Origin of the sequence: Sphingomonas spermidinifaciens (assembly GCF_002351485.1) — a bacterium.
GTDB lineage: Bacteria > Pseudomonadota > Alphaproteobacteria > Sphingomonadales > Sphingomonadaceae > Sphingomonas > Sphingomonas spermidinifaciens.
Genome location: NZ_NWMW01000004.1, coordinates 1 through 40,970, shown reverse-complemented (window position 1 = coordinate 40,970; position 40,970 = coordinate 1). Strand labels below are relative to the sequence as shown.

The following is a 40,970-nucleotide window of genomic DNA, read 5'->3' as shown; positions in this document are numbered from 1 at the left end:
TGCGAGACAAGGGGAGGGGGCACGGCCTCGTCCAGCATCATGTCGAAAAACGCATCCTCGTTGGGCGTCGGGATCATGTTCTCGATGACGAGGTTGGCGCGCGAGTCCGCCATGTCCTCGCGCCACATGGCGACTTCGGCGACCGATCCGCGCTTGAAGCGCAGCGCGCGGATTTCCGCCCGGATCGCTTCGATATTGAAATCCGCCATCAGCTCGCCTCCGTTGCTTCCTCTCTCGCATCGAACGCCCGCTTGCCGCGCCGCTTCCACAGCGCCAGCACGTCGCTGGCGTCATCACCGCGCGCGCGTCCAGCAAGATCGAGCAACGCGCCGTAGAGGGTGGCGCGATCGTCGTCCGCCAGCTCGACCAAGCCGGCCTTCTGAACGAGTCCGCCCAGCTCGATCAGGTGGCGTGCTCGTTCACGGCGTTGCACGACCCAGGCCCTGCTATCCGTTCGCCGTTCCGCCGCTTCCGCCCGCAGCGTCGCCGCCCGGTTCAGCCGCAGCGCCCGATCCGTCGATCGCAGCAGCGCCGCCACCTTTGCGCCCGCGCCGTTGAAAGAAGACAGCGCCCTTCGCGCGCCATGCCTCCTTCGCGCTCGCATCCTTTGATCCGATCGCATCGAGCAGCACGCCCGCCAATGTCTCGGCATCGAGCGCATCGGCCCCGGTTGCAGCGACGAGCTGGCCGAGCTGTTCGACCCGCTTCGCCTTGAGGGCGCGGGCCTTGTCGCCGAGCGCCTTCAACTCCGCATCGTAATCGCGCACCTTCCTCATCGCCTCTACCCTTCCGCGATCATCAGTCGAAGCACTCTAGCGCAGCCGGTGTCGGGGTAAAGCGCGAACGGCTGAGAAAGCAGCATCAAGTCAATCACGAGGAGCGCAGCGAGTTGTGAGTGCGCGCTTATACGTCGTTGCCGACGTGCGCTAAGTAAGGCAGTATCGCGAGCGTCATGGCGATCTATCACTTTTCCGCCAAGGTCATCAGCCGCGCGAACGGATCGAGCGCCGTCGCGAGCGCCGCCTATCGTTCCGCATCCGAGCTGCACGATGACCGACTCGGGCGCGATCACGACTTCAGCAACAAGGCGGGCGTGATCTACTCCGAGGTGATGTTGCCAGAGGGTACGCCGGAGCGTTTAAACGATCGCTCGACCTTGTGGAATGAGGTGGAGGCAGGCGAGAAGCGCAAGGACGCGCAGCTTGCTCGCGAGGTCGAGTTCTCGATTCCGCGCGAGATGAACGAGAAGCAGGGCGTCGCGCTCGCGCGCGACTTCGTGAAGAAGCAGTTTGTCGATCGCGGGATGGTCGCGGACCTGAACGTGCATTGGGACAAGGCGAAGGACGGCACGTCGAAGCCGCACGCGCACGTCATGCTGGCGATGCGCGACGTGGGGCCGGAGGGGTTCGGGAAGAAGAACCGGGACTGGAACAACACCGAGCTGTTGAAGGACTGGCGCGAGGCGTGGAGCGCGCATGTCAACGAGCGCATGGCCGAGCTGGGACTTGAGGGCCGTATCGACCATCGCTCCTATGAGGCGCAGGGGATCGAGCTGGAGCCGCAGCACAAGATCGGACCCGCAGCATCGCGCAGGCCGGAGCAGGGGCTTGAGGCGGAACGGATCGAGGATCACACCCGCATCGCCCGCGAGAACGGCGAGAAGATCATCGCCAGCCCCAATGTCGCGTTAGACGCGATCACCCGCCAGCAGGCCACGTTCACCACCCGCGACCTTGCCGTGTTCGCGTTCCGGCACAGCGACGGCAAGGAGCAGTTCGACCAAGTGATGGGGGCCGTGCGCGCCAGCCCCGAGCTGGTCGCATTGGGGAAGGACGGCCGCGACCAGGAGCGGTTCACGTCCCGCGACATGATCGCGGTGGAGAACCGGCTTGAGCATGGCGCGGGCGAGCTGGCGACGCGCGACGGTCACGGCGTCGCCGATCGCCAGCGTGACGCTGCGATCGGCGCAGCCAAGGCGCGCGGCCTTGTCCTGTCGGCCGAGCAGCGTGACGCCTTCGACCATATCACCGGGAGGGAAGGGCTGGCGTCCGTCGTCGGCTACGCCGGTTCGGGCAAATCCGCCATGCTCGGCGTCGCGCGCGAGGCGTGGGAGCGGGAGGGCTACACGGTGCGCGGCGCGGCCTTGTCGGGCATCGCGGCGGAGAACCTTGAGGCCGGGTCCGGCATCAGCTCGCGCACCATCGCGAGCCTTGAACACGCATGGGGGCAGGGGCGCGAGCAGCTTGGCCCCAAGGATGTGCTGGTCGTGGACGAGGCGGGCATGATCGGCTCGCGCCAGATGGAGCGGGTGCTGTCCCAGGCCCGCGACGCCGGAGCCAAGGTGGTGCTGGTCGGCGACCCCGAGCAGTTGCAGGCGATCGAGGCAGGCGCGGCGTTCCGCAGCGTCACCGAGCGCCACGGCGCGGCCGAGATCACCGAGATCAGGCGGCAGCGCGAGGACTGGCAGCAGGGCGCGACGCGCGCGCTGGCGACAGGGCGCACCGGCGAGGCGATCCATGCCTATGACGGCAAGGGCATGGTTCAGGCGGCCGACACCCGCGAGGCTGCACGGGGCGAGCTGGTCGACGGTTGGGATCGTGCGCGGCAGGCCGAGCCGGGCAAATCCCGCGTCATTCTCACCCACACCAACGCCGAGGTCCGCGCGCTGAACGAGGAGGCGCGCGGACGACTTCGCGCGACCGGCGACCTTGGCGACGACGTGGCGTTCAGCGCCGATCGCGGGGCGCGCCAGTTCGCGCGCGGCGACCGCTTGATGTTCCTGCGGAACGAGCGGTCGCTGGGGGTGAAGAACGGCACGCTTGGCACGATCGAGCAGGTATCGGCCGAGGGGATGAAGGTTCGGCTCGACAGTGGCGCGCGCGTCGCGTTCGATGCGAAGGACTATGCCGCGGTCGATCACGGCTACGCCGCTACCTTCCACAAGGCGCAGGGCGTGACGGTCGATCGCGCCCACGTTCTCGCCACCCCCGGCATGGACCGGCACAGCGCCTATGTTGGCATGTCGCGACACCGCGACGGCGCGCAGCTCCATTACGGCCGCGACGACTTCGCCGACCAGCGCCAGCTTGTCCGCGCCCTGTCGCGCGACCGGGGCAAGGACATGGCCGGTGACTACGCCCGGCCCGAGCAGGATCAGGCGCGCGCGTTCGCCGATCGGCGCGAGATCCGGTTCCCGGAACTCGCGCGTCAGGTGGTCGAGAAGGTGCAGGCCAAGGCGCGGGGCATGTTCGCCGGGTTCCGGCCGAAACCAGCGGCGGAAAAAACGACGTCGCCGGAGCGCCTCGCGGCCGATCGGCCGCTGGCGCCCTCGCAGGCCCGCGCGATCGAACGCTATGGGCGCGCCGCAGCGGATATAAGCCGGATGCGGGACAAGGGATTGCCGGTGCTGGCGCACCAGGAACAGGCGCTGGCGAAGGCCGGCGACGCGCTCGACCAGGTGCGGCCGCATGGCGCGCGCGACCTCGCCAGCGCGATCGAGCGCGACCCCCGGCTCGCGCGCGACGCGGCCGAGGGCAACACTGGCGGGGCGGCGAAGGCGATGGAGACGGAGCGCCAGGTCCGCACCGACCCGGAGAAGCGCGCGGGCCGGTTCGTGGAGCAGTGGCAGGGCATGAAGGAAGCGCGGGCCAACATGGAGCGTGCCGGCGACCGCGCGGGCGCGGAGAAACTTGGCAAGCGGATGGAGGGCATCGCGGGCGGGTTGCACCGCGACCCACAGCTCGAATCCGTGTTGCGCCGTCGCGCCCCCGAGCTGGAGTTGAACATGGAGCGGGGCAAGTCGATCGGGCAGGAGCTGGCGCAGTCGGTCGGACAAGGCCGCGACCGTGATCGTGGCATGAGCCGGTAAGGGGGACGGGTGGCGGACGAGGACGACCAGGACGAGGCAGGCGCGGCCGAGGCGTTCGAGGCCATGCGTGGTGAGCTGGCGCTGTTGCGCCGCGCCGTGGAGGGTCTGGCGGCCGAGCGCGGCGCGATCGACGTGCCGGACTATACCGAGACGTTGGGGCGGATGCAGAAGGGCGTGGACGCCACGGCCGACCGTATCGCCGTCATCAATGACGTGATCGCGCGGAGTCCGGCGCTGGCGATGACGCCCGAGCAAATGGCACAGCGTATCGCCGCAGCCGGTAACGCCGCCCGGCGCGAGGACCAGGTGGCGCTCGCTACCGGGCGCAAGGGACTGGAGGACGTGACGCGCCAGCTTCACGGGCTTGTCGCATCGGCGCGGCATGCCGGCGAGCAGAACAGACGGCTAGCATGGTCAGCGATCGGCGGCGTCGCGATCGGCATGGTGTTATGGGCAGCCGGCGCGGGCGTCGTGGCGCGCGCCGTGCCGGAAAGCTGGCTATGGCCAGAGAAGATGGCATCGCGCAGCTTGCGCTTGGACACTTGGACCGCAAGCCGGCGACTGGCGGCTGTCAGCCAGCCCGACACTTGGAACACGATGGTTGCGGGTGCAGTGATCGCCCAAGCAAATCAGGAGACGCTTGAACAATGTCGGCGGGCAGCCAACAAGGCAGGCGAGCCAGTGCGATGCACTGTCAGGATTAAGCCGGAGGGGAGGAGGGGGGAATAATGAACCTGCGGCGTCACTCCGGACCCGAGCTGTTGCGGTTTATCGAGTGGTGGGATCAAGCACCGCGTACGATTGAGAAGCGCGGCGGAATCTCTTAGATTGATCGCTGGAGGCTTTGTTCGCGGAGACGCGCACATTGCCTTCTTTTCGTTTTAGGAAGCGCTGCCCTAAGCGACAGAAGCCAGAGCTTTGACAATGCGGCATTCCGCGATGGAGCCGACCATGTATCTTGATCCTATCGGTGCAGACACGCGATGATGGCGGTCACGACGGCGGTGGTTTCCGCGACGTCGCGCACCCTCACTGTGTCGAGGCCGATTTCAGCAGCGGGATAGTCATTCCCACCGGGGAATATCGCATCCCCAATGAACAGCATCCCGTCGAGCGGGACACCGCTCTCGGCACTCAGGCGCTTCAGGCCATAGCCCTTGTCGATCCCTGCTCTGGTCACGTCGATCGATGTCGTGCCACCGAGATTGATCGAGAGCTCCGGCAGCTTCGCGCGCAACGTGGCCTGCAACGCGGTCCTCTTCTTTCGGTCAGGATCCCACGCTTCCTTTTCCTTCAGCGGCGCTGCCTGCCCCAGGCCCGAAAAGGTGATCTGGCTGCCCCGGTCCTCGATCCGTTCGCCCCAGATACGTTCGTCGGCGAGACCGGCATCGGTCAGCGCCTGATCGAAGGCCGTGCGGATCTTCGCCTTCTCCGCGTCGTCGAACAGTTCGGCATAGACCGCGCGCCAAGCGCCATTGATGAACCGATAGAGTTTCGTGCCTGTGGTCGGCATCAACCAGAGACGGTCGAGCGCGACGCCGGCAGGAAGGCGCGAGGCGATCTGCTTTTCGAACTGCGGCCAGTCCCCGCCCGAGATCACCGCCACATCCGTGATGGCGAGCAATCGGGCGAGGATTGCGGCCATATCCTCCGATAACGGCCGCTTGCTCTCGGCAAGCGTGCCGTCGAGGTCGAAGGCGATCAGCCACTTCATGCCGCCTTCCCTGCCGGATCGCGGTAGGCGAGCAGCCTGAGCGCATTGATGACGACGAGCAGCGTCGATCCCTCATGAACCGCCACCGCTGGCCCAATGCCGAGGCCGAGGATGGTAGCAGGCACCAGGAAGGCGACGACACCCAGGCTGACGAAGACGTTCTGCCGGATGATTCCACGGGTATGGCGGCTAAGACCGACTGCGAATGGCAGGTGCGCCAGATCGTCGGCCATCAGCGCCACGTCGGCTGTCTCCAGCGCAACGTCCGACCCCGCCGCGCCCATCGCGATGCCGACCGTGGCGCTTGCCATCGCCGGCGCATCGTTCACGCCGTCGCCCACCATCGCGACCTTGTCTTCGCCGGCGAGCTTCTTGATCGCGGCAACCTTGTCTTCGGGCATGAGGTCGCCCCACGCTTCGTCGATCCCGACTTCGTCGGCGATCGCTTCGGCGACTTTCTGGTGATCGCCGGAGATCATTATCATCCGCGACACGCCCATCTCGTGCAGCCGACGCAACGCGGTCTTGGCAGCTTCGCGAGGCGTGTCCATCAGGCCGATCGCGCCCAGGTCGCGGTCCCCCTTGCGGACCACCATTGTCGTGCGGCCGTTCTCGCGCAGCTTCGCGATTGCGTCCTGCGCGCCCTGCCCCAGCGCCGGAATGCCCTCACTTCCGAACATCTCGGCCTTGCCGATCCACACCGTCTCGCCATCCACGCTCGCGGTGACGCCCCGACCGGTCAGGCTCTTGAGGTCGCCGGCAGTCGGCACGGCACGATCGTTCAGACGTTCGCGGCCGTCCTTGACGATCGCTTGGGCCAGGGGATGGTCGCTCAACGCTTCGACGGCGACAGCCAGCGCCAGCAACTCGCCTTCATCGGCGCCATCGACGGGCACGACATCAGTGATGCGCGGACGACCTTCGGTCAGCGTGCCCGTCTTGTCGAAAGCGATCGCTTTGAGCGACCCGAGGTTTTCGAGCGGTGCACCGCCCTTCACGAGCACGCCGCCCCGCGCTGCACGGGCAACGCCCGACAGGACCGCGCTCGGCGTTGCGATCGCGAGCGCGCACGGGCTTGCCGCCACCAGCACCGCCATCGCGCGATAGAAGCTGTCGCGGAACGGCTCGTCGACGACCACCCATGCGAACAGCAGGAGCACTGACAGGACCAGGACGGCGGGCACGAAGATCCGTTCGAACCGGTCGGTGAAGCGCTGCGTCGGCGACTTCTGCGTCTCCGCTTCGCTCACCATCTTCACGACCTTGGCAAGCGCGCTTTCATTGGAACGGCGTGTTACCTCGATCTCGATCGCGCCGCCGCCGTTGATCGTACCAGCAAAAACCCGGCTTTCCGCGTCGACTGCATCGGGCTTGGCGCGTGCCGCTGCGGCATCTGCGACCGGCACCTTGTCGACCGGGATGCTTTCACCCGTGACCGGGGCCTGGTTGATCGCGCTGGTGCCCTTGATGACGAAGCCGTCGGCAGGCAGGCGCTCGTTCGGGCGGACGATGGCAATGTCCCCGACGACCATCTGCTCGACCGGGATTTCGCTGGTCTGCCCGCCGCGTCGCACGGTCGCGGTTTCGGGCGCGAGCTTCGCCAGCGCCTCGATCGCCTTCTTGGCGCGGCCCATTGCATAATGCTCAAGCGCATGGCCGAGGCTGAACAGGAACAGCAGCAGCGCACCTTCGGCCCATGCGCCCAGCGCAGCGGCGCCGGCCGCAGCGACCAACATCAGCGTGTCGATCTCGAACTTCTTCATCCGGAGGTTGTCGATCGCCTCGCGCAGCGTGAAGAATCCGCCGAAGAAATAGGCTGCGATATAGCAGGCGGTCGGCAGCCATTCGGGCGCGCCAGCGACCAGCCTCTCGATCGCGTAGCCGATCCCCAGCAGCGCGCCACAGGCGAGCGCGAAGATCAGCTCGGTATTGGGGCCGAGAAATTCGGCGTGGCTATGGTCGTGGCCATCGCCGGGGCCGTGCTTCTCTTCGCCCGCGCCGTGGCCCCCGGGGCCGTGGTCGTGGCCGGCATGTTCATCGGCAGCGACCCGCTTGCCCACCCTCACCTTCAGCTTGCGAAGCGCAGCGCGCACCTCCTCTTCGGTGGTTTCGCGGCGATCATATTCGACCCGGACAGACCCGCTGGTGCTGGCGCTTGCCTGGACCACGCCGGGCAAGGCGCACAGCGCATCGCTGACCGTGCGCGCCCGACGTTCGTGGTTGATCCCCGTCACCTGCCAGATCGCATGGCCGTAGCGCTCGGTGATTTCGGCACCTGCGGCGCGCACCATTTCGCGCAACCGTGGCAGCGGCAGCTTGGCGGCATCGAAATGGATGCACAGCGCCGCTGGCGTGTTGCCGTCGAGACAGATCACATGCGCCCGCTCGACACCTTCGCGCTTTGACAGGGTTGATACGAGACGGTCCAGGCAGGCATCGGCCGCGTCAGGAAGGTCCGGCAACAACACTGGAATGTCGAGTTCGAGCTTGTCGTTCATGACGACCTCCTTTCGCTTTTCTTGGTTTCGGCGCGCGCGTCGCGCAGGATTTCGACACCGCCCTTGATGGCGATGATGGCGGTGGCGAAGCCGACCAGCAGGTCCGGCCAATTGGTACCCAACCACAGCACCAGCACGCCGGCGATCAGGATGCCGCCGTTGGAAATGAAGTCGTTGAAGCTGAAGGTGGTTGCGGCCCGGAGATTGACGTCCGGATCCTTGAGGCGCTGGAGCAGCCGCAGGCAGAGGTAATTCACGACGCCGGCGATCGCGGACATGACCATCATGGTAGGTCCGATGGGCTCGCTGCCCTGCACGTAGCGCCGTCCGACATCGATCAAGATGCCGCCCGCGAAGATCAGCAGCATGACGCCCGAAGCGACCGCGGCGCGTGTCTTCCATGTCTGGCCCCGGGTGAGCGCCACAAGGCTCAGCGCATACACAGCCGTATCGGACAGGTTGTCGACGCCGTTGGCGATCAGCGCGCTCGAGTCCGCGAAGAAGCCGGAAACGAAGAAGCCCGCAGCGATCGCCGCGTTCAGCAGCAGGACGATCCACAGTGTGCGGCGCTCCTGCCCGCCATTGTTGTCGTTGCCCGGGATCATCCCATCATCTCCTCAAGTGTCAGCAGGGCCAGGAAGCCGACGAAAAACATCGAGCTGATGAGCGGGGTGTCGGGTTTCTCGTGCGCCTCGACCAGCAACTCCTCCGTGACGAGGTAGAGCAGCGCCATCAGCCCGAAGCTGAGGAAGCCGGCGATCATCACCGGCGACAGCGCGGCGACCGGCACGGCAGCGAGCGCGCCGATCGGCAGCAGCAGGGCCAATGCCGAGACGATCACGATGATGCGCAAGCGCGAGCGATAGGTTTCCGCCAGCTCGTCGGTCAGCGTCAGTCCCAGAAATAACACTTCCAGAGTGAGCGCGATCGTCAGCAGGAGACCTGCCTTCTCGCCCGCCACGAAAGCGAGGCCGAGCACCAGGCCGTCGACCAGAATGTCGATGCCGATCGCGGCGAGTAGCGCCATCGGCCCCTTGAAGCGGGCCTCAAGAGCCTTGAGCCCCAGCATGGTCGCGACGCCCGCCGCCCCGCCGATCAACGTCGCGCTGGGCGATGCCTCATGCTTGACCTGCGGCAGGATTTCGGTCGCTGCCGCCGCGAACACGACGCCGGCAGCGAGATGCTGTAGGCCCGCCACGAGGCCAGGTTTCAACTTGGTGCGGCTCGCGACAATCGCGCCGAGCACGACCGCCAGCACAGGCGCAAGCGTATAGAGCAGTGCCTGCATTTCCTAGGACTCCTCCGGGGTTCGGTGGCAGACGCGGATCTTCCCGCGTCGCGTGAACGCGATCGATCCGCCCGCCACGACAGCCCGCGAATGGTCGCCGCGAAACTCGTCACCGGTTCGCTGCGCGCGCAGGATCTCGGTCCTGCCCTTCGGCAGCCAGGTGACGGCCATTTTCAAGCCGTCATCGATGAAGTCGACATCGGCGCGTGTGCCGTCGTCGCAGTACATGATGCGCTGCGCGATTAGTTTCGACGTCAGATGCTTTTCATGCGCCGGCTCGGTAGGCTGGGTCGGCGCTGGATTACACGCCCCTATAACCGCCCCGGAGACGAGAACGACGCCGAGGCGCGCGATCGCCAGACCGGCCCGATTCAGGCCGCACAAGGTTGTCACATTTGAAATCGACGTGTCAGACATCGGTCTCTTCCGACGAAGCGCCCTGTGGCGTTCGAAGGCAGGGCAGTTCATCGCGTGCCTTCCCGCTCGCAGATCCGGGTACGGCCATCGCCTTCCACGATGGTGAGCTGCGACCCCTTGAAGGTCGCGGTGGCTGTTTCGCCGACATATTGCAGGCCCTGCGCTGGCGCGGTCAGCATCATCGGCGGTCCCCCGTTGGAGCGCCGCAAATCGATCTGCAGGCCGTTGTCCTTGTAATCGACGAACAGCGGTTCCCCGTCGGAACAGCGATATCTATGCCGCCCCATTTCCCCGGTCGCCACGGCGCTGTCGGACGAATGGATCTGCTGCTCCGTTGGCGGGGCTGGCGGCTTTCTTTCCGAGCACGCCGCGAGCCCGACAACGAGGATGACGGCGGGCAGCACCCGCTTACAGTGCATCATCATCGCGCCTTCCTCCTGTAGCGGAAGGGGACGCGCTGACGATTGATAGCCCGGGCAGGCTGACCTACCCGCCAGCGGAGATAGGTTGCGAGGCGATCGTCAGATTCGACCATCAGGGATCGCAGGCGGCGCAACATCATCGCCGCGAACGGCAGGGAGAGCGCCCCGCGCAGCGTGCAGCTATGCGTTAGCCTGGTGCCGCCATCGTCCCCCGCCAGCTCGTACCGCTCTTCGAGCGTGAACAGATAGGGGATGCCGCAGGACCAAGCGAAGGCGTGCGGTTTATCGAATCGATCAATCCGTGCTGGCGTCCGAATTGGCCGGGTGATGCCCTGGATCGCAAAGGTGCATTCTGTGTCGCCGAGCCGGGACGGATCATCGAGAAATACGAGCGGACTCCACGCCCGGCGATGATCCGGATCGGTGAGTGCCGACCAGATGCGCAGTGGCCCGCCGTGAAGCATCGAGCTGGTTATGGTGCGAGGCATATCCCCATCTCCCAGAGATGGGCGGGGCGATCGCGGATCGCCCCGCCCATCCATCAGGCCAAGTTGTTCACGAAGGTCTGACCGTGGTCGTCCCCTTCATGCTCCTCATTGTAGTGCTCGGGTTTCTCGATCACTTTCTGCCCGAACCGGGCATAGAGTGTCGGCAGCACGAACAGCGTAAGAAGCGTCGCCGAGATCAGACCGCCGATGACGACCGTCGCCAAAGGCTTTTGAACCTCTGCGCCGGCGCCTTCGCCCAGCGCCATCGGCACGAAGCCGAGGCTGGCGACTAGCGCGGTCATGATGACGGGTCGCAGACGCTGCATCGCGCCAACATGCGCGGCTTCCTCGCGGCTCATCCCTGATCGGATCAGATCTTGGATCGAGCTGACCATGACGAGGCCGTTGAGGACCGCGATGCCCGAGAGGGCGATGAAGCCCACTGCCGCCGAGATCGAGAAGTCCATGCCCCGCAGGAACAGCAACAGGACGCCGCCCACCAGCGCGAAAGGCACGCCGGTGAACACGATCGCGGCGTCGCGGACCGATCCCAACGCCCCGTAGAGGAGCAGCAGGATCAAGATGAAGCAAGCCGGAATGACCAGCTTCAGCCGTTCGCTTGCCGATTGGAGGTTCTCGAACTGGCCGCCCCATTCGAGATAGGTGCCGGCAGGCAGCCGGAGTTGGCTGCCGATCGCCGCCTGCGCATCCGCCACGACGGATCCGACGTCGCGGCCACGCACGTTGGCTTGCACCACCACGCGCCGCTTGCCGTTCTCGCGGCTGATCTGGTTCGGACCATCGACCACCTTGATCTCGGCGACGCTGGACAGCGGTACATAGCCGCCGCCTGCCACCGGCACCTGCACCTGTTGGAGCAGGCCGATGTCGGCACGCTGCGCCTCCGACAGGCGGATCACCACGGGGAAGCGACGGTCGCCCTCGAAGATCTGGCCCGATGTTCGCCCGCCGATCGTCGCAGTCACGGTGTCCTGCACATCCTGAGCCGTAACGCCCAACCGCGCCATCGCGTCGCGGTTGACGCGAATGTCGAGCATGGGAAGACCGGTCGTCTGCTCCACCTTCACGTCCGCTGCGCCTTGCGTTCTGCGCAGCACCGCCGCGATTTGCTCGGCCGTCCGGTTCATCTGGTTGAAGTCGTCCCCGAACACCTTCACCGCGATGTCGCCGCGCACGCCGGCGATCAGCTCGTTGAAGCGCATCTGGATGGGCTGGGTGATCTCGTAGGCATTTCCCGGAATCTTCGCGAGATTACCCTCGATCCGGCTGACCAGCTCCTCCTTGGGAAGCTCAGGATCCGGCCAATCCTTGCGCGGCTTCAGGATGACGAACATGTCGGTCGCGTTCGGCGGCATCGGGTCGGCCGCCAGCTCGGCGGTGCCCGTCTTGGAATAGACGAATTGCACCTCCGGCTGCTTCGACATCATCCGCTCGATCGGCACCTGCATCGCCTGGCTCTGCTGGACCGACGTTGCCGGAATGCGGAGCGACTGGATCAGCAAATCGCCTTCGTCGAGCTGCGGCAGGAACACCGAGCCGAGCGTAGTGAAAGCAAGCGCCGCCACCACAAGGCTTCCCACACCCGCACCGATCGTCAGCGTCGGGCGCTTCATGGCCCGGTCGAGACCGGGTTCGTAGCGCTTCTTCAGCCACGTGATGATGCGGCCGTCCTTCTCCTCGACCTTCTTCGACAGCCAGATCGCAATCATCGCCGGCACGAAGGTGAGAGAGAGGATGAAGGCGAAGGCGAGCGCGATGATGACGGTCAGCGCCATCGGTCCGAACGTTTTACCCTCCACGCCGGTCAGCGTGAGCAGCGGTACGTAGACGAGGATGATGATTGCCTGCCCGTAAACCGAGGGGCGGATCATCTCGCGAGCGGCGGCTGCCACGGTCGCAAGCCGTTCCTTGACGGTCAGCAAGCGACCTTCATGATGCTGTTGTTCGGCAAGCCGCCTCAGCGCGTTTTCAACGATGATGACGGCGCCGTCGACGATCAGACCGAAGTCCAAAGCCCCAAGGCTCATCAGATTGGCCGAGACCCCAGCGCGCAGCATACCAAAGCCTGTCAGCATCATGGTGATCGGGATGACCAACGCCGCGATCAGGGCCGCACGGAAGTTGCCGAGCAGCAGGAAGAGCACGACGATGACCAGCACCGCGCCTTCGGACAGGTTTTTCGCGACCGTCTTGATCGTCGAATTGACCAGCTCGGTGCGGTTCAGCACCGGCTGAATTACGACGTCAGGAGGCAGCGAAGCGTTGATCGTCTTCAGTTTCTCAGCGACCGCGGTCGACACGATGCGGCTGTTCTCGCCGATCCGCATGATCGCCGTGCCGACGACGACTTCGGTACCGTTCTCCGATGCCGAACCCATGCGGATCGCCTGACCCGTCTTCACAGTCGCAACTTGTTCGACCGTGATCGGCACGCCGTTACGTGTCGCGATCACGGTCCTGGCCAACTCGCTGGCATTGCGAACGAGCGCATCCGAGCGAACAGCCAGACCTTCGCCATTGCGATTGACGAAGCCACCGCCGACGCTGGTGTTATTGCGCTCCAGCGCATTTCCCAGGTCCGTCAGCGTGATGCCGAGCGAGGCCAGCTTCTGCACGTCGGGCACGACGAGGAACTGCTTGGCGTAACCGCCAATCGAGTCGACACCGGCGAGGCCCGGTGTGGTCTTCAGAAGCGGCGTCACGATCCAGTCCTGCGCGGTGCGCAGGTAGGTCGCCTTGTCCTCTTCGGTCGTCAGTCGCTCGCCCTCTGGCGTGATGTAGCTGCCATCGGGCTGTTGGCCCGGTTCACCGGGCTTGTGCTTGTCGTCCTCGCGATGATCGAGACGAACGGTGTACATGTACACCTCGCCCAGGCCTGTCGCGATCGGACCCATTTCAGGGTTCACGCCGTCGGGCAGATTCTCTTGCACGCCCCGCAGACGCTCGCCCACCTGCTGGCGGGCGAAATAGATGTCCGTCGCGTCCGAAAAGACCGCCGTGATCTGCGCGAAGCCGTTGCGGCTCAACGAGCGCGTATATTCCAGGCCGGGGGTGCCGGCGAGCGCGGTTTCGATTGGAAACGACACCTGCTTCTCGACCAGCTCGGGCGAGAGGGCAGGCGCGCGGACGTTGATCTGGACCTGATTGTTGGTGATGTCCGGCACCGCGTCGATCGGTAGCCGGTAGAGGGAAAAGGCGCCGATGGCGGCGACGATGACGGTGAGGAGCAGGACTAGCCAGCGCTTCTCGACCGCCCAGGTTACGATACGGGCGATCATGGCTTAATCCTCGTGGCTCGCTTCGCCCTTGCCGATCTCGGCCTTGAGCGTGAAACTTCCGGTGGTGGCGATCTGTTCGTTGCCGGTCAGGCCCGACCGGACGATCACCGTGTCGCCCGACGCATCGCCGAGCTGGACCGGGGTCGCCTTGAAGCCGGTGGGCGTGCGCACGAACACGACCGACTTGCCCTCGAAACTCTGGACCGCCGTCGTCGGCACGCGGACCGCCCCGCTCCCGCCGCTGCCCGTGAGCTGCACGGCTGCCGTCACAGGCTCGCCGACCCGCCATTCGCCACCGCGATTGTCGAGGGTGGCGAGCGCAGGCACGAGCCGCGTCTGCGGATCAAGCGCCGGCGACACGAAGGTCACGCGGGCGGTCGCCTGACGGCCTGCCGCCTTCACCAGCACCGTATTGCCGGGACGCACCCGGCCCGCATCCTCGGGCTTGAGATTAAGCGCGATCGACACCTGGCTCAGGTTGGCGATGCGATAGAGTTCGGCATCCGCCGCGACCGTTTGTCCCAGCGTCACGGGGCGCGCAATGATCTGGCCCGAGATCGGCGCGGCAATGCCGAGCCGGTTGAGCCCGCCGCCGCCGACACCCGCCGCCGAAACCATGCTCTGCGCCTGCGTCAGGGCGATCCGCGCCTCCGTCGCCGCTGTGCGGGCGGCGATCAGATCCTGTTCAGGGGAGACTCTCTGCGCGAACAGCCGCTGTTCGCGCGCGAGGTTCGAATTAGCGAGCTGAAGCCGCGCCCGCGCCGCCTCGACCTCGCCCTTGATCTGCGCCGCCTCGCGGCTTTCGATGACCGCAATGGTCTGGCCGCGTCCGACCGATTGGCCGAGGTTACGGGTGAGCGCGACCACGCGTCCCGCAATTGCGGCCGAGACGACCTGCGTTCCCTGTGGGTCGCCCTCGATGATCGCGGGCAGCTCGATCGTCCCGGCCCCGCCGATGATCGGCCGTCCGACCTGGACGCCCGCTGTGGCGATCTGGTCGGCACCCAATGTGACGACGCCTTCACCGGCATGACCGCCTTCAGCACCGCCCTTTTCCGTGCCCGCTGCCGTCTCATTGGCAGCTGCGCCTTCGGCAGTTGCCTCGTTTCCGCCATCCTTGCCGCCGCAGGCAGCCAAGAGCAGGGCGAGCGACGCCGCGCCCGCGAGATAAAAGCTCTTCATCACTGATTCCCCCCATTGGGCGCACGAGCGGTCAGTCGCTCCACTTGCGCGCGGGCATTCTGGTAATTGGCAAGCGCGTCGATCGCGGCGACCCGCGTTTCGGCGAGCGTGCGTTCAGCATCGAGCAATTCGAGCTGGCCGAACTTGCCCTCGCGATAGCCGATCCGCGCGATGCGGGCGGCCTCCTGTGCAGCCGCCAGCGCCGGCCCCGACGCCGCACGAGCCGTCGTTGCGGCATTGGCCGCCTGCGCCTGCGCGTCCGTGATCGCCTGTTCGATGTCGAGCGCGGTCACGCGGCGCTGCGCATCCGCCTGGGTCCGCTGCGCGGTCGCCTGCGCAATCGCGGCGCGACCATTGTTGAACACCGGGATCGGGATCGACACGCTGAACACCGCCGCCATGTCGTTGGTCGCTTCCAGGCGGCGGATCGACGGCCCGACGTTCAGGTCAGGCACGCGATTGGCGCGCGCGAGCCGCACGCCGGCTTCGGCAATGGAGAAATCCGCGTTGGCTGCCGCCAGCGCGAGTGTGCCGGTCGTGTTGACCGGTGCCAACGGCCCATAGACGTTCACACCGGGAAGGCGATCGAGCAGCGTGTCATCGAGCAGGCCGTCGATCGGCCGTCCGATCCGACGCGCCAGATTGGCGCGGGCCGCCTCGGCCAAGCGAAGCTGCCGCTCCACATTGGCGTCGGCATTGATACGCGCGACATCCGCGCGCTGTTGCTCGAGTGGCGATGCCCGCCCTGCCTGCACGCGAACGCTCGCGGCCCGCAGCGCATCGCTGGCGATCCGGGCCTGATCGCGGGCTGTCATTACCCGGCGATCGGCCGCGACCGCTTCGACATAGAGCTGCGTTACCTGAAGCCGGACATCCGCCGCGATGATCGCGGCCTGGATCTCGGCCCGGGACAATTGCGCATTGGCGACCGCGACGCGGGCGCCGCGCTTGCCGCCTAGCTCGATCGGGATCGCAAAGCCGACCGTGGTTTCCGCGCTGCGGACCCCCCGATACGGCCCGGAGCCGATGACATTCTCGACTTGGCCTTGAACCACCGGATTGGGCCGCAAGCCGGCGACTGTGCGACCTGCACGGGCCGCGTCGATTCCAGCTGTCGCCGCTTCCGCAGCAGGGGCCGAACCGCCCGCTGCACTGACCGCTTGGTCAAGCGTGTAGACCGGCGCATCCTGCGCAACAGGCGCGGACGGTCCGACCTGCGCCTGCGCCATCGTGGCGCAAGACGCTGCGGCCAGCATGGCCGCGAGGATACGATTCATGAAAATAGGACTCCTGACGATGATCGACAGGGGCGCGCCAACGCACGCCCAAATCGGACGTCAGGCTTGGGGGGGCCTCAAATGGACCATGCCGGTGCGGCCGTCGAGCGACGCAGAGGCGGAGATTGTCGGCTTGGGCACTGTGAGGACGGGGGTATATTCCATCGTCGTGCGCGCAGGCGCGCCGACGTCGTGTCCGTGACAATAATTGTGATGATGCGGGACATTCTTGTCCGAGTCCGATGGCACCTGATCGATGTCACCGGCGGTATGGACCGTGAACTCAACGCCCGCGATGCTTCCCCCCGCCAGATCGGCGGCATGGGCCATGCCGGAGAAGCTGGTCAGGACCAGCATCAGGCATGTCAGGAAAGGCAAAAAGGCTCGCACTAGCTTGCCTCTATCACGGAAGGGTTTTCATGTCATTGCACTAATTCGAACCAAGGGTCACTGAGCCGGAACCCGAGCGGGATCGGTCGCGCCCGTTCCAGGCGAACCCGACCGCAATGGCGACCGCCATCAGGAGTTGCGCCAGCACCGATTGCCAAGTGGGAAACACGCCGAGCATCGACAGCCGTGGCACGTCCGCGAGCGGTGCGATGTTGATAAGGCCGGCTTCCTGGAGCGCGGCGACGCCTTTACCCGCCAGCACGACGGTCAGGACCGCCATGAGCCAGGAGCTATAGCGGAAGAACTGCGCGATCGGCAGCTTGCGACTGTAGCGAAGCATGGCCCAAGCGATCAGGCTGAGCAGTCCAATCGCCGACCCGGCCCCCGCGAGAAGCATCCCGTTGTCACCTTGCGCCGAAAGCGCGGCATAGAACAGGATCGTCTCGAAGACCTCGCGATAAACTACGACGAACGCCAGCCCGAACAGGAACCAGCCCGACCCGCCCGAGAGCGCCCGCGACATCTTCTCGCGAATATAGCGCTGCCACTGATCGGCCTGCGCCTTGCCGTGCATCCAAATCCCGACCGAGAGCAGCACGACCGCGGCGAACAGCGAGCCAAACCCTTCCGTCAGCTCCCGGCTCGCACCGCTGATCCCGATCGCATAGGTGGCGACCGCCCAGGTGATCCCGCCCGCGATGATCGCGCTGACCCAGCCGCCATGCACGTACCGCAGCGCCTCGCCGCGCTCGGCTTTACGCAGGAACGCGATCATGGCGACAACGATGAGCAGGGCTTCGAGCCCTTCACGCAGCAGGATCGTGAACGCGCCCAGGAACGTGGACGCTTCGGTGGCGGCATCAGGCGCGAGCGCCGCTTCCGCATCGTCGAAAAGGCCGCCCAGTACTGCGACCTTCTCCGCGAGATCATCGGGCGACGCGCCCCGGTCGATCGAGGCGCGGAACTCCCCCATCGCGCCCTCGATTCGACCCATCAGCGTCGCGTCGCGCGCGGTGAGTGTTGGCTCGATCGGCTCGAACCCATCGAGATAGGCCGACAGCGCCAGCTCTTTCGCCATGCGCGCATCGCCGCGCCGCGCAGCCGCCACGCTTTCGGCGAGTTTGGCGCGGGCGACCGCGAGCGAGCCGGGAGCCTGTTGTATCACCTGTTCGGGATGACGACGCAGGAACGCGAGCACTGGGTCAGCCTTGGCGTCGCCGATCGCCGCGCCGAGCGCGGCCGGGGTGAGCGCGACCAGGGTTTTCAGGTCCGGAATGCGCCGGCGAAGGGTCGGGTCGGATTTCCAAAGCCGCTCGCCTTCGCGCGCCTGCGCATCCGTGAAGGCGAAGCTCCCGGCTCGGAATGCTAACGCCCAGCGCTGATCGTTGGGCAGATCGGCGAAGCTCTGCATCGCGGTCCCGTCGATGCCTTGCGTCACCACCTGATAGAGCGCGAACACGCTGCGCTGGCGCGCGCGCTCGGCATCGGTGAAAGCAATCGGGGGCGTAGCGAGCTTGGCGGCGTCAGGGCCACGGCCGTTGCCCGTCATCCCGTGGCAGGACGCGCAGGATTGTCGGAACAGGGCATCGCTGGAGACGAGGTTCGGAGCCTTATCGGGCGCGAGCGGCACCGGGTAGGCGCGCAACAGATCGGCCGCGAGCCCGTGCGCCAATGTTGCCACCTGTTCAGTCGGTCCCTTTTCCGCGATCACCGCCTGGAGGTTGGCAGCCCGCTGGATGAGGGCTTGACGCTCCGGCTTCGCCGGCAGGCCCTGAAGCCGTGTCGAGACCGACGCGGCGAACTCCGTCATCTCGGCATATTCCGACGTGCTCTTGATCCGACCGTTGGCGACCGCGCCGCCATAATCGACGGCCATATAGTCGAGCAGCCGCCATGCGGTTTGCACGTCGCCGGGTTCGGCGATTGCCGCAGCAGGGATCAGCAGCGCCGCGAGCGCGGAGAGCAGCCGCAACGAGAGCATTGCCCGGATCAACGCGAGCAGACGCACTACCGCTCTCCCAATTCGCGCCGAGCGCCAGTGACGATTTCATAAGCGGAGTGGAGGAACAGGAGGGCGATGAGGCCGGCGACGGCGAGGTCCGGCCAGGCGCTTCCTGTCCACGCCACCAGACCGGCCGCGGCGATCACCGCCACGTTGGCGAGCGCGTCGTTGCGGCTGAACAGCCAGATCGCGCGAACATTGGCGTCCCCTTCCCGGAAACGCGCAAGCACCAAGGCGGACACGACATTGATCGCGAGCGCGACAACGCCGATTGTGCCCATCAGTTCGGCATCGGGCGCGGTTGCGTTCAGGGCGCGCCAAATCGCGAAACCGATTACGCCCACGCCAAGCGCACCGAGAAACAACCCCTGCGTCAGCGCGACCTTTGCCCTCGCCCGTGCGGACCAGGCAAGCGCGAGAAGACCGATAAGGCTGATCGACCCGTCCCCGAGAAAATCGAGGGAATCCGCTTTCAGCGCTTGGCTATCGGCGATGAACCCGCCGAACAGCTCGGCGACTCCGAAGCCGAGGTTGAGCACCACGACGGTCAGCAGCGCACGGCGATAGGCCGGATCGGTTTGCGCGCGCGCGGGCTCCCCGTGGCACCCGCAGCTTTCGGTAGAAGCATTCATGCGGCCTTCCTTACCACCTCCAGTCGCTGTAGAAGCAAGCGAAATGTGCGACACGTTCGCATTAGCAAGGATGGCATGATGAAGCCGGTGATGATTGGGCAGCTCGCCAGCGAGACCTCGACGAAGGTGACGACGATCCGCTTTTATGAGTCGATCGGGTTGCTCCGATCCGCCCCTCGCACGGCGTCGGGTCGCAGAACCTACGATGCCAGTGACATTGAGCGTTTGCACTTCATCCGCAACGGTCGCCGGCTTGGCTTCTCCGTCGACGAGATCCGTTCGTTGATGGGGCTGGCGCAGAACCCGGACCAGGATTGTGGTGCCGCCTCAGCTATCGCTGCTCAGCACCTCAAGGATGTGGAGGAGAGACTGGCGCAACTCGCGGTGTTGCGGGATGAGTTGGCAATGCTCAGCCAGAGCTGCACCAAGGCGCGCATGGCCGATTGTCGGATCATGAAGGCGATCGGCAAAGGCCACCCTCAAGCCGATCAATAATAATCGGCCAGCCTGAGCTCGCGCACATCACCCGAGGCCATCGTCAGCTTTACGAGGGTGCCAGCAGGCCGGGAGCGCACTTGCCAGAGCTCCCCACGCGTATAGTTCGCATCGATCGAATGGCCGTTCACCGCCACGATCCGGTCGCCGACCGCCCAGCCAGCCTTTTCCGCGGGACTGTTCGCCGCCACATGAACAACGGTGAGCGCCGTTGGTGAGGCTGCGAGGCCAAGGCCGCTACGGTCCTTCAGCATCGGCAGGCGACGACGAGGACCGAGTGGCCGGAGCCACACGAATCCGGCGGTCACGTCGAACACCACGTCGAATTGAGCGATCAGCGGTAGGCCGACATTGCCAACCGTGCTGGTGGAGAGCCAAGCTCTCATCCCGAGTGTGGGGACGTTCGAGACGCCAAGCCCTTCGATGTTGATGTTCTGGATCGTGAAAGCATCGTTGATACGCACACCATCGACGCCGCCGATCGCCGCGGTCGAGACGAGCTTCCCGTTCAACAGCCCTTGATCGCGGGCATAGGCCGACGAGAGCATCAGCGCGGCCGAGCTGCCAAGATCGATCATCAAGGGCACGGGAGGCAAACCCGAGACGGAAGCTCGAATGAACAGCTCCTGCTTGGCACCGCGCCCGAGCGCGACAGCGCGCCAGTCGGGACCGGCGAGAAACGTGCCTGACTTGACGACCGCCATACGCCTTTTCGCGAAATCGAGCGCGATGCAGCTACCCGTGAACATATCGGCACCGAGGAGGATATCGATCGGTCGTCCGAAGGCCGCCGACACTGAACTCAGATCACCAACGACGGCAAAGGGTAAGCGACGGGTTTCGCGGGCGAGCTGTACGTCGATGTCGCGGACCAGCAGCACCGGGGCCTTGGCGCTCAGCCCGCTAATCATGCGCCGCTCACCATCGTTCAAGCCGAGCTTCGCCGCGAGCGCCGTGCTCATGATCGACGCGCCGCTGCCACTGTCGAGCACCGCCCGCACCGGCACTCCGCGCACTTGTGCCGAAACAAGGAGGGTATCACCCGTGCCGACTTCCAGCGGCTCCCATTCGAGGTGAGCCGCACCGAAGTTCCACGAGCCCGCAGACCGGGAAGTCTGTCGTGCGAGCGTTGGAGAACCGAGCACCAAGCCGGTTCCACAGGCCACCAGCCGCGCCACTAATGAGCGTCGAGACATACCGATTGCTTCAACACGGGCCGTCAAAAAGCCACCTCCAGCCCCCCGTCCGCAGGAGAGCAAATTGCGGTTACATGCTCCAGCCACTGGAGGAGCAAGTGCTTTTGGTGCGCCCGAAAATCCTCAGAAGCGCTTGGAGAACTTTAGATGAAGGATGGTGCAGACCGCTTAGATGCCTTCCCGATAACGAACGGTTCCGGGGGACGCTGGGCCGATCGGGACCGCGAACGGTGTAAACGCTCGCGCTAAATGGCGGCGTTCTGATCGCGCTATTTGTCAGTTGCCGGGTCCGATGACGAGGCAATCGCGCGCGGCCTGAACGATGTCAGCGGTGACCTCCTCGACGCGGTTGAGGGTCATGATCCGCCGCATCTGCGCGAACAGGCGCTCCATGAGCCGGAAGTTGCCGCGCGTGATGCGGATCACGGCTGCCTGCGCTTCGATCGCGTCGAGTTGGGCCGGGTCGAAGCTGATCCCGAAATCGCCGGCGTGGGTCGCGAGCAGCAGCCGCATTTCGGTCTCGGTAAGCGGTTTGAACTCGTGGACGAAGCCGATCCGCGAGTAGAGCTGGGCATAGCGGGCGAGGCGCTTCTCCAAGCCCGGCATACCCATCAGGATCAGCCCGAAGCCGTGGCGATCGGCCATGTCGCGGAGATGTTCGAGCGACTTTATGGTCAGGCGGTCGGCCTCGTCGACGATGACGAGGGGGCAGGCGATGCGGGCGGCGTCATGGGTGATTTCGTCCTGCGAGCCGCCCGCGACCGTCAGCCGGGCATAGCCCAGCTTAATGAGGTTGAGGCCCAACACCGCGTCGATCGTCTTGGGCGTGTTGCTGACCGACACGGTGTAGAAGACGGCGCGGCAGCGAGCGACCTTTTCGCCAAGGAGCGCGGCAATGGGACGGAGCGCGGCATATTCCCCCAGGTCGGGGAAGCTGGAAAACTCGCGCGCCGATAGCGTCTTTCCGACGCCCGGCCGGCCATGACACACGCCGATATAGCGGTAGTGCGCGCAGGCTTCGGCAAACTCGACGAACCGGGCATGTTCGCGGGTCGCCAGGAACGGCTGCTCGACCAGGAACTCAATCGTCAGCGGCGTAGAGCCGGAGCCCTCGGTAGGTGGTGGGCCGGGAAGCCGTATCCTCTTGGTCGCCATCGAAGGTCTCCGTGGGGGCAGGCACCTGCTTGTCGCGCTCCTTCGCGCCGCGCCGGGCGCGCTGGATCGCGCGCAACGACGGGTGCCCAGCGTGCTCGGAGCTGAGCGCACGGCAGACGAACCGGCCCTGGTGGTAGACGTGGATCTCGGTCAGGTCGCGGGGGTCATAGACCGCCTCGACCTGCTCGCCGACGAAGGCCGCGAGCGTGGGTTCGACATAGCGCCTGCCCATCAGACGGATGCCGTCGCGCAGCACTTTACGGGGCTTGGGCACGTGCACGAGCAGCATGTCGAGCTGTTCAAGGCTGTCGGGCATTGCGGGCAGGAACCCGCCCTTCTGCCAGCGCGTGATCGGCGGTTCGCCGGTGCTGCCATGCGGGCGACGATGATAGACGCCGCACACGAACGCCTCGAAGCGGGCGCGCAGCTCGTCGAGCGTGAGCACTGGCGCCGACAGCGGCTTGCCCGCGATCAGGTGGCCGGGCAGGTCGGGCAGGAACATGTCGTTGATGGTGCGGAACAGCCGCTCGATCTTGCCGCGCCCGCGAGGACGCCCCGGCAGCGAATGGATGAGGCGGATTTTGAGGGCGATGCACGCCTGCTCGATATGCTCGGAGATGAAATCCGAGCCGTTGTCGACGTAAAGCTGTTCGGGAATGCCGCTGACGATCCATTCGGGATTGGGCTTGCGCCAGATCGCCTGCCGCAAGGCGAGCGCCGTGTTGAGGGCACTGGGGGCATCGAGGCTGAGGAAGTAACCGGCGATGGCTCGGCTGTGATCGTCAACGATGACGGTCAGCCAAGGACGCACCGGGGTTCCGGCATCATCGAGCACGAGAATGTCGAGAACGGTATGATCGGCCTGCCACATCTCGTTCGAGGTCGCGGCTTCGCGCCGATGCACTAGCTCGTGCTGGTCGCGGTAGACGGCCGGATCGGAGGCTGCGGCGATCTAGCTTGCCGGTATCGCCCTGACGACACGCGCGACGGCCGCATAGCTGGGGGTTCGGTGTCCATGCGCGATGGCGAGTTCCTGCACCTTTCGGTGAATGGCGGCGACCGGGGGTCGCGGGCGCTTGGTGGCGAGAGTGCGGGTCAGTTCGACCAGATGTTCCGGCAGGTGCAGCCTGCCCCGATCGTTGCGCGGCAGACGCGCGAGACCGGCAAGTCCTTCGGCACGGTAGCGCCCGAGCCAGCGCTGCAACGTCCGCTCGCTCAGCGTGCCGGTGCGGGCGAGGTCCGCGAGCGGGATGCCATCGGCGAGGTGCGGTTCAAGGACGCGGTAGCGCTCGATCGCCAGCGGCGGGACAAGCGCCGGATGCGTCACCGCCGACGGTCCGTGTCGCAGGTAAGGAAAACGGAGATTTGCCTGCCCATCGCCATGCGAGTCCGCTCGCGTTGCCAAACCGGCCTGTTCGACGTAAATCTACCCGGTAAAGAAAACTAGGGCAACATAGACCTGCCGATGACGACTTTCTTCCCAAACCGCGCCCGATCGGGGCGCCACCGGCCCTACGCATGAAAATCGGTTACGCCCGCGTATCGACCGCCGAGCAGAACCTGGACCTCCAGCGTGATGCGCTGAAGGCTGCCGGCTGCGAGAAGGTCATCACCGACAAGGCCTCCGGGGCGACTGCCGCTCGCCCTGGATTGGAAAAGGTGAAGGAGCTGCTTCGCGCCGGCGACACACTGGTGGTCTGGCGCCTCGACAGGCTCGGCCGCTCGCTCCGTGATCTGATCGGATGGATGACCTACCTCGACGAGGAAAAGGTCGGGCTGCTGAGCCTGCACGAGGCGATCGACACGACCACCACGTCGGGCAAGCTTACCTTCCACCTGTTCGGGGCATTGGCGGAGTTCGAGCGCAACCTGATCCGCGAGCGGACCCAGGCCGGTCTCACCGCAGCCCGCGCTCGCGGCAAGAAGGGTGGCCGGCCGGCCGCACTCGGCAAGGACAAGCGCGACCTGGCCGTCAGGCTCTACCACGAGAACACGATGCCGATCGCCAAGATTTGCTCGATGCTCGGCATCTCCAAGCCAACACTCTACGCCTATGTGCGATCGGCCGAGACCAAGCCGGTAGCCGCGTAGCGACGCTCGCCGACAAATAGCGCGATCAGAATGCCGCCACTTAGCGCGAGCGTTTACATATGGTAGTCTGCTGGTGTCACAACCGACCGGTTATGACACCAGCAGCGTTACGGACTAGAACGGCGAAACAGTAAACGTGTCGGCGTGATCAGTCGGGGATCAGTGCCCAACCACGCAGTTGCAAAGTCGCCATAGTCGTCAGCGCAGACACGTCAGTTTCGACACTCTTTCCTACCGTAGCGGGGTCGATCCCGTTTCCGATAAGAGCTTGGCTGCATACCCGAACGGATACACCCGCCTTTTTCAACGCCTCAATTAAGGCAAGGTTGGGGTTCGCAGCTACTCCCGTCTTTGTCGCATAGGCGCGATCTTCGGTAACGATGGGCGTCGCCGGACCGTGGACGATCACGACGACATCGCCTTGTTCTGGACGAACGCCATCGTTGCCCAGCAGGTTCAAAAAGCGGGCGACCTTCTCCAGCGATGGATTGATTTTATCCGGCGTTGCCGCGGCCTTGGTCACATTGAACAGCACGCGATAGCGCAACTTGCGATCGGGCCGTTCCGCAGCACCTTCGACGGGTGTGATCGCGCCATATCCCGGTATCACCGCCTGCCTAGGCACGCCGGCTGAAGCACTGACGCTGCTCATGAGTGACAAGCATCCTGCAAGAGCAATGATTGGCATACGCATCCGCTTTTTCCTTCTTCAGCCGAAATGATCAGCCAACTCTCGCAAAAACGGCCGCACCGATGTTTTGCGGTCGAACCACGGACGGCGTCTCGCGCGGTCGCACTGGGCGGGGGGCCGGGGCCGTTTGGGGAGCCGACAGATCGTCGGCTCCGAACATCGCCTCCAGGGTTCGCACACACAGTGCGGCTGCATCGTCGGCAAGACGGTAGTGAACCTGCTTCGCCTCACGCCTGGTCTTCACCAGATCGGCGCGCCGCAGCTCGGCAAGCTGCTGACTGAGCGCTGGTTGGGTCACGCCCGTGGCCGCCTCGATGTCCGCCACCTGCCGTTCGCCACCCAGCAGATAGGACAGGATCATAAGGCGCTGCGGCTGCGCGAACACGCGCAGCTTCTCGACTGCAACGTCGGCAAGCGCGCGGGACTGGTAGATCGCCATCACCGGTCAGCCTTCGTCTGGTGAAACCAGTCGGCGCCTGCGTTCCCCGGCAAAGCGGGAGGCAGGAGCACGTCGTCGCCCGGCTGCCAGTCAGCGGGCGTATAGGCCTCGCCATCGGCCGAACGCTGCAACGCCCTGACCGTGCGAAGCATCTCGTCGACCGAGCGCCCGACATTCATCGGATACCAGCTGAGTGCGCGGATAATGCCTTTGGGATCGATGAAGTAGGTTGCACGTACCGTTGAGGCATCGCCAGCCTGCTCGTCGAGCATGCCGTAGGCATACCCAACCGCCATCGACGGATCCTCGATCACCGGAAACGGCACCTCGACATCAAAAACGTCGTGGATCGCGCGAAGCCAGGCGACATGAGAGTAGAGGCTGTCGACCGACAGCCCCAACAATACGCAATCCAGCTCCTCGAATTGAGGGGCCGCTTTAGCCAAGGCCACAAACTCGCTCGTGCAAACCGGCGTGAAGTCAGCAGGGTGCGAGAAAAACACAATCCAGCGCCCACGATACTGATCGAGCGCAATCTCGCCCTGAGTGGTGCGGGCGGTGAAGTTCGGGGCTGCATCCCCGATGCGCAGCGAGCGCGGCATGTTCGCTTCCATCATTTCCATTCCTCCCAAATGGCACGAACACCCCGTTGACGCAATACGCTTACACAGCTACATAAACCATGAGTCTGTTTAAATGGAGATGGTCATGGACCCGGTTTTGAGCGAAGCCAACGCCCAGATCAGACGCGCAAAAGCGGCCGGATCGCCGGTCGTTCAGTCCTTCTTTGATGAGCCTACCAACACAGCGACCTACGTCGTTTGGGACGTGGCGACGAAAAAGGCTGCGATCGTCGACAGCGTCCTCGATTTTGACGCCGCGGCTGGCCGGACCAAAACCGCGTCGGCGGACGCAGTGATCGCTTACGTGCGGGATCAGGGACTGACGGTCGATTGGCTGCTGGAAACCCATGCTCATGCCGATCACCTGTCTGCGGCACCTTATCTTCAGCAGGCGCTTGGCGGGCAGCTCGCGATCGGTCGTGAGATCATCCGGGTTCAGAACGTGTTCGGCAAAATCTTCAACGCCGGCACCGATTTTGAGCGCAACGGTTCCGAGTTCGACCGGCTGTTCGAGGACGGCGACCGCTTTGCCATCGGCAACATCGACGCCATTGCGCTGCACGTGCCCGGCCATACGCCGGCGGACATGGCCTATGCGATTGGGGACGCGGTCTTCACCGGCGATACGCTCTTCATGCCCGATTACGGCACCGCGCGGGCAGACTTCCCTGGTGGCGACGCACGCCAGCTATTCCGCTCGATCCGCCGGCTCATGCAGCTGCCGGACGAGACGCGCCTGTTCCTCTGCCACGACTACAAGGCGGTGGGTCGCGACCAATATGTCTGGGAGACGACTGTAGGCGCACAGCGTGTCGGCAACGTGCATGTCCACGAAGGGGTCAGCGAAGACGACTTCGTCGCGATGCGGACCAGTCGCGACGCCACCTTGTCGATGCCGAAGCTCATCCTGCCCTCGATCCAGGTGAACATGCGCGGTGGTCATCTGCCGGAGCCGGAAGCCAACGGCACCCGCTACCTCAAAATTCCGCTGGATGCGCTGTGATGCCAGGCTTTCCCCATGCCATGCCGCTCGAAGGCTTCATCGGCGGGCTGATGATCGGTGTCGCCGCGGCGATCATGCTGCTGGGCAACGGGCGCATCGCCGGTGTCAGCGGCATGTTCGCAAGAGTTTTGGGTCTTACCGATGGAGGTCCACCATGGGCCCTCGCGCTGCTCTTTACCGCGGGTCTGCCCTTGGGCGCGGGTATTGCTGCGGCCAGTTTGGGCGTGAAAGCCAGCTTTCCGGCATCGCTTTCGCTGATTGCCGTCGCCGGTCTGGTCGTCGGTATCGGAACGCGGCTTGGGTCCGGGTGCACCAGTGGTCACGGCGTATGCGGCCTGTCCCGCCTGTCGCCCCGGTCCATCGCCGCGACCGTCACGTTCATGGCGACCGGCGTCGTCACGGTCACGATCATGCGTCTGTCCGGGGTGATACTGTGATGCGCCAGAACCTCATTTCACTCGCTAGCGGGACGCTGTTCGGCGCCGGCCTTGCCATCTCCGGAATGATCGATCCGGCGCGGGTGCGCGCGTTCCTCGATGTCACCGGCGCGTGGGACCCGACCTTGGCGTTCGTCATGGCAGGCGCGATCCTGCCGATGGCGATAGCCTGGTTCGTCGTGCGGCGTCGCTCGACCCCGATCGCGGCCGAACAATTCCACACGCCCGCCACCTCGCCGATCGACCGGCGCCTCATCGGCGGTGCGGCCTTGTTCGGCATAGGCTGGGGCATCGTCGGATTGTGCCCAGGTCCCGCCATTGCCGCACTGGCGATCCAGCCTCTGCCGGCACTGGTCTTCATCGCTGCAATGGCCCTCGGCGTTGCCGTCCACCGCTTTGCATTCACTTCCCGCCGTTCGGCCTGATCAGACAGGAGACATCACATGGCTTTCAAGCAGATCACCTCGTCCTTCTCTGCCGCCCCCCAGCTGACGCAAGACGACCTCGCCGCTGCCGCGAAGGCAGGATATCGCTCGATCATCTCAAGCCGCCCGGACGGCGAGGAGGCGGGCCAGCCAAGCGCGGAAGAAATGGCCCGAATGGCAGGCGACCACGGTCTCGCGTTTGCCCATGTCCCTATCGTACCGGGCAAGGCGACTGACGCCGATGCGGATCGCATGAAGGAGGCGCTAGCCACGCTGCCACAGCCGACGCTCGGCTTCTGCCGTAGCGGGACGCGCGCGGCGACCTTGTGGGCGTTGGCCGAGGCCGATCGCGCCGACCCGGCGACGATCGTCGACCAAGCAAAGGCAGCCGGGTACGACCTTGCCGATCTCACGCCTGCGCTGAAGCGCCGTTCCGAAAGGGCTGATCAATGACCTACGACATCGTCATCATCGGGGGCGGTGCCGCCGGCATCGCGACCGCTTCCAGCATTCTGAAGCGCAACGCCAAAGTGACGATCGCGGTCGTCGATCCGGCGACCGACCATTATTACCAGCCCGGCTGGACGATGGTGGGGGCCGGCGTCTTCACTCCCGAACAGACGCGCAAGGCCGAATCCGACATAATGCCAAAGGGCGTTAAGTGGGTACGGTTGCCCGCCGTTGCCATCGACCCCGACCGTAACACGGTCGAGCTCGAAGACGGTGACACATTGACCTATCGCGTTCTGGTCGTCGCGCCCGGGCTGCGCCTGGCGTGGGAGAAGATCGAAGGGCTGCCTGAGGCTCTCGGCCGCAACGGCGTCACCTCCAACTATCGCTACGATCTGGCACCCTACACCTACCAGCTCGTCAAGGAATTGCGGCAGGGGCGGGCGCTGTTCTCGCAGCCACCCATGCCGATCAAGTGCGCCGGCGCACCGCAGAAAGCGATGTATCTCTCCTGCGACATCTGGCGGGATAGCGGCGTTCTCCCAGCTATCGACGTCGAGTTCCATAATGCCGGCGCAGCCCTGTTCGGGGTCCCGACCTACGTCCCGGCGCTGATGGAATATGTCGAGAAGTACGGTATCGATCTCAGGCTTGAGTCCAACCTGGTCGCGGTCGACGCCGATCGCCGCGTCGCCACGTTCGAGCGCAAGCAGGACGGCGTCTCCGAGCGGATCGAACGTGAGTTCGATATGCTCCATGTCGTGCCACCTCAGGTGTCACATGCGGTCGTCGCAAATAGCCCGCTTGCGGCTGCGAGCGGCTTCGTCGAGGTCGACGAGACTACGCTGCGGCACAAGCGATTTGAAAACATCTTTGGCCTTGGCGATGCCGCTGGCACCAGCAACGCCAAGACCGCCGCTGCTGCTCGCGTCCAGGCGCCCGTGGTCGCAGTCAACGCGCTGGCCGCGCTCGACGGCAGACCCCCCGTTGCCGATTATAATGGTTACGGCTCATGCCCGCTCACGGTCGAACGCGGTAAGATCGTCCTCGCCGAGTTCGGCTATGGCGGAAAGCTGCTGCCCAGCTTCCCATCCTGGCTGCTGGACGGAACGCGTCCGACGCGCACCGCGTGGTTCCTGAAAGAGCGGATGCTGCCCCCGATCTACTGGCAGGGCATGCTGAAAGGCCGTGAGTGGATGGCCGCTCCACACGAGATCGGCAAGGCGGCATGATCCTCGAACCAATCCAGTATCTGCTTGGCGCCTTGTCCGGCAGCCTGGTCGGATTCACCCTCGGGCTCGTCGGTGGCGGTGGCTCGATCCTCGCCGTGCCGCTCATGGTGTATCTGGTGCGCGTTCCCGACGCGCACCTCGCCATCGGTACGAGCGCGTTTGCCGTGGCGGCCAATGCCGCGACCGGTCTGATCGGTCATGCCAAGGCTCATACCGTAAAATGGCGGTGCGGCGGCATGTATGCGACTGCCGGCGTCATCGGTGCGCTACTCGGATCCACCGCGGGCAAGGCCGTCGATGGCGGCAAGCTCCTCTTTCTATTCGCGCTCGTCATGATCGTCGTCGGCGTTGTGATGCTGCGCGGGCGGGGTGACGCTGGTAATCCCGGTGCAGAATGCAACCGGGAGAAGGCGCCCAAGGTGCTGGGTTATGGCCTCGGCACCGGACTGTTTTCAGGCTTCTTTGGCATCGGTGGTGGCTTCCTGATCGTTCCCGGACTGATTGGATCGACGGGCATGCCGATCCTCAACGCCGTCGGCACGTCGCTGATCGCCGTCACCGCGTTCGGGCTAACGACCGCTGCCAACTACGCGTTCTCCGGGCTTGTGGATTGGCCGCTCGCCTTCGCCTTCATCGGCGGTGGAGTTATCGGCGGGTTGATCGGCACGCGGATCGCTAAGCGTCTGGGCACGGGCAGTACGCTCACCACGGTTTTCGCAATGCTGATCTTCGTGGTCGCAGCCTATATGCTCTGGAAGAGCGCAGGCGCGTTTCTGTGATGGGCAGCGCAATTGCCATCGGGCCGCTGATGATGGCGGTCGATCGCGGATTGGCGGTTCTGTGCGTCGCCGTGTTCCTCGGTTTGACGGCGCTGGCGGGACGGTTCCGCTTCCCGCGAGTGTCGATGGTCGCGACCAGTGCTATTGTCGTCGGGCTGGTGACGGCCCGGATCGGCTATGTCGCGACGCATTGGGCGAGCTACGCCGATGCTCCACTTTCCATCCTAGCTATATGGCAGGGAGGCTTCTCGGCCGTCGCCGGCCTCGCCGGCGCTGCGGTAACGCTGGCGTTCCGGCTCGGCCGAACGCGCGCTCTGGCGATAGGCTGGGCAGCGCTTGCCGTAGCTGGCGGCCTCTGGTTCACGCTTCAGGCGCTGATCCCGCCCGTGACCTACGGCCCCTTTCCCTATCATCTCGCCCTAACGACGCCATCCGGCGCTCCGCTCCCGCTTGATCGTTTCCGGGGTCGTCCCTTCGTGGTCAATCTGTGGGCGACATGGTGCGGCCCATGCCGGCGCGAGCTGCCGATGCTCGATGCTGCTGCGTCGCGCCGTGGAGAGGTTCCGATTCTGCTCGCCGATCAGGGTGAGGCGCCGGCGACCGTTACCCAGTTCCTTACCCGCGAAGGCATCGGTGCCGGCAACGTCGCGCTTGATCCCGACCGTAGGCTTTCCCGAGCCTTCGAAGTCGCCGGCTATCCCGCAACCGCCTTCGTCGCCGCGAATGGCACGATCGTGCAGCTTCAGCTCGGAGAGTTGTCGCGCGCCGCGCTCGCCGATGGAATTGATAAGGCAAGGAAACACCGATGAACCGCCGCAACCTTCTCTTTCGCGGCGCTCTAGCCGCGCTTGCTTTCGCCGTGCCGATGACACCTGCGGTCGGGCAGCAGCAGCCTGATTTGTCGCGCAAGGCAGTCGTCGACGATCCCGTAGCCCCCAAGCGGGCCGGCACCGCCTATGACGTCACCGTTGTCGAGTTCTTCGACTACAACTGCCCCTATTGCCGTCGCATGGAGCCGGTGCTGAACGCGCTGCTTCGCTCCGACCCGAAGGTCCGGATCGTGTATCGGGATTGGCCAATATTCGGACCCGCCTCCCGTGAGGCGTCCCGGGCGGCCGTCGCGAGCCAGTGGCAGGGCAGGCATGCCGCCTTCCATGGAGCGCTGCTTGCCTCGCCGGCGCGGCTCGACAGCGCCGGTATCAGGGCAGCTGCTGTGAAAGCCAAGGTGGATTGGCCGCGTCTGCAACGTGACCTGAAGACGCGTGGCGCGGAAATCGATGCGCTGCTCGCACGCACCAATGCGATTGCCGAAGCGATCGGGTTCAATGGGACGCCGGCGCTGATCGTCGGCTCGCAGGTCGTGGCCGGCGCGGTCGATCTGCCGGCGCTCCGCCGCCTCGTCGCCACGGCGCGCAGCAAGCCCGGAGGGCGTTGAGCGTGCCGGGGCCACTCAGTCGGAGGCAGGCGGTCGGGCTCGGCGCTGTAGTCGTGGGGGGCTGGGCGGTCGGACAGGTGCTGCGGCGCACCGCCCCGATTGGGCGTGACGTTGGTCCGACCGCCGACCTGATCCTGACAGGCGGCAGTTCGCCTGAGCACGGTCCTGCCGACGCGACGTTGCGGCTTGCCGTTTTCACCGATTATCGTTGCCCGGCCTGCCGTCACGCCTTCCCCGCGTTGGAAGAGGCCGTGCGACGCGATGGCAAAATTAGGGTCATCTACAAGGATTGGCCGATCTTCGGTCCACCGTCTGAACGTGCCGCGAGCGTTGCGCTCAGCTGTGCCGAACAGGGCATCTACCCGGTCGTCCATCGCCAGCTGATGGCCGACAACCGTACGATTGACGACGACATGCTGCGGGACGTCGTAATCGGCGCTGGCGGTGACTGGCTGAGCGCAACGACGTGGCTTGCTTCGCATGCACAGGCTGTCGCGGCGCGCCTGCGTGCGAACGGCCAAGAGGCCTATTCGATCGGCTTGGCCGGCACCCCGGGCTTTCTTGCCGGACGCATGCTGGTGATGGGCGCGATCGATCCGGGTGATTTCGAGCGGTTGTTCGCGCGGGCGCGGGCAGAAAGCTAACAGAGCGAGAGGATGAAAACATGATCGAGTATAAGCACGATGGTATGACCGTTGCGTCGCTCCATGATGAGCGCACTGGTAGCTTCCAATATGTTGTCGTCGACGACACTACGAAGACGGCTGCGATCATCGATCCAGTTCTGGATTTTGACCCGCGCGCTGGTGCGACCGCGACCCGAAACGCGGATCTTATCCTCGACTATGTGCGCGAAAAGGGGCTAACCGTCGAATGGGTGCTCGACACCCACCCACACGCCGATCATTTTTCAGCCGTTCCGTACCTCACCGGCAAGACCGGTGGCAAAACCGCGATCGGCAACAAGGTCGTGGAAGTGCAAAAGCTGTGGCGGGACATCTACTGCCTGCCCGATCTCGCCGTCGACGGCAGCCAGTGGGACCGGTTGTTTGCGGATGGCGAGCGTTTCCGGATCGGCACGCTCGATGCTCATGTCATGCTGTCGCCGGGCCATACGCTTGCCTCGATCACTTATGTCGTCGGTGACGCCGCGTTCGTTCACGATACGCTGATGGTTCCCGATAGTGGCACAAGCCGAGCGGACTTCCCGGGTGGTGATGCTCATTCGCTGTGGTGCTCGATCCGCGCCATCCTCGATCTGCCACCCGAAACCGCAACCTATGTTGGGCATGACTATGGCAAGGATGGCAGGGACGTACTTGGTCGCTCGACCGTCGCCGATCAGCGTCGCGACAACATCCATGTTCACGATGGCATCGACGAAGCCGAGTTCGTCGCGACCCGCGAGAAACGCGACGCATCGCTCCCACTACCCGACCTGATGCTCGCCGCGCTTCAGGTGAACATACGTGGCGGCCGGCTGCCGGATGCGGACAAGTGTGGGACGGCGTTTCTCAAGGTGCCTCTGAACCGGTTTGGACCTGGTGCTTCATAGCTCAGTCCGCGCTAGGGCAGCTGCTGTTTCAAGTGTCAGAACCGAACGGTTATGACCCTCGGAGGGAGGGCGGCGGTATTCGACCATGCCGGCTCGGAAAGCTGCCCGGGCGCTAACCACCGCTTTTTGCCGTCCGTAAGCCAACGGATCAGCATTGCGCGTCGGTCGCACCGAATGTGGTTTCTGTCTCACGGAGCGTGCGTTCCCCGCATCGATCCGTCTCACGCAATGCGAGCCGAAAACCGCCCTATATTGCAGTTCCGGGCGATCATCATTGCGAGCCGCTACAGCTAGCGTAGTGGAGGCCGCCCCGAACGGATGGCCGCGTCTTTGTCCCACCCACCCACCCACCCCTGGCCGGGCCTTGCGGCCCGACCTGGGCGCGGAGCACCGTTCAGGTGAACAGGTCGCCGACCGCGCGCAACCGGAAGGCGTTGCGCCAACGGCGCCGGCGATGCTCGGTCGCATCGTGGACCATGTGGCAGCGTTGGCAGAGCGCGGCGAGGTTGCGCGGCCGGTTATCACCCGGATCGTGATTGAGGTGCGCGCTGGCGAGGACGACGCGCGTGACCCGCATCGAGGGGGGCGGGTCGATACCCACGAACCCCGGTTGCGCGCGCACCAGCTCGTCCGGCGACGACAGGCGACGAATCTCCCTGCCCCGCCCGTCGCGCCAGCGCGCGGCGTCCTCGTCCCACCAGATACCATTGCCGAGGTGCAGCACGTCGCGGCCGTGCGGGCGACGGCAATGCTCGCAGCGCCCTTTGGCGCGGCCGAAACGGATGAAGGCGGACAGCTCGCGCCAGTCGATCGGGTAAAGCCAGCGATGCTCGCGCGCGATCGGCATGACGATTTCTATGAGTCAAGATGGGCGAGAACGAAAGCAGAAAACGGCTCTGATTCAACAATATCATCAAGACTAAGCGACTAAGCGAATCTGCGAATAAGTTGCCGCCGAGGAAACCGACCTAGCTTTATGTCTGTTCCCGCTGTGTTCTGGCCGTTCAGGCAGGACGAAGAATCGCATGAGCATCACCGTCACCCGGCTTTCCCCAGGCGCCTAGGCGTCACCGGCGACGTTGGGATGAAATTGTGCGTCCCCTTCGACGGCAACGAGGACCACTTTCATCTCGCGATCAGCGACGGGGCGCTGATCGCTGGCGAATACGACACCGAAGATCGAGGACGGAGGGATCACGCGCATCGCCGGCGACACGGTGACGGTCGATTGGCCGCCGGAATGGGTGACGATCGGCGTCTATCAGCCCGTGCCGGCGCGCGCGATTCAGCCGCTGCCCTTATTCGAGACCGCTTGACGCGCTCTGCCCTGATTATGCCAATGCCACCTTGCGTGGCCGACCGCCCTTTTGGCCGTTCGCGCGCGACGCGGCGACCTTGACGGCCGAGCGCGCCCTGCCCCCGGCCGCCCCGAGCTGACGGGCCATCCACGTCTTCGAGCCGAACACGCCCTGGAGCAGCGCCGGCACATAGAGGTCCGCATCGAGCTTCGGCCAGTGCAGCCCCAGCCCGGCCGGACTGATTTCAATGTCGGCGAGGTTGTCGGGCGAGGCATCGGCCAGCCCTTCGGCGAGCTGCGTCGGGAAGGTCAGCTCGATCCCGGTGTTGAGGGCAACCACCACGCGCGAACGGCGGCGATCGTAGCGAGCGGACACGGCATGGCCCGCGGCGCGGGTTTCCGCCATGCGCGCTTCGGCTTTCGCCAGTTCCTGCTCAGTAATCGCCATGTATGGTCCTCCATTCCTCGCACAGCATCGGCACCACGTCCGCCAGCGCCGCTTCGATCCGGTTCACGTCCGACAGCTTGAAGCCGAAGCTATCGCGCAGCTCGGGCGGACCGGCGGGGCAGTTTAGGTTGAACACCGCTTCTCCGTCCGCGCCCTTCACATGAACGTGCGCCGGGCGATGATCGTTGGGCCAGATAACGACCCGCAGGCCACCGATACGGAACACGACAGGCATAGGCCGGTGTAGCATAAACCCAAGCGCTAGGGAATAGTTGCATCGGCGCGCGCACCCGTGACGGGCCGCGCTCTATCTCCGCTCGCGCTCCGATCGAGCCTCCGTGGCGGCGTCTCGCCCCTGACGGGCAACGATCGCTCGCGCGGGCGGGGTGCGCCCCGCCCAGGCGGACGCCGGCGATGCCGGCGAGATCTCCATCAGGTGGGGAAAGGGAGCGCCGCCCCCTCTCCCCAGCAACGGCAATCAGCCGGGCCGTGGCTCCCTCGCTTCACTCACTGCGCCCGCACCACCCCGGCAGATTCCCATTGCCCCCTCTCCCCCGCTGTTCGCCACGAGGCAGGGCCGATGGCGAGGCCGTCGCCAAGGGCGATTTGAAGGGAGAAGATCATGGAGCAGGACAATCGCGAGAGCTGGTTGAACCGGGTGGCGATCGGCATGGCCCCGCTGTTCGACGCGCTGGACACTCCCCTGCCCGCCCGCGTGCGCGTCGCGATCGGCTTCACCAGCCGGGGCGCGAAGGGCAAGGCGATTGGCGAGTGCTGGGATAATCGGCGCAGCGGCGACGGCCATTTCGAGATATTCATTCGGCCGGACTTAGCGCACGCCCCTCACCCATGCCCGGCTCGACACCGGTGGCGAGACCATGGCACCCAAGAAGCAGGCGACGGGGATGCCCAAATGCGAGTGCGCGGCGTGCGGCTATACGGTGAGGACCGCGCGCAAATGGCTGGAGACGACGGGCGCGCCCCTATGTCCGATCGCCGGACATGGGCCGATGCAGCACGATCCGCTCGATCCCGACGACGAAGCCGGCGATAGCTAAGCGACTAAGACCCTTTACGACTAAGCGGTTAAGCGGCATAAGTCGCTTAGCCGCTTAGTGGGAGAACAGCGATGCAGGTATGGGCCGTGATCGCGCAGAAGGGTGGGCAATCCAAAACCACCCTTTCGACCGGGTTCGCCGTCGAGGCGGCGCGGGAAGGGGCATCCGTCGTGATCCTCGACGCCGACGATCGGCAAGGTTCGGCGCTCTATTGGTCGGAACGCCGCGACGATGACGACGTGACGGTGAAGGACAGCAGCGTCGCCGGCCTGCCGCTTCACGTCTCGCGCGGGCGCGGCAGCGGCAAGATCGACCTCATCATCATCGACACGCCAGCGAACTCCAAGGATATCGCCATGCTCGCGGCCGAGCAGGCGGATTTCGTCATCATCCCCGTGGCACCCCGCGGGCTGGACGTTCATTCGGTGTTGCAGACCGTCAAGCAGGTGCAGCAGGCCGGCACCCCCTTCGCCGTCATTCTGACCCAGGTTCCGCACCAGGGCGGGGAGGGGCAAGAGGCCCATGCCGGGTTCGCGGCCAAGGGCGTGACGATGTTCGACAGTCGCCTTCACTTCCGCAAGGACTTCTACAAGGCCACCCCGCTCGGGCGCACCGCGGCCGAGACCGAGCCGGACAGCAAGGCCGCCGCCGAGCTGCGCGCCGCTTATGCCGAGGCTAAGCGACTAAGCGGCTTTACGACTAAGCCAGTAAGCGAGGCTGCATAATGGCGAAGAAGCCTTCCGCGCTCGCCGGCATCTTCGACGACGAACCCGAGGAGATGGTACCGGCTTCCGCTTCCGACGCGGCCCCCGAGCCGCAGCGGGCGGCAGCGCCGCGCCGATCGCGGCGATCGGCCGACACGCCCGCTCCGGCGACACCGGCGCGGCGCAGCAGCCATCCGGGCAAGAAGCCGGTGCTGATCCATATCCCTGAAGACATGCACCGTGCGCTTCGCCAGCTTAGCGTCGAGGAGGGCGGGGAGCCGCTTACCGTCATCACTGAACGCCTGCTCCGCCAGTATCTGGTCAAGCGGGGCCACACCAAGTTCGCGCCGTGAGCAAGCGGCGCGATCCCAACCCCGAGTTCGACCTGTTCATTCCGGCGCTGGGCGACCTTCCGCTCCGCGACCAGCGCGAGGTCATGGAGCGGCCGTTCTTCTCGCTCCAGAAGCGCAAGCGGTTGAAGCCGATCGAGTATCGCAGCCCGGACGGCGAGGCATGGGTGCGGGTGCAGGCCATCCCCGACTACGGCATGGCGACAATATGGGACGCCGATATCCTGATATGGGCGGCGTCCACCCTCAACCGCATGAAGCAGCAGGGCTTGAACGACCTGCCGCGCACGCTGACCACGACGCCCTACGACCTGTTGCGGGCGATCAAGCGCAGCACCGGGGGCAGGGACTATCAGGAGCTGCAGGCGGCATTGCTCCGGCTCCAGACGACTTCCATCACGACCTCGATCCGCGCATCGGCGCGCCGGCAGAAGGCCGGGTTCAACTGGCTCGATAGCTGGACCTTCGACACCGACGCCGAGACCGAACAGCCGCGCGGCATGACGCTGACCCTCTCGGATTGGGTTTACGAGGGGATCGTCAACGAGAAGTCGTTGCTCACCATGCACCCCGATTACTTCCTGCTGTCCGGGGGGTTAGAGCGGGCGCTGTATCGCATCGCGCGCAAGCATGTCGGCTCGCAGCAGGGTGGGTGGGTGTGCCGGGTGGAGCTGCTACGCGACAAGACCGGCAGCGACGCCCAGCCCAAGGAGTTCAATCGGATGCTCCGGCGGGTGATCGAGGCCGACCAGCTCCCCGACTATACGATGGAGACGACCGAGACGGCCGACAAAAGCGCGGCCGTCTTGTTCAGACGGCGCGGCGAGGCCGAGGCGCTGGCGCTTGCCGAGCGGATGCGGGCCGAGGAGGAGCGGCGCGCCCGCTTCGACGCCGATCGCCGGCGCACCGAGGAGGTGGACGCCCGCATGGATCGGCTTGCCGGGCGGCGCTGACTATCGGGGTTTCACCCACCGCAGCCCTCCCTATCGGGGTTTCACCCACCGGCCCGAGTCGACCGACCGGCCGCGGCGCGACGCGATCGGGGCCGAACCGCCCGCCAGCTTGTGGATAACCGGCCCGGAAAGCCGCTTTTCAGGATCGGCGGACTCGGGGGATCACCCACCATCGCTTCGGGGGATCACCCACCGCACTATCGGGGGATCACCCACCGAATCACGGGGTTTCACCCACCAGCCCCATTCGCAACCACCTGATAACAAAGCGGAGATTCCGCTTCGCGCAGCCCTTAACCTTCTTAACGATTCCTCTTTAACAGAATCACTTAACCCCCAGCGGCACCGCTGGACCGACAGCAGCTTCCACCATCAGCGGCATCACGCGTCCGAAAGGGGAGGGGGCAAACGGAATCGGCCTGACGGCCGATGCGCTTTGGTTGCGTGCCGCCTTCGGCGTCACCAGGGCGGCGCAAGCGCCGCAGGCTTTCCGCGAAAGCCAAGCGCGACCGGCGGCGCTTCGACTTCGAGCGACAGTGACCGGCAAATCGATCGTAGGGGCGGATTTCCGGGCCGTGGAGCGCCGATCGAGAGGCGAGGGGAGGGCGGAAGCCCTACCAGGCTAGGGCAGCGCCAGCGCGGTCCTCGCGCTACCCGGCCAGATCGACTATGACGTGCGAAGCGAACTGCCCAGCAATCGCGACCGGACCCGCCGCGGCTGCTACCCGTGGCGGGTCCAACTTCCAGCCCGGCGGTGTGTGGACTTCGTGCTTTCGGCGACCGTTCAGGCCGGATCGAACATGCCAGCGAACTCGCGCTGGTCGTAATACCGGATTTTCTCGACCGCGAGCGGGTGTTCGCCCTGGCGCAGCAACAGAACTTGGTCAGGCCGCATCCGCATGATTTCATCGGGCGTGGCGAGCCGCCGGGCGGTGACGTGCGCGCTGACGCTTTCCGAGGGACCGGCGCGATTGTCGCCCCAGCCGATGCCGCGTGACGTGCTGACGGTGTCATATTCCAGCGTTGTGTCGCCGATCGTGCGCGAGAGCATGTCGGCGGTGGCATGATCGTTGACCCCGAACGCCTGGATGACGCCGGCGTTGGACATGAACGTGCCGGCGCGCTCGCCATAGTTGGCGCGGAGCTGGTGCATGTCCTGGAGAATCGGCCAGAGCTGGAGGCCATAGCCCGCCATCAGCCCCATCGCGCGCTCGACCGGTTCGAGGCGGCCGAGGGCGGCGAACTCGTCCAGGAGGAACAGCACCGGGCGGGCAGGGCGGGCGGTCGATCGCGCCATGTCGGTGACGGCTTGCGACACGAGGAGGCGCAGCCAGCGCGCATAGGTATCGAGCCGATCGGGTGGCAGACAGAGGAACACCGTGGCGCTTGCGTCCTTCAATCCGGCGAAGGTGAAATCCGACGCGGCGGTGCTGGCGACGATGCGCGGGCTATCGAGAAAGTGGGTGTGGCGCTGGGCCGAGGACAGCACGCCGGCCGCTTCGCGATCGGACTTGCCGAGCTGGCGATTGGCGGCGCGCGCGACCAGGCCACCGGCGCTCGTGCTGTCCTGCATCGCGGCGAGCAGTTCGGCGAAGCGGGCAGGGGCTAGCGTCAGGTAATCGCGCACCATCGCGAGGACGCGGCGATCGGCGGGTTCGGTGGTGACGACATGAAGGATCAGCCCGGCGATGAGCGCCTTGGCTTCCTCGTTCCAGTGCGCTTCGCCAGACTGCCCCGGCGCATCATGGACCAGGGCATCGGCGAGCGTGTTGGCATCTTCCGCGAGATCGAGGCTGGCGGGATCGAGCCGATCGAGCGGGTTATAGCGGGCAGGGGTCCGGCCCGACACACCGAACGGATCGAGGCACCAGACCGGCCCCTTGGCGGCACGGGCGCGGGCGGTGACGCGGGCATTCTCGCCCTTGGGGTCGATGCAGATCACCGAGCGATCGAGCAGCAGCAGGTTGGGAATGATCGTGCCGACGCCCTTGCCCGAGCGGGTCGGGGCCATCGTCAGCAGATGCGCCGCGCCGTCATAGCGGAGCAGCTTGCCCGACTTGGCGGAGCGGCCGATCAGGAGATCCCCGCTCGCTTCGAGCTTTCGCACGTCGGCACGGTCGCCGAAGCGGGCCGACCCCAGCAGCTCGTTTTGCCGGTTGGCGGCGCGGCTGTTGATGCGCCAGGTCGCCGCGATCAGCCCGACCAGGACCAGGAACGACACCGTGCCGGAAATGTCGCCTTGGCCGAAGATGCCTTCCAGCCAACGGGCGGTCGCATAGGCGGCAACGAACGAGACGACGATCGCGAGCCGCCAGCTTATCGGCCGACGCCCGCCGATGAGCGGCCCGGCCATCAGCGCGCCGCCGCGACTGGCGTGATCGGCAGGGATCGGTCGGCGTCGGGATGATCGAGCAGCCGGAGCAGAATTTGCGAGACAAGGGGAGGGGGCACGGCCTCGTCCAGCATCATGTCGAAAAACGCATCCTCGTTGGGCGTCGGGATCATGTTCTCGATGACGAGGTTGGCGCGCGAGTCCGCCATGTCCTCGCGCCACATGGCGACTTCGGCGACCGATCCGCGCTTGAAGCGCAGCGCGCGGATTTCCGCCCGGATCGCTTCGATATTGAAATCCGCCATCAGCTCGCCTCCGTTGCTTCCTCTCTCGCATCGAACGCCC

General features: G+C 65.5%; 45 protein-coding genes and 1 pseudogene. 18 read left to right on the top strand and 28 right to left on the bottom strand.

Annotated features, from left to right (window positions below):
* The 3 genes from COC42_RS17285 to COC42_RS17275 form a co-directional block, all read right to left on the bottom strand.
* The coding region (locus COC42_RS17285; protein ID WP_096344602.1) for a hypothetical protein at positions 1-209 on the bottom strand (209 nt) is incomplete at its 3' end.
* On the bottom strand, positions 209-433 hold the full coding sequence (locus COC42_RS17280; RefSeq protein ID WP_096344601.1) for a conjugal transfer protein TraD: 225 nt from the start codon (positions 431-433) through the stop codon (positions 209-211). The genes COC42_RS17285 and COC42_RS17280, both read right to left, overlap by 1 nt.
* Before the next feature lie 13 nt (positions 434-446).
* Positions 447-776, bottom strand: coding sequence for a conjugal transfer protein TraD (locus COC42_RS17275; protein ID WP_096344600.1), 330 nt, complete (start codon positions 774-776; stop codon positions 447-449).
* 176 nt (positions 777-952) lie between these two features.
* Between COC42_RS17275 and traA the strand changes: the two genes are divergently transcribed.
* Both traA and COC42_RS17265 read left to right on the top strand, forming a co-directional pair.
* Positions 953-3,868 (top strand): Ti-type conjugative transfer relaxase TraA, encoded by a 2,916-nt coding sequence (gene traA / locus COC42_RS17270; protein ID WP_096344599.1) that lies wholly within the window; start codon positions 953-955, stop codon positions 3,866-3,868.
* A gap of 9 nt (positions 3,869-3,877) precedes the next feature.
* Positions 3,878-4,597 carry a DUF6118 family protein gene (locus COC42_RS17265; RefSeq protein WP_029547630.1) on the top strand — a complete coding sequence of 240 codons (720 nt, stop codon included), beginning with the start codon at positions 3,878-3,880 and terminating at the stop codon, positions 4,595-4,597.
* 235 nt (positions 4,598-4,832) lie between these two features.
* Here COC42_RS17265 and COC42_RS17260 read toward each other — a convergent pair whose 3' ends face one another.
* The 13 genes from COC42_RS17260 to COC42_RS17200 form a co-directional block, all read right to left on the bottom strand.
* Positions 4,833-5,582 carry an HAD-IIB family hydrolase gene (locus tag COC42_RS17260; protein ID WP_004212890.1) on the bottom strand — a complete coding sequence of 250 codons (750 nt, stop codon included), beginning with the start codon at positions 5,580-5,582 and terminating at the stop codon, positions 4,833-4,835.
* On the bottom strand, positions 5,579-8,080 hold the full coding sequence (locus COC42_RS17255; RefSeq protein WP_004212886.1) for a heavy metal translocating P-type ATPase: 2,502 nt from the start codon (positions 8,078-8,080) through the stop codon (positions 5,579-5,581). The genes COC42_RS17260 and COC42_RS17255 overlap by 4 nt, the downstream gene beginning before the upstream one ends.
* Complete coding sequence (locus tag COC42_RS17250) at positions 8,077-8,685, bottom strand: cation efflux transmembrane domain-containing protein (RefSeq protein ID WP_004212885.1); 609 nt, start codon at positions 8,683-8,685, stop codon at positions 8,077-8,079. The genes COC42_RS17255 and COC42_RS17250 overlap by 4 nt, the downstream gene beginning before the upstream one ends.
* On the bottom strand, positions 8,682-9,368 hold the full coding sequence (locus COC42_RS17245; protein WP_004212882.1) for a ZIP family metal transporter: 687 nt from the start codon (positions 9,366-9,368) through the stop codon (positions 8,682-8,684). The genes COC42_RS17250 and COC42_RS17245 overlap by 4 nt, the downstream gene beginning before the upstream one ends.
* 3 nt (positions 9,369-9,371) lie before the next feature.
* The gene (locus COC42_RS17240) at positions 9,372-9,785 is read right to left on the bottom strand and encodes a hypothetical protein (protein WP_004212881.1); all 414 of its coding nucleotides are present in this window, start codon (positions 9,783-9,785) and stop codon (positions 9,372-9,374) included.
* 47 nt (positions 9,786-9,832) lie between these two features.
* Positions 9,833-10,210: a hypothetical protein gene (locus tag COC42_RS17235; RefSeq protein WP_004212880.1), complete on the bottom strand. Its 378-nt coding sequence runs from the start codon at positions 10,208-10,210 to the stop codon at positions 9,833-9,835.
* Positions 10,207-10,695: an SRPBCC domain-containing protein gene (locus COC42_RS17230; protein WP_004212879.1), complete on the bottom strand. Its 489-nt coding sequence runs from the start codon at positions 10,693-10,695 to the stop codon at positions 10,207-10,209. The genes COC42_RS17235 and COC42_RS17230 overlap by 4 nt, the downstream gene beginning before the upstream one ends.
* A gap of 53 nt (positions 10,696-10,748) precedes the next feature.
* Positions 10,749-13,994 (bottom strand): efflux RND transporter permease subunit, encoded by a 3,246-nt coding sequence (locus tag COC42_RS17225; protein ID WP_039335367.1) that lies wholly within the window; start codon positions 13,992-13,994, stop codon positions 10,749-10,751.
* 3 nt (positions 13,995-13,997) lie between these two features.
* Positions 13,998-15,176, bottom strand: a complete 1,179-nt coding sequence (locus tag COC42_RS17220; RefSeq protein ID WP_004212877.1) for an efflux RND transporter periplasmic adaptor subunit — start codon at positions 15,174-15,176, stop codon at positions 13,998-14,000.
* Entirely contained in the window at positions 15,176-16,453 is a 1,278-nt protein-coding gene (locus COC42_RS17215) for a TolC family protein (protein ID WP_004212875.1), read from the bottom strand. Before COC42_RS17215 ends, COC42_RS17220 begins: the two co-directional genes overlap by 1 nt.
* Before the next feature lie 60 nt (positions 16,454-16,513).
* Entirely contained in the window at positions 16,514-16,810 is a 297-nt protein-coding gene (locus COC42_RS17210) for a hypothetical protein (RefSeq protein ID WP_007406840.1), read from the bottom strand.
* 73 nt (positions 16,811-16,883) lie between these two features.
* Positions 16,884-18,851 (bottom strand): cytochrome c/FTR1 family iron permease, encoded by a 1,968-nt coding sequence (locus COC42_RS17205; RefSeq protein WP_004212871.1) that lies wholly within the window; start codon positions 18,849-18,851, stop codon positions 16,884-16,886.
* Positions 18,851-19,477 carry a cation efflux transmembrane domain-containing protein gene (locus COC42_RS17200; protein WP_004212870.1) on the bottom strand — a complete coding sequence of 209 codons (627 nt, stop codon included), beginning with the start codon at positions 19,475-19,477 and terminating at the stop codon, positions 18,851-18,853. The genes COC42_RS17205 and COC42_RS17200 overlap by 1 nt, the downstream gene beginning before the upstream one ends.
* 78 nt (positions 19,478-19,555) lie before the next feature.
* Between COC42_RS17200 and COC42_RS17195 the strand changes: the two genes are divergently transcribed.
* Positions 19,556-19,972, top strand: coding sequence for a MerR family transcriptional regulator (locus tag COC42_RS17195; protein ID WP_004212867.1), 417 nt, complete (start codon positions 19,556-19,558; stop codon positions 19,970-19,972).
* Here the strand turns inward: COC42_RS17195 and COC42_RS17190 are convergent.
* The 4 genes from COC42_RS17190 to COC42_RS18035 form a co-directional block, all read right to left on the bottom strand.
* On the bottom strand, positions 19,966-21,168 hold the full coding sequence (locus COC42_RS17190) for an aspartyl protease family protein (protein ID WP_013039112.1): 1,203 nt from the start codon (positions 21,166-21,168) through the stop codon (positions 19,966-19,968). The two genes, COC42_RS17195 and COC42_RS17190, sit on opposite strands and share 7 nt — an antisense overlap.
* 276 nt (positions 21,169-21,444) lie before the next feature.
* Positions 21,445-22,323: an AAA family ATPase gene (locus COC42_RS17185; protein ID WP_096344598.1), complete on the bottom strand. Its 879-nt coding sequence runs from the start codon at positions 22,321-22,323 to the stop codon at positions 21,445-21,447.
* Positions 22,250-23,194, bottom strand: a complete 945-nt coding sequence (locus COC42_RS17180; RefSeq protein ID WP_245844363.1) for a Mu transposase C-terminal domain-containing protein — start codon at positions 23,192-23,194, stop codon at positions 22,250-22,252. The genes COC42_RS17185 and COC42_RS17180 overlap by 74 nt, the downstream gene beginning before the upstream one ends.
* 81 nt (positions 23,195-23,275) lie before the next feature.
* The gene (locus tag COC42_RS18035; protein ID WP_245844361.1) at positions 23,276-23,650 is read right to left on the bottom strand and encodes a helix-turn-helix domain-containing protein; all 375 of its coding nucleotides are present in this window, start codon (positions 23,648-23,650) and stop codon (positions 23,276-23,278) included.
* A 191-nt stretch (positions 23,651-23,841) separates the two neighbouring features.
* Here COC42_RS18035 and COC42_RS17175 point away from each other — a divergent pair, with 191 nt between their 5' ends.
* Positions 23,842-24,414 carry a recombinase family protein gene (locus tag COC42_RS17175; RefSeq protein WP_007407197.1) on the top strand — a complete coding sequence of 191 codons (573 nt, stop codon included), beginning with the start codon at positions 23,842-23,844 and terminating at the stop codon, positions 24,412-24,414.
* 148 nt (positions 24,415-24,562) lie between these two features.
* Here COC42_RS17175 and COC42_RS17170 read toward each other — a convergent pair whose 3' ends face one another.
* From COC42_RS17170 to COC42_RS17160, 3 genes are read right to left on the bottom strand one after another with little or no spacing between them, the layout of a single operon-like run.
* Complete coding sequence (locus tag COC42_RS17170) at positions 24,563-25,108, bottom strand: DsrE family protein (RefSeq protein WP_122129152.1); 546 nt, start codon at positions 25,106-25,108, stop codon at positions 24,563-24,565.
* Positions 25,109-25,136: 28 nt separating this feature from the next.
* Positions 25,137-25,544, bottom strand: coding sequence for an ArsR/SmtB family transcription factor (locus tag COC42_RS17165; RefSeq protein WP_008830445.1), 408 nt, complete (start codon positions 25,542-25,544; stop codon positions 25,137-25,139).
* The gene (locus tag COC42_RS17160) at positions 25,544-26,167 is read right to left on the bottom strand and encodes a peroxiredoxin (RefSeq protein WP_037519507.1); all 624 of its coding nucleotides are present in this window, start codon (positions 26,165-26,167) and stop codon (positions 25,544-25,546) included. The genes COC42_RS17165 and COC42_RS17160 overlap by 1 nt, the downstream gene beginning before the upstream one ends.
* A gap of 85 nt (positions 26,168-26,252) precedes the next feature.
* Here COC42_RS17160 and COC42_RS17155 point away from each other — a divergent pair, with 85 nt between their 5' ends.
* From COC42_RS17155 to COC42_RS17110, 10 genes are all read left to right on the top strand, one after another.
* Positions 26,253-27,170, top strand: a complete 918-nt coding sequence (locus COC42_RS17155) for an MBL fold metallo-hydrolase (protein WP_037519521.1) — start codon at positions 26,253-26,255, stop codon at positions 27,168-27,170.
* Positions 27,170-27,607: a YeeE/YedE family protein gene (locus COC42_RS17150; RefSeq protein ID WP_008830448.1), complete on the top strand. Its 438-nt coding sequence runs from the start codon at positions 27,170-27,172 to the stop codon at positions 27,605-27,607. The genes COC42_RS17155 and COC42_RS17150 overlap by 1 nt, the downstream gene beginning before the upstream one ends.
* Positions 27,607-28,032 (top strand): DUF6691 family protein, encoded by a 426-nt coding sequence (locus tag COC42_RS17145; RefSeq protein ID WP_008830449.1) that lies wholly within the window; start codon positions 27,607-27,609, stop codon positions 28,030-28,032. The genes COC42_RS17150 and COC42_RS17145 overlap by 1 nt, the downstream gene beginning before the upstream one ends.
* An 18-nt stretch (positions 28,033-28,050) precedes the next feature.
* Positions 28,051-28,485 carry a protein tyrosine phosphatase family protein gene (locus COC42_RS17140; RefSeq protein WP_046406874.1) on the top strand — a complete coding sequence of 145 codons (435 nt, stop codon included), beginning with the start codon at positions 28,051-28,053 and terminating at the stop codon, positions 28,483-28,485.
* Positions 28,482-29,714 (top strand): NAD(P)/FAD-dependent oxidoreductase, encoded by a 1,233-nt coding sequence (locus COC42_RS17135; RefSeq protein WP_008830451.1) that lies wholly within the window; start codon positions 28,482-28,484, stop codon positions 29,712-29,714. Before COC42_RS17140 ends, COC42_RS17135 begins: the two co-directional genes overlap by 4 nt.
* Positions 29,711-30,493, top strand: a complete 783-nt coding sequence (locus COC42_RS17130) for a sulfite exporter TauE/SafE family protein (protein ID WP_008830452.1) — start codon at positions 29,711-29,713, stop codon at positions 30,491-30,493. The genes COC42_RS17135 and COC42_RS17130 overlap by 4 nt, the downstream gene beginning before the upstream one ends.
* Positions 30,493-31,302 carry a TlpA disulfide reductase family protein gene (locus tag COC42_RS17125; protein WP_008830453.1) on the top strand — a complete coding sequence of 270 codons (810 nt, stop codon included), beginning with the start codon at positions 30,493-30,495 and terminating at the stop codon, positions 31,300-31,302. The genes COC42_RS17130 and COC42_RS17125 overlap by 1 nt, the downstream gene beginning before the upstream one ends.
* Positions 31,299-31,928, top strand: coding sequence for a DsbA family protein (locus tag COC42_RS17120; protein ID WP_008830454.1), 630 nt, complete (start codon positions 31,299-31,301; stop codon positions 31,926-31,928). The genes COC42_RS17125 and COC42_RS17120 overlap by 4 nt, the downstream gene beginning before the upstream one ends.
* Before the next feature lie 77 nt (positions 31,929-32,005).
* Positions 32,006-32,572 carry a DsbA family protein gene (locus tag COC42_RS17115; protein ID WP_231726576.1) on the top strand — a complete coding sequence of 189 codons (567 nt, stop codon included), beginning with the start codon at positions 32,006-32,008 and terminating at the stop codon, positions 32,570-32,572.
* A gap of 20 nt (positions 32,573-32,592) precedes the next feature.
* On the top strand, positions 32,593-33,483 hold the full coding sequence (locus COC42_RS17110) for an MBL fold metallo-hydrolase (RefSeq protein ID WP_008830456.1): 891 nt from the start codon (positions 32,593-32,595) through the stop codon (positions 33,481-33,483).
* Between the two features lie 394 nt (positions 33,484-33,877).
* On the opposite strand, the gene COC42_RS17105 is transcribed toward COC42_RS17110, so the two are convergent.
* From COC42_RS17105 to COC42_RS17095, 3 genes are all read right to left on the bottom strand, one after another.
* Entirely contained in the window at positions 33,878-34,330 is a 453-nt protein-coding gene (locus COC42_RS17105) for a hypothetical protein (RefSeq protein ID WP_066488242.1), read from the bottom strand.
* A 484-nt stretch (positions 34,331-34,814) separates the two neighbouring features.
* On the bottom strand, positions 34,815-35,228 hold the full coding sequence (locus COC42_RS17100) for a DUF2442 domain-containing protein (protein ID WP_096344597.1): 414 nt from the start codon (positions 35,226-35,228) through the stop codon (positions 34,815-34,817).
* On the bottom strand, positions 35,215-35,463 hold the full coding sequence (locus COC42_RS17095; RefSeq protein WP_066548761.1) for a DUF4160 domain-containing protein: 249 nt from the start codon (positions 35,461-35,463) through the stop codon (positions 35,215-35,217). Before COC42_RS17095 ends, COC42_RS17100 begins: the two co-directional genes overlap by 14 nt.
* Before the next feature lie 387 nt (positions 35,464-35,850).
* Here COC42_RS17095 and COC42_RS17090 point away from each other — a divergent pair.
* The 4 genes and pseudogenes from COC42_RS17090 (at position 35,851) to COC42_RS17075 (ending at position 38,293) form a co-directional block, all read left to right on the top strand.
* A pseudogene (locus COC42_RS17090) lies at positions 35,851-36,286 on the top strand (hypothetical protein).
* A 71-nt stretch (positions 36,287-36,357) separates the two neighbouring features.
* Positions 36,358-37,011: a ParA family protein gene (locus COC42_RS17085; RefSeq protein ID WP_037569479.1), complete on the top strand. Its 654-nt coding sequence runs from the start codon at positions 36,358-36,360 to the stop codon at positions 37,009-37,011.
* Entirely contained in the window at positions 37,011-37,343 is a 333-nt protein-coding gene (locus tag COC42_RS17080) for a hypothetical protein (RefSeq protein WP_007406247.1), read from the top strand. The genes COC42_RS17085 and COC42_RS17080 overlap by 1 nt, the downstream gene beginning before the upstream one ends.
* Complete coding sequence (locus tag COC42_RS17075; protein WP_007406232.1) at positions 37,340-38,293, top strand: replication initiator protein A; 954 nt, start codon at positions 37,340-37,342, stop codon at positions 38,291-38,293. The genes COC42_RS17080 and COC42_RS17075 overlap by 4 nt, the downstream gene beginning before the upstream one ends.
* Before the next feature lie 784 nt (positions 38,294-39,077).
* Here the strand turns inward: COC42_RS17075 and COC42_RS17070 are convergent.
* Together COC42_RS17070 and COC42_RS17065 are read right to left on the bottom strand one after the other, a co-directional pair.
* Positions 39,078-40,646 carry a type IV secretory system conjugative DNA transfer family protein gene (locus tag COC42_RS17070; protein WP_096344596.1) on the bottom strand — a complete coding sequence of 523 codons (1,569 nt, stop codon included), beginning with the start codon at positions 40,644-40,646 and terminating at the stop codon, positions 39,078-39,080.
* Positions 40,646-40,930 carry a hypothetical protein gene (locus tag COC42_RS17065; protein ID WP_096344595.1) on the bottom strand — a complete coding sequence of 95 codons (285 nt, stop codon included), beginning with the start codon at positions 40,928-40,930 and terminating at the stop codon, positions 40,646-40,648. Before COC42_RS17065 ends, COC42_RS17070 begins: the two co-directional genes overlap by 1 nt.
* Positions 40,931-40,970 lie beyond the last annotated feature (40 nt).

Coding starts and splice junctions, on each gene's coding strand:
- COC42_RS17195 (WP_004212867.1), top strand. CDS start 19,556: ATGAAGCCGGTGATGATTGGGCAGCTCGCCAGCGAGACCTCGACGAAG.
- COC42_RS17215 (WP_004212875.1), bottom strand. CDS start 16,453: ATGAATCGTATCCTCGCGGCCATGCTGGCCGCAGCGTCTTGCGCCACG.
- COC42_RS17120 (WP_008830454.1), top strand. CDS start 31,299: ATGAACCGCCGCAACCTTCTCTTTCGCGGCGCTCTAGCCGCGCTTGCT.
- COC42_RS17170 (WP_122129152.1), bottom strand. CDS start 25,108: ATGCGTATGCCAATCATTGCTCTTGCAGGATGCTTGTCACTCATGAGC.
- COC42_RS17250 (WP_004212885.1), bottom strand. CDS start 8,685: ATGATCCCGGGCAACGACAACAATGGCGGGCAGGAGCGCCGCACACTG.
- COC42_RS17240 (WP_004212881.1), bottom strand. CDS start 9,785: ATGTCTGACACGTCGATTTCAAATGTGACAACCTTGTGCGGCCTGAAT.
- COC42_RS17180 (WP_245844363.1), bottom strand. CDS start 23,194: ATGTGGCAGGCCGATCATACCGTTCTCGACATTCTCGTGCTCGATGAT.
- COC42_RS17245 (WP_004212882.1), bottom strand. CDS start 9,368: ATGCAGGCACTGCTCTATACGCTTGCGCCTGTGCTGGCGGTCGTGCTC.
- COC42_RS17200 (WP_004212870.1), bottom strand. CDS start 19,477: ATGAATGCTTCTACCGAAAGCTGCGGGTGCCACGGGGAGCCCGCGCGC.
- COC42_RS17160 (WP_037519507.1), bottom strand. CDS start 26,167: ATGGAAATGATGGAAGCGAACATGCCGCGCTCGCTGCGCATCGGGGAT.
- COC42_RS17145 (WP_008830449.1), top strand. CDS start 27,607: ATGCGCCAGAACCTCATTTCACTCGCTAGCGGGACGCTGTTCGGCGCC.
- COC42_RS17105 (WP_066488242.1), bottom strand. CDS start 34,330: ATGCCGATCGCGCGCGAGCATCGCTGGCTTTACCCGATCGACTGGCGC.
- COC42_RS17130 (WP_008830452.1), top strand. CDS start 29,711: ATGATCCTCGAACCAATCCAGTATCTGCTTGGCGCCTTGTCCGGCAGC.
- COC42_RS17235 (WP_004212880.1), bottom strand. CDS start 10,210: ATGATGATGCACTGTAAGCGGGTGCTGCCCGCCGTCATCCTCGTTGTC.
- COC42_RS17260 (WP_004212890.1), bottom strand. CDS start 5,582: ATGAAGTGGCTGATCGCCTTCGACCTCGACGGCACGCTTGCCGAGAGC.
- COC42_RS17070 (WP_096344596.1), bottom strand. CDS start 40,646: ATGGCCGGGCCGCTCATCGGCGGGCGTCGGCCGATAAGCTGGCGGCTC.
- COC42_RS17155 (WP_037519521.1), top strand. CDS start 26,253: ATGGACCCGGTTTTGAGCGAAGCCAACGCCCAGATCAGACGCGCAAAA.
- COC42_RS17220 (WP_004212877.1), bottom strand. CDS start 15,176: ATGAAGAGCTTTTATCTCGCGGGCGCGGCGTCGCTCGCCCTGCTCTTG.
- COC42_RS17135 (WP_008830451.1), top strand. CDS start 28,482: ATGACCTACGACATCGTCATCATCGGGGGCGGTGCCGCCGGCATCGCG.
- COC42_RS17165 (WP_008830445.1), bottom strand. CDS start 25,544: ATGGCGATCTACCAGTCCCGCGCGCTTGCCGACGTTGCAGTCGAGAAG.
- COC42_RS17210 (WP_007406840.1), bottom strand. CDS start 16,810: ATGCTGGTCCTGACCAGCTTCTCCGGCATGGCCCATGCCGCCGATCTG.
- COC42_RS17255 (WP_004212886.1), bottom strand. CDS start 8,080: ATGAACGACAAGCTCGAACTCGACATTCCAGTGTTGTTGCCGGACCTT.
- traA (WP_096344599.1), top strand. CDS start 953: ATGGCGATCTATCACTTTTCCGCCAAGGTCATCAGCCGCGCGAACGGA.
- COC42_RS17175 (WP_007407197.1), top strand. CDS start 23,842: ATGAAAATCGGTTACGCCCGCGTATCGACCGCCGAGCAGAACCTGGAC.
- COC42_RS17225 (WP_039335367.1), bottom strand. CDS start 13,994: ATGATCGCCCGTATCGTAACCTGGGCGGTCGAGAAGCGCTGGCTAGTC.
- COC42_RS17080 (WP_007406247.1), top strand. CDS start 37,011: ATGGCGAAGAAGCCTTCCGCGCTCGCCGGCATCTTCGACGACGAACCC.
- COC42_RS17095 (WP_066548761.1), bottom strand. CDS start 35,463: ATGCCTGTCGTGTTCCGTATCGGTGGCCTGCGGGTCGTTATCTGGCCC.
- COC42_RS17085 (WP_037569479.1), top strand. CDS start 36,358: ATGCAGGTATGGGCCGTGATCGCGCAGAAGGGTGGGCAATCCAAAACC.
- COC42_RS17125 (WP_008830453.1), top strand. CDS start 30,493: ATGGGCAGCGCAATTGCCATCGGGCCGCTGATGATGGCGGTCGATCGC.
- COC42_RS17150 (WP_008830448.1), top strand. CDS start 27,170: ATGCCAGGCTTTCCCCATGCCATGCCGCTCGAAGGCTTCATCGGCGGG.
- COC42_RS17190 (WP_013039112.1), bottom strand. CDS start 21,168: ATGTCTCGACGCTCATTAGTGGCGCGGCTGGTGGCCTGTGGAACCGGC.
- COC42_RS17110 (WP_008830456.1), top strand. CDS start 32,593: ATGATCGAGTATAAGCACGATGGTATGACCGTTGCGTCGCTCCATGAT.
- COC42_RS17185 (WP_096344598.1), bottom strand. CDS start 22,323: ATGGCGACCAAGAGGATACGGCTTCCCGGCCCACCACCTACCGAGGGC.
- COC42_RS17100 (WP_096344597.1), bottom strand. CDS start 35,228: ATGGCGATTACTGAGCAGGAACTGGCGAAAGCCGAAGCGCGCATGGCG.
- COC42_RS17065 (WP_096344595.1), bottom strand. CDS start 40,930: ATGGCGGATTTCAATATCGAAGCGATCCGGGCGGAAATCCGCGCGCTG.
- COC42_RS17230 (WP_004212879.1), bottom strand. CDS start 10,695: ATGCCTCGCACCATAACCAGCTCGATGCTTCACGGCGGGCCACTGCGC.
- COC42_RS17275 (WP_096344600.1), bottom strand. CDS start 776: ATGAGGAAGGTGCGCGATTACGATGCGGAGTTGAAGGCGCTCGGCGAC.
- COC42_RS17140 (WP_046406874.1), top strand. CDS start 28,051: ATGGCTTTCAAGCAGATCACCTCGTCCTTCTCTGCCGCCCCCCAGCTG.